The sequence below is a fragment of the Mycolicibacter sp. MU0102 genome, assembly GCF_963378105.1.
Lineage (GTDB): Bacteria > Actinomycetota > Actinomycetes > Mycobacteriales > Mycobacteriaceae > Mycobacterium > Mycobacterium holstebronense.
In genome coordinates, this window is record NZ_OY726398.1 from 3,603,025 (window position 1) to 3,660,695 (window position 57,671).

Below are 57,671 nucleotides of genomic sequence, written 5' to 3' on the forward strand. Positions count from 1 at the left end.
TCATCGCCAGACCACCCAGCATCACCGCTTCGCTGGACCCGACGGTGGAAACCCCGATCGCGCTGGCGGGGTCGTCATCGCGCAGGTTCTCGGCATGGAACAGGTCCGCGACCATGGACACGCAGCGCTGCTCAATGGCCGCGGTGGCCGGGTATTCGTCCTTGTCGATCATGTTCTTGTCGAACGACTCGGCCATCAGCGCCGACGCTTCGGGGTCCATCCAGGTGGTGACGAAGGTGGCCAGATTCAGCCGGGAGCTGCCGTCGAGCATCAGCTCGTCGTGGATGAAGCGGTAGGCGGTCTGCGGGTCCATCGGGTCGTCGGGCAACCGCAGCGCCGGGACCGGCGAGGTGAACATCCGGCCGGTGTAGGCGGGAGCGATGGCATGCGCCGGCACGGACGGGTGGGAATGGGTCACTGCGACTCTCCTCTATAGCTGGGCCAGGGCGGTGCGGATGTGCGCCAGAATGCGCGAGGCTGACGTCGGGGTGTCGCCGGGTCCGGGGTCGGCGGCAGAGGCTGCGGCCGCGCGGGTGTGTACGAACGCGGCCGCGGCCGCGGCTTGGGCGGGCGGCAGGCCCGATGCCAACAGCGCGCCGATCATCCCGGACAGCACGTCGCCGGAACCCGCGGTGGCCGCCCAGGACCCGCCGGCCGGGTTGAGGTACACCGGTCCGGACGGATCGGCGATGACGGTAACGTTGCCTTTCAACAGGACGGTGGCCCCGAATCGGTCGGCCAGCTCGCGGGCCGCGCCGACCCGGTCCGGCCCGGGCGGGTGCCCGGCCAGCCGGGCGTATTCGCCGGCATGCGGGGTCAGCACCGTCGGGGCGGTGCGGTCGGCCACCAGAGTCGGGTGGGCGGCCAGGATGGTGAGCGCATCGGCGTCGACGATCACCGGCAGATCGGTGCCGAGCGCGAACCACAGTGCGGCGGCGGCCTGTTCGCCGGTGCCCAGACCAGGCCCGACCGCCCAGGCCTGCACCTTCCCGGCGGCCGCCGGACTGGGTGCGGCCACCACCTCCGGCCAGTGCGAAACCACTTGGGTGTCAGCAGCTCCGGCGTAGCGCACCATGCCGGAGGTGGCCGCCACCGCTGCCCCGGCGCACAGGATCGCCGCGCCCGGGTAGGTCGCCGAGCCGGCCAAGATTCCGGTGACGCCCTGGGTGTATTTGTCGTCGCGGGGGCCGGGCGCCGGCCAGCAGGACTCGATGTCGGCTGCGGTCAACGAATGAATGTCGGTGTCCGGCAAGTCCAGGCCGATCTCGACGAGCTCGACCCGTCCGCACTGCCCCAGCGCGTGCACCGGTTTGAGGCCGCCGAAGGTGACGGTGAGGGCGGCGCGCACCGCGGGCCCGTCTGCGGCGCCGGTGTGCGGATCCAGGCCGCTGGGGATGTCGACGGCCACCACCGGAATACCCGCCGTCTCAACCTCGGCGAACACTTCGGCGGCGTGCGGCCGCAACGGGCCGCGCCCGGAGATGCCGACCACTCCGTCGATCACCAGATCCGTTGCGGGCGGCACGGTGTCGACGATCCGGCCGCCGGCACGCGTGAACGCCGCAAGCCCTTTGGCGTGAGCGCGCTCGGGGTCCAACAGGATGGCACTGGCTGCCACGCCGCGTCTGCGCAGCAGAGTGGCCGCCCACAATGCGTCGCCGCCGTTGTCGCCGGAGCCCACCACCGCGCACAGGTTGCGTCCGGCGATCCCGCCGGTGCGCGCGGCCAGTTCCCGAGCGATCGCGGTCGCCAGACCGAACGCGGCCCGGCGCATCAGCACCCCGTCGGGCAGGCTCGCCAACAGTGGTGCTTCGGCGGCGCGAATGACCTCGACGTTGTAGTAATGCCGCACTTGCCCTCCTCGCCCTACTCGCGATTGTCAGGCTAGTGGCCGCCGACGGCGCTCGGGTGATGTCGCAACGGATGGTGGGGGTGAGTCAGCGAGTAGCAGCACAACCCGATGACCAATGCGGCGGCGTGGCCGATCGCGGTGAAGTCGGGGTTGATCAGCAGGGGCACGGTGAAGATGACCACCAGCCCGGCCAGGTAGGCCCAGCGCCACGGCCGGGGGATGCGGTAGGTGAGCACCGCCATCACGCCGACCAGAAAGTAGCTGACGCCGATGTCGCGGGCGTAGGTCAACCGCTCCGATTCGCGGTGCAGGTGGATCAGCGCGTAGAGCGCACCCTCGCTGATATAGGTGGCGCCGACGTGGGAGATCAATCCGACCATCAGCCAACGCAGATGCCCCAGCCAATGTTCGGCCGGCGCCAGAAACAGGGTGAACAGCACCAGATACGGCGACCAGTCCTTGCCGTCGATCCACAGCATGCTGGAGACCAGCACCTCCAGCGGGTCGGTAGCCAGATGATGCAGGTTGGTGGATTGCTCGACGAGCATGGTGTGCAGGCGCGGACCGACCAGGTGCTGAATGGCGGTGGTGACTCCCAGCACCGCCAGCCACAGGTAAGTCAGGGGCGCGGTATGCACAAAGTGCCACACCGCGGCCAGGCGCGTTCTGACGTCCGCCACGGCGTACAGCCTCGCATGGTTGATGCAGACACGGACAGACCGACCGCTGATAACGTCTGGGAAAACCGGGCCGACCTCCTACGATCGGCCCCAAGGGGATGTGGGGGCACCTCATGAGCGAACCGCACGGTCCGACGCCCAATCCGTACCAACAGCCCCCTTTCGCGCCCATAAACCAGCCGATCCCGCCGGTTGGAGGCGGACCATTCCCGCCGCCACTGCTGCCACCTGGGCTCAGCGGTCCCCCACCGGGGTCACCAGGTCCCAATCGCCGCAAGATGTGGACGGTGCTGGCCACGGTCGCCGTGATCGCGGTGATCGGTGTCGTGCTCACCGTGACGCTGTCCGGGCGCGGCAGACACGACACGGCCAAGCCCGCCGCAAAGACGGGGACCTCCACGACGACCTCGGCATCCTCGGACAAGGCACCGGTGCCGGTCGCCAAGATTGAGGGGTTGCTGCCTCGCCAGGAAGACCTCGCTGCGGCGGTGGCCGATCCCGAACTCGGAGTCGTGATGAGCGGTGAGGCGATGGATGAGGTCACCGTGGTGGACGCGGACTGTCAGGGCATCAGTTCGGTCGCCTCAGGGCCCGTCTACGCCGGCACCGGTTGGACCGCGATCCGCTGGCAGCGCTGGTACAGCCCGCCCGACATCGATACTCACGACCTGAAGCACGGTCTGCTGGTATCGGTGGCGGCCTTTCCGCGGGCGGAGAACGCGCAGGCGTTCTACACGAAGCAGAGCGACAAGTGGAAAAGGTGCGCCGGGCGCACCGTGAACATGACCGTGACCAGCGGCGACAATGAGCCACGCGTTTTCTGGACGGTCACTGAGGTCACCGAGTCCGATCAGCTCGTCAAGACGACCGCGATCAGCGAGGGCGGTGGCGGCTGGTCGTGCCAGGACGCCCTGACCGTCCGCAACAACGTCGTCGCGCAGGCCGATGTCTGCGGTAACAGCATCCCGGCCAATGCGGCACAGGACATCCTCAACGGCATCACCCCGAAGATCGACGCGGCCGGGTGAGCCGGCGCCACCCAACCCTTGATCAGCCTCTGAGCCTCGCGTATCGTCCGATTCAATTTCGCGTCGCACAGTAGCGAATACAGGGAAAGGGCCGAGCCGTTGCGCAACCGCTACGCCGGGGAACCGTTCACCACCACCGATTCTGAGATCGCTGCCGCGTTGGAGCAGGTCTCGATCCCCACCTTGTTGCTGTCGTGCGTGCACATCACCGGCGACCCCCGCTTCATCCGGGACTACAGGCAGAACGGGATCTTCCTCAACGAGATCCAGGGGTTCATGTCCGAAGAGGACAAGGCCCGCGCCCGCGCCGAAGCGCTGCCGGTGATCATCGGCTACCGCGACCGCGGCTGTCCGCAGCCCGCTCCCCTGCCCGCCGAGCTGGTCAAGGAGATGATGGACTGGGCGGCCTGCGAAACCGTGCCGGATGCCTACCTGGGGCTGCTCTCCGAAGAACTCGACCTCGACGGGGTCGACCCGCGCGGTCCTGCGCCGGTGGACCGCGCCGCGGAGCTGTCGGTGGTAGTGATCGGTTGCGGCGAATCGGGCGTGCTGGCCGGAATCCGGCTCGCGCAGGCCGGCATTCCCTTCACGATCATCGAGAAGAACGAGGGTCCGGGCGGAACGTGGTGGGAGAACGACTATCCGGGTGCTCGGGTGGACGTCGCGAACCACTTCTACTGCTACAGTTTCGAACCCAACAACGACTGGGGGCACTACTTCGCCGAGCAGCCCGAGCTGCGGGCATACTTCACCGATCTGGTCACCAAACACAGCCTGGCTGAACACATTCGGTGGGGCACCGAGGTCACCGACGCCGTCTGGGACGAGAGCAACGGAACATGGACGCTGACCACCCGTACCGCCGACGGTGCGGTGTCCACGCTGGCAGCGCGCGCGGTGATCACCGCGGTCGGTCAGCTCAACCGGCCGAATCTGCCCGATCTCGACGGGGCGGACAGTTTCGCCGGGCCGTCGTTTCACTCCGCGGCCTGGGATCACAGCGTCGACCTGACGGGTAAGCGGGTGGCGCTGATCGGTGCCGGCGCCAGCGGGTTCCAGATCGCACCCGCGATTGCGGAGAAGGTGGCTCACCTCACGGTGTTTCAACGCACCGCTCAGTGGATGTTCCCCAATCCGATGTATCACGACGCCGTCGATGACGGGGTGCGCTGGGCGTTGCAGCACCTGCCGTTCTATGGCCGCTGGTACCGCTTCCTGTTGCTGTGGCCCGGCGCCGACAAGGGCTTAGAGGCCGCCCGAGTAGATCCGGACTATCCGGACCAGGACTATGCCGTGAGCGAGATCAACGCCCTGGCCCGGCAGATGTTCACCGGCTGGATCACCGATCAGGTGGGCGACGACGACGAGCTGCTGGCCAAGGTGCTGCCCGACTATCCGGCGACCGGCAAGCGCACCCTGCAGGACAACGGCACCTGGCTCAAAACCCTGCGGCGCGACAACGTGGAACTGATACGTACCCCGATACGCACGATCACCCCGCAAGGTGTGGAGACCGACGACGGCGTCCACCACGAGGTGGATGTGATCGTCTACGCCACCGGATTTCGGCACACCGATGTGTTGTGGCCGATGCGTATCACCGGCCGCGACGCCACCGATCTGCACGCGTTGTGGGGCAGCAAACCGTATGCGTATCTGGGCATCACGGTGCCCGGGTTCCCCAACTTCTTTGTGCTCTACGGGCCCGGCGCGCATCTGGCGCACGGCGGCAGCCTGATCTTCAACTCCGAGTTGGAGATGCGCTACATCGACGCCTGTCTGGCCAAGCTCGCCGACGAACAACTGCACTCGATCGAGCCGACCGCGCAAGCGGCCACCGAATGGCATCAGGCCACCCAGACCGCGATCGCCCAGACGGTGTGGGCACATCCGGCGGTCAAGCATTCCTATTTCAAGAACGCCGACGGCGAGATCCACACGGTGAGCCCGTGGCGGCTCGACGAATACTGGTCGGCGGTGCGCGAACCGGATTGGTCGCAGTTCGTCATCGCAAAGGAGCGCTGAGGTGAGCGGAGTTGTCGTCACCGGGGCAGCATCGGGAATCGGCCGGGCCAGCGCCCAGGCCCTGGTTGCCGAAGGTCGCCGGGTTGCGTTGTGGGACATCGCCCCGGCGGTTCTGGAGGTGGCCGAGAGTTTGGGGATGCCCGGCGCTGTGGTCGACGTCTGCGACGACGCCGGGCTGCCCGCTGCGGTCGCAGCAGCGGCCGAAGCACTCGACGGAATCGACGGGCTGGTGCATGCCGCGGGCCGAGTGCTGCCCGAACCGGTGGGCGCCTACACGGGCGAATCCTGGGATGCCGTGATGGCTGTCAACCTGCGCGCCCAGGCGATGCTGGTGCAGCTGATGCTGCCGCACCTGGAGGCGGTCGCCCGGGCCGGCGGCGACCCGGCGGTGGTCGGTATCTCCAGTATCGAGGGCCTGACCGCCAACCCGTTCATCCCCGCCTACTGCGCCTCCAAGGCCGGACTGCTGGGGCTGACCAGGTCGATGGCCGCCCAACTGGGTCCGGCCGGAATCCGTATCAACGCGGTCTGTCCGGGCTTCATCGAAACCCCGATGCTGCAGATCGCGCTCGACGTCGAAGAAGTCGCCGCCGGCTTTGTTGCTGCGGCGCCGCTGGGGCGCATCGGTCAACCGGCCGAGGTCGCCCAGGCGGTGGCGTTCCTGATGTCGCCCCGAGCGTCGTTCATCACCGGAACCCAGATCGTCGTCGACGGTGGGGTCACCGCCCGGCATCCGTAACGGGCTTAGAAGACCCAGCTCTGGGGTGCGGCGATGACGAAGCCGTGGGTGGCCACCGGACTACTCACCTCACCGCGCACCTGGGGCTCGCGGAGCACACAGACCAAGTCGGTGGACGGCGGAACCCCGCAAACCATCGACTGGGTGGGTGAGAAGTCCCAAAACACGATCTTGTGGCCCACCGGAAGCTTTGCAGCCGGCGGGTTTCCGGCGAGCAACGCATCCGGTGGGGCGGGAAGGAAACGAGCGGGGATGCTTTCCTTCCCGTAGATCCCAGGCAGCTCCACCGAGCCGGCGTCGCGCGGCGCCCCCGGAATATCGCCCGCGCAGTTGACGTCATGAGTGATCCTGCCCTGCCGCGCCCGGCAGACCAGCCCGGAATCGGTCGCGAAGACCACGCTGGGCACCGCCTGCAGGTCGCTGACTGAACCGGGCAACGGTCCGCTGTCGTCGATCAGGGAATCCACATCGGGGAACCCCGGTGCCGCCAAGGCGTTCGGCACCGTCGTCAGCAGGGCCACCGAGGTGACCGCCACTGCCAGGGCCCGCCGTGCCACGCGAAGCCTCCTTATTCGCCGTAAATCTTCAAACTACGAGCGATGGGCTCGCGGGTCAACGTCATCGGTCGGCCCAGCCGTGTGCAGCCAAGGCGCGCGAACCTCGCCACATCGAGCACGCGCCTCGGTAGTGTCCCTGAGGATGGTCCAGAGCTACCCACCACCGAAACCGCCGATCTCGCGAGGAGATCTCGCCGGGTCGCTGTCAGCACTAGCCCTGACCGTCATGGGCGGTGGTGTGGCCGCGTTTCTGGGGCTATTCCTGATGGCCTTCACCGACAATTGCCCGCCCGCAACCTGCAATATCGATGCGGGCGTCACGGCAATCATCGCCGGGTTCGCAGCTGCCGCCGTAGTCTGCGGGATCGGAGCGGTCGTGACCATCGTGCGGCTGACCCGCCGAAACCGGGCCTGGCCGTTCGCCGTAGCGACCTTGGTGCTGACCGCTGCGGCGTGCGCTGCGGGGATCGGCGGCTATCTCGCTGCGGTGGGCGGCTGACTCCTAGGAGAGAGCGCGCATGGCCGCACCGGCGATCGCTTCCTGTAGGCCCCGCGTCGCCAACTCATCGGCCCGCTCGTTGTCGGCAACCCCCGAATGGCCTTTCACCCAGAACCACTCGACCTGGTGACGCGCGCAGGCGGCCTGAAGCCGTTGCCACAGATCGACGTTCTTGACCGGCTGCTTGGCGGCGGTGAGCCAGCCGTTGCGTTCCCAGCCTGTCACCCACTTGGTGATGCCGTTGCGGACGTAGGTGCTGTCGGTGTGCAGATGTACCACCACGGGCCGGGTGAGGGCTTCCAGCGCCGCGATCGGAGCGGTCAGCTCCATCCGGTTGTTGCTCGTCTCGCCGGGCTCGCCACCGCACATCTCGCGGACGTGGTGACGCATGCGCAGCACCGCGCCCCAACCACCGGGACCCGGGTTGGGTCGGCACCCACCGTCGGTGTGGATGACGACCACGTCATCGGTGGATTCGGTCATCGGCTGAGGATAGGCGGCGAGATCATCGCGGTGCGGACCGACATACCCAGATCGCGATGCCGCAGCGTGGTGATCCGGCGACCGGGCTGCACGGCGTCCTTCACCGGCAACGTGCGCTCGCCGAAGAATGACGCCGTCGCCTCGATATCGGCGACGACGTAGGTGATACCCCACAGCGATGACGGGCCGTCCGCCACCGTGTCGGGAGACCCGACGACTTCGAGGATCACCGCACCCAGCCGGAAGAAGATCTGCCGCATCGGCCGACCGCTGAGTTCGGCATCGCGTACCCGGCGCGACTGCAGCCCGACGGCAACCAATGCCTCGACGGTGCGAGACAGGTTTGGGGACAACAGCACAACGTGATCGATCGAGGTCACGCCGTTGGGATGCGCGGCCGGTTCAGTGGCCGCCGCTGCGGAACGGGAGGTGGGGATACCGTCAAGCGGGCCGTCTTGGGGCAGGCCCCGCAGTGCCCACCCGAGGATGCCGGTGCCGCCTCCGTTCAGCCGCAGCCGAACCTCACCCACCCGGCAGACGTCGTCGGGGTCCACGCTGAACCCGGCCGACCGCCACGTGTCAGCCGGATCGGCAATATGGAATTCGTCGACGGTGACGGGCGTGCCGCGCATCTTTCTCAGCCCTGCGTGACGGGCTCGGGTTTCAGGTCGCGCCACCAGCAGTAGATGAACAGCAGCATCGACATCACCAACGCGACGATCACCCAGAGCGTGATCGTGACATCGATCCAGGATCCGATCGGTGGAGCGTCCGGCAGTGCGTTTCTCAATGGAACCACCGCGAAAAGCATTGCCGCATACCAGGTCGTCATCGGCGGCTGGAATTTGCGCCAGCCCAGGAACGTCAGGTTCGCGACGACGACGGCCACCGCGGCCAGGGCGATCAAGACGCCGACGATCACGGCACCAAAAGCCATGGTACTCGGCGACCGATGCAGCGTGATGCGGTAGGGGCCACCGTCTTCGCGGTCGCTGACAATCTCGTTCTTCCAACCGGCGATGTGGTCGACGAATGTCACCGACATCCGTTCCGGGATCGTGGCATCCCCGCGCACGACGTCGACGGTGATCGGCCCGGTCTGATAGTGGTCGAACGGCCACTTCGCCGAATTACCGGAGATGGTCAACGGGACCGGGAATTCCCCGGGAACCATGCCCTTCGTCCAGGTGCGCTTGGTCGGCGTCACTGCGGAGTGCACCGCGATGCTCAAGTCTTCGGTGAGCCCGTGCCTGACCGGATCGAGCAGTGCCGGACCCGGGCTGATGGTGACCTTGCCGGTCAGAGTGCCCTTCACGGTCTGAAGGTCCTCGATGTCGATGGTCACGGTGGTGCCATCGGCCGACACCAGACCTTCCGTGAGGTGGCGGGGGCAGCCACACCCCGCCCGCTCATACAGCGCGACGGTCACGATGTAGGACGCGACGAAGAAGACGGTCATGCCGAGGATCAGCAGCAGTCTGGGCCGGTTGATGTGAACAGCAGAATCAGCGTTGGACAAGCCTGTTCTCCCTGATGTCAGCTTGGTGGTCGACAACGACGGCTGCATCGTCTCATCGTCGCCGCGATTACCGCCGAGTTTTCGGCGGACGAGCGGCACACAATTGAGCTGCTGCAACCAGATTCCGGCACTGCCGCGAAGCTGTGGCGCGTTAGAAGACTTCGCTGTGCGGCGCCGAGATGACGAATCCGTGCGTCACCGCTGGGCCGCCGCTCTTGGAGCTGTTCTCGCGCGGGGCCTTGAGCACGCAGGCCACTTCGGTTCCCATCGGAGCGCCGCAGACCAGCGATTCGGTGGGTGAGAAGTCCCAGAACACGATCTTGTGCCCGGGCGCCAACATGATCGTCGGAACCTTTCCGGGATCGCCGAGCAGCCCGGCGGGCGCCATCGGCATGAACTGCGCCGGGCCGTTGCCGTCGGCGTAGACGGTCCCCAGGCTCACGCTGCGGGTTCCCGCCGGTGCGCCAACGAGATTCCCGGCGCAGGCCACACTGTGCGTAACTTTGCCGCGACTCTTCCGGCAGGCCAGACCCGACGGGGTGGTAAACGCCAGATCCGGGATTCCGGTGAGATCAGCAACCGAGCCGGGCAACGGTCCGCTGTCGTCGAAGAGTGGACCGAGATCGGGGATCTCGTTTGCCGCACCGGCATTGGGTACCGAAATAAGCACCGCCATCGCGGCGCACGCCATCGCCAACAATTGTCGCACTGAAAGCTCCCGCTACTCGACGGTGACCGACTTGGCCAGGTTGCGCGGCTTGTCCACGTCGTAGCCGCGAGCCTGCGCCACCCCGGCAGCGAAAACCTGCAGCGGGATGGTCGACAGCAGCGGTTGGTACAGCGTTGACACCGCAGGGATTTCGATCAGGTGGTCGGCGTAGGGGCGCACCGTCTCATCGCCCTCCTCGGCGATCACGATGGTGACGGCCCCGCGGGCCTGGATCTCGCGAATGTTGGAGAGCAGCTTGGAGTGCAACATCGCCGCGTTCTTGGGCGACGGCATCACGACGATCACCGGAAGGTCGTCCTCGATCAGTGCGATCGGGCCGTGCTTGAGCTCACCGGCGGCAAAGCCTTCGGCGTGCATGTAAGCCAGTTCCTTGAGCTTGAGCGCGCCCTCCAGGGCCACCGGGTAACCGACGTGGCGGCCCAGGAAGAGCACCGCACTGGACGACGCGAACTGCCGCGCCAACTCCGCGACCGAGTCGATGCCTGCCAGCACATGCGACACCAGTTCGGGCATCGCCTCCAGTTGCCGGTACTCGTGCTCCACCTCGTCGGGGTACTTGGTGCCCCGGGCCTGCGCCAGGGCCAGTCCGACCAGGTAGTTCGCGGTGATCTGCGCCAGGAACGTCTTCGTGGACGCGACACCGATCTCCGGTCCGGCCCGGGTGTAGAGCACCGCGTCGCACTCCCGCGGAATCTGCGAGCCGTTGGTGTTGCAGACCGCGAGCACCTTGGCCTTCTGCTCCTTGGCGTGCCGTACGGCCTCCAGGGTGTCGGCGGTTTCGCCGGACTGGCTGATCGCCACCACCAGGGTGCTGCGGTCCAGCACCGGGTCGCGGTAGCGGAACTCGCTGGCCAGTTCGACTTCCACCGGCAGCCGCGTCCAGTGCTCGATCGCGTACTTGGCCAACAGACCGGAGTGATACGCGGTGCCGCAGGCCACCACGAACACTTTGTCGATCTCGCGCAGCTCCTGGTCGCTCAGGCGTTGCTCGTCGAGCACGATCCGGCCGTCCTCGAAGTGCCCCAGCAGTGTCTCGGCCACCGCGGTGGGCTGCTCGGCGATCTCTTTGAGCATGAAGTACTCGTAGCCGCCCTTTTCGGCGGCAGACAGGTCCCAGTCGATGTGAAAACGCCTGGCGTTGGCGGCGTCATCGTCACCGGCGAAATCGGTGATGCGGTAGCCGTCGGCGGTGATGACCACCGCCTGGTCCTGGCCAAGCTCGACAGCTTCGCGAGTGAACGGGATGAACGCCGCCACATCCGAGCCCAGGAACATCTCGCCGTCGCCGATGCCGACCACCAGCGGCGTGGACCGACGCGCCGCCACGATGGTGCCCGGTTCGTCGGCGTGGGCGAACACCACAGTGAAGTGGCCCTCCAGCCGGCGGAGCACTGCCAGCGCCGAGGCCACGAAGTCCCCGGCGGTGTCGCCCTCGCGGTACTGACGGGCCAGCAGGTGGACGGTCACCTCGCTGTCGGTCTCGCTGGTGAACTCCACCCCGGCGCGTTCCAGTTCGTCGCGCAGCACCGCGAAGTTCTCGATGATGCCGTTGTGCACCACGGCGAACTTGCCGTCCGCGTCGCAGTGCGGGTGGGCGTTGTGGTCGGTGGGACGGCCATGGGTGGCCCAGCGGGTGTGGCCCAGCCCGGTCCCCCCGGCCAGCAGGGCCGGATCCGTGGCGGCCAGTTCGGCTTCCAGGTTGGCCAGCCGGCCGGCACGGCGCCGGACGGTCAGCTGCCCGACCCCGTCGACGACGGCGATTCCCGCGGAGTCATAGCCGCGGTACTCCATGCGACGCAGGGCCTCGACGACGACGTCGCGAGCAGGGCGTTGCCCGACGTAGCCGACGATTCCACACATAGCTGTTCAGGGTAGTGCACCGGCGGGGGGCCGCCATAAATCGTGCAGGTCAGCGGGGTACGCCATGGTGCGCCGCGCAAGGCGCTCATGACCGAATGCCCCGTGCGTTACCGTCTTCAGATGGCCAGCACCAAGCGCCTTTACGCCGCGTTGACCCGACCCGGACCGCATCGCGTCCTGCGCGGAGATCTGGCCTATGCCGGGCTCGCCGGGGTGGTCTACACCCCGCAGTCCGGGTACCGGCTTCCCGCGGTGGCCTTCGGCCACGACTGGCTGACCGGGGCCGATCGCTACGCCGGATTGCTGGAGCACCTGGCCTCGTGGGGCATCGTGGCGGCGGCGCCCGACACCGGGCGGGGGCTGGCGCCGTCGGTGCTGGATCTGGCCGCTGACCTGGGCCGCACCCTGGAGATCGCTACCGAGGTCCGGTTGGGGCCGGGTCGAATCAGCGTCGACCGCAATCGGCTCGCGGTGGCCGGACACGGGTTCGGCGGTTCTGCCGCGGTTTGCGCCGCGGCCTCGTTGTCGGTGAAACCCAAAGCGGTGGCGGCGATTTTCCCGACCGTCACAACCCCACCCGCCGAGCAGGCGGCGTTAGCGCTGGACGTACCGGGCGTGGTGTTCAGCAGCCCCGACGACCCGAAAGCACTGCGGTCCAACGCGATCGAGCTGGCACACGCCTGGCAGCTTTCCACCCTGCGCGTGATCGACAAGGCGTCTCCAGCGGGCCTGCCGCAGGGCCGCCGGCTGACCGGGTTCTTCGGTTTGCCGACCTCGGACCGGCGCACGCAACGGCAGGTGCGGGCCCTGCTCGCCGGCTATCTGCTGGCACAACTGGTGGGCGACAAGACGTTCCGAGACTTCGCCAACCCACAGGCGACCTTGCCTAAGACCCAAGTACTCGACGCCCTGCCGGAGCCGGTGAGCTCGGAAGAGAAGTTCGCCGCGCTGTTCAAGTAGTTCTACATACGGCAGCGGCCGCCGAGTCCTTTCGGACCCGACGGCCGCTGCCGTTGTTGTGGGGTGTTTAGCCGCCCGCGCCTGCGGTGCCCGAGTCGCCGACTGTGCCGGCTGTCCCGGGCGGCGTGCCGGCACCGGCCGCGCCGCCGGCGCCACCCTTGCCGAGTGCCCCGCCGGCGCCGGGCGTTCCGGTGCTCGCGCCACCGGTGCCGCCGTCGCCGCCGTGGCCACCGTTGGCGCCGTTTCCACCACCGGCCCCGTCGGTTCCGGCGCCACCGGCCCCGCCGACACCGCCGGCCGCACCAGCGCCGCCCTTGCCACCGGCAACACCCTCGGTGCCGACTCCACCGGTGCCGCCGTTGCCGCCGGTTCCGGCCGCACCACCGTTGCCGCCGGTGTTGCCCGCACCGCTGGCCGCGCCGCCGGCCCCCCCGGTGCCACCGACGCCGCCAGCTCCACCGACGCCGCTGGCGCCGGTCGAACCATTGGTGCCCGAGGTGCTCGCCCCGCCCAGCCCGCCGGACCCGGCAGTACCGCCGTTGCCACCGGCGCCACCGGTACCGCCGTCGAAGCCGGCACCGTTGTTGGTGCCGCCGACACCGCCGGCACCACCCTTACCGCCGGCACCACCGGTGCCGCCGGCGCCACCAGCGCCACCGTTACCGGTGCCCGAGGTACCACCGTTGCCGCCGGCGCCGGCCGCGCCTCCGTAGCCGCCGTTCGTGCCGTTGCCGCCGCCCGCGGTCGTGCCGGCATCCCCGGCAGTCCCCGCGACGCCGGCCCCACCGGTACCGCCTCGACCGCCCGCACCGCCATTGCCGTCCAGAGCACCTGCACCGGAGTTGCCCGCAGTTCCGCTGGTGCTGGCACCGCCGCTGCCGGCAGTCCCGGCCGCTCCGCCGGCGCCACCGTCACCGCCGATGCCACCGGCCATACCGTTGCCGGCGCTGTCCACGCCGCCGGTTCCGCCGGCACCACCGGTGCCACCGGTACCGCCCTTGCCCGCGGCGCCACCGTTGCCACCGTTACCGGTGTTCGAGGTACCACCGTTGCCGCCGGTGCCACCGGCTCCACCGGCGGATCCGTTACCACCGTTGCCACCGACCGTGCCGGCGACAGTGTCCGTCGCCGTCGTGCCGGTTGCACCGGTGCTGCCCGTGCTACCCGTGCCGCCGGTACCACCAGCGCCACCGTTACCGCCGTTACCGCCGTTACCGGTGTTCGAGGTACCACCGTTGCCACCGGCGCCGCCGGCAGCGCCCGCACCACCGGTGCCACCGTTACCGCCGTTGCCGCCGTTGACCGCGAGGGCGCCGTTGCCGCCGGCACCGCCGGCGCCGCCGATCCCGTTGGCACCTCCGGTACCGCCGTTACCGCCGTTACCGGCATGGCTGGGTGCGACACCGATGTTGTTGGTCGGTATCGCAGTTCCGGCGCTGTTGCCGCCCTTACCGCCCGCACCGCCGGCCGAATCGGCGCCACCGGCGGCGCCATTGCCGCCGTTACCGCCGCTGGCGGTGCCATTGCCGCCGTTACCACCCGCGCCGCCGACACCGACCGCACTGCTACCGCCGTTACCGCCGTTACCGCCGACGCTCACCCCGGTGGCCGCACCGTTGCCGCCGGCGCCGCCGTCACCACCGGTGGCGCCGGTACCGGCCGTGGAGGACGGACCAGATCCGCCGTTACCGCCGTTACCGCCGACGCTGTAGACGGTGCCCGCAGTGAAGTGGTCGCCGTTGACGTCGCGCCAGCCGGTGCCGGAACCACCGGCACCACCATCACCACCGTTGCCGGCGGTTCCCGCGCCGGCCAGGCCGGTACCACCACCGGCACCGCCGTTACCACCTTGGGCGTGGTTGCCGGAGAGCAAGCCGCCACCGGCACCGACGGTGCCGTTACCGCCGGCGCCACCGTTACCACCGGTGCCGCCGACGCCGGAACCGGGCGCGCCACCGGTACCACCGTTACCGCCGTTGCCGCCGAAGGTTTGGACGGTGTCGTCGTCGGTGGCGCCATTACCGCCCGCACCACCGTTACCGCCTGCGCCCGCGGGCGCGCTGGCAGCGGCACCGCCGGCACCACCGTTGCCGCCGTTGCCGGCAACACCTTGGACATTGGCGGCGCCGCTGGCGGCACCACCGCGGCCGCCGTCACCGCCGGCGGCACCCGCGTTGAACCCGGTCGAGGCGCCGGCCGCACCACCGACACCGCCGTTACCACCGTTGGTGACGCCGTCACCACCGGCACCACCGACGCCACCGGTACCACCGCTGCCGTCACCGGCGTTCGCGCCGGCACCACCGGCGCCACCGTTGCCGCCCTTGAGCCCGTCACCGCCGAGGCCACCGGCAGCACCGTTACCGGCCACGCCGCCGCTGGTGCTGCTCAGGGGGTCACCGCTGCTGCCACCGGCACCGCCGGCACCACCATTGCCGCCGTTGCCCAGGAAGTTGCCGTTCGCGTCCTTGAAGCCGTCACCACCGTTGCCGGCCGCGCCGCCAGCGGCTCCGATACCGGCGTGGCCCTTCTCCCAGAAGTTGCTACCGGCCGCGCCACCGGCGCCACCGGCGCCACCGTTGCCACCGTTGACGTGGTCGGCGGTGCCAGCAGCGCCGTTACCGCCGGCACCGGCCTTGCCGCCGTCGCCGCCGTTGCCAAGGTTGAACGCGCCGCGTCCGCCGGCACCACCGTTACCGCCGGCGGTGCCGTTGCCGTTGCCGCCGTTGGCGAAGCTGCCGGCCACGCCGTCACCACCGGCGCCGCCGCTGCCGCCGTTGCCGAAGGCCCAGGCCACCGAGGCGCCACCGTCGCCACCGTTGGCACCGATACCGCCGGCGCCACCGTCGCCGCCGTACCCCAGGCCCCAGGCGCTTGCGCCACCGTCACCACCGGCGGCACCGAGTCCGCCGGCTCCGCCGCCACCACCGTTGCCGAAGAACCCGAGCGCGTCTCCGCCGTTGCCGCCGGCCACGCCGTCGACATCGCTGCTCCAGCCGGCACCGCCGTCGCCGAACCACAAGCCGCCGGTGCCGCCGTCCGGGTTCAGCTCGGTGCCGTCGGCACCATTACCGATCAGGAATTGCCCGGAAATTTCGTTGATGGCGTTGTTGACCATCGAGCCGAAGTCGCTGTCGATCCAGGCGGTCATACCCATGTGCAGCGGGGTGTAGAACCACTGATCGAGGATGCTGATCATGTCGAAGGCAGCGGGATCGAAAGCCGCCAGTCCGGGGTCGACATCGGTGGTGACGTCGGCCGGGGTGAGCCAACTGAAGTCCCGTAACGAATGCGAGAACGACACCAAAACGACCACGGTCGCCGAGCCCGTGAAGGACTCGGCGACCGTGGTCGCGTTCAGCTGTCGGCTAGGCGCCGGGTGCCCCGTTAGTGCCCGGGGTACCGGGGGCGCCGTTGCCGGCACCGCCGGTTCCGGTGCCGCCGGCGCCGGCCGCCCCGCCAGTCCCGCCGGGACCACCGGGCGTGCCACCCTTGCCGCCGTTCGCGCCGTCGCCGCCGTCGCCGCCGGTGTTGCCAGCGCCTTGGGCGGTACCGCCCTTACCGCCGGCCCCGCCATGGCCTCCGGCACCGCCTGCCTGGTCGGCGCCGGCTGCTCCGGCGGTGCCGGAGGTGCTGGCACCGCCAGCCCCGCCGAGGCCGCCGTTGCCACCGGTGCCACCGACCGCGCCGTTTCCGCCGTCGAAGCCGTCGCCGGTGGCGTTGGTGCCACCGGTGCCACCGTTGCCGCCGGCACCGCCCGCGCCGGCAAGGCCGCCGGCGCCACCGGCGCCGCCGCTACCACCGACCGAGGTGCCACCGGCACCGCCCTTGCCGCCGTTGCCTCCATCACCGGCCGCACTGCCGTTGCCACCGGCTGCGTTCGAGTGGTTAGCGCCCGCCGCGCCGGCACCGCCGACCCCGCCGTTACCGCCGGCACCGCCGACCCCGCCGTCGCCATCGCCACCGACCGTGCCCGCAGGGCCGCTGGTGCTGGTACCGGCCGCGCCGCCAGTGCCGGCCTTACCGCCGACCCCGCCGTTGCCGCCGTTGCCGCCGTCCAGGCCCTGGTTGCCGGCTCCACCGTTGCCGCCCGCGCCCCCGGCGCCGCCGGTTCCGCCGACTCCGCCGCTGCCCGCGGCACCGGTGCCCGAGGTACCGCCAGCCCCGCCGTTGCCGGCACTGCCGCCGTTACCTCCGTTGGTGCCGTTGCCGCCGGCGGCGCCGTCAGTGCCGGCAGATCCGGCCCCACCGTTACCGCCCGCACCACCTTGGCCACCACTGCCGTCGAGTCCGACGGTTCCCGCGGCACCAGCGGTCCCGCCGGTGCTGGCGCCGCCCGCACCGGCCGCGCCGCCAGCGCCGCCCGCGCCGCCCTTGCCGGCGTTACCGCCGGCCAGGCCGTTGCCATTGGCGTCGGTGCCGCCATTGCCGCCGGCCCCACCGGCGCCACCGGTGCCACCGACTCCGCCGTTACCGCCCTTGCCACCGTCGCCGCTGGTCGCGGTACCGCCGGCACCGCCCTTGCCGCCTGCGTTTCCGGCCGAGCCGTCACCGCCGTTGCCACCGGCCGCGCCGGCCAGCGAGCTGCCGGCCTTGCCGGCTGCCCCGGCCGTACCGGCACCGCCATTACCGCCGTTACCGCCGTCGGCCGTACCGGTAGCGGCACCGCCGTTACCGCCCTGGCCGCCACCGGCACCACCGTCACCGCCGTTACCGGCGTGGCCCGTACCGGGCGTGATGCCGAGCGGGTTGCCAACCGGCGCCGCCGCGCTGCCGCTGCTCGCACCGCCGTTACCGCCGGCCCCAGCCGTACCGCCCGGGTCACCGGCACCGCCACCGGCACCACCGTTGCCACCGATGACCGTGCCGCTGCCGCCGGCACCACCGGCACCACCGTTACCGCCATTCGTCGTGCCGCCGGTCAGTCCGGCTCCGCCGGCACCACCGGCACCACCGGCACCACCGTTGCCGCCCACGCTGACGCCGGTGGTCGCGCCGGCACCGCCGGCACCGCCGGCACCGCCGTTACCACCGGCGAAGCCCAGGAGTCCGGACCCGCCGCCGCCATAGCCACCCGAGCCGCCGTTGCCGCCCCGGCTGTAGACACCGGCCCCGTTGTTCCAGCCGGTGGCGTTGCCGCCGGCACCACCAGCACCGCCGTTACCGCCTGCGTACGCCCCGGCAGCACCGTTGCCGCCGTTACCGCCGGCGAAGGTGCCGCTACCACCTGCACCACCGTTACCGGACTGACCGCCGAGGCCCTTGCTGCCGAACCCGCCGCCACCGCCGGCTCCGCCCGCTCCACCGGTGGTCTTCACAGTGGCATCGTTGGTTGCGCCGGCACCGCCGGCACCGCCGTTACCGCCGGCACCGGCCGCCCCGGTGCCGTTGCCGCCGCCGCCCTGACCGCCCTGACCTCCAGCCCCGCCGACGCCCGCAGCCAGTGCGGAACCGGTGGCGGCACCGCCGGCACCGCCGTTGCCACCGGCTCCCCCGGTGCCGGTCCCGAAGCCACCACCGCCGGCACCGCCGCTGCCGCCAATACCGCCGTTGATGCCGGCACCGCCGGCACCGCCGGCACCGCCGTCCGCTCCGGTGCCCTGCTTGGCGCCATAGGTCAGGCCACCGCCTTGACCGCCAGACCCACCAGCACCGCCGTTGCCGAGGAACTTGCCCCCGCCGTCCTTGGCGGCGTCGCCGCCAGCGCCACCAACACCACCGGCCGAGCTGGCACCGAGCTGTCCGGCCCCGCCGAGGGGGCCGTTGAACTTCTCACCGCCGACACCGCCAGCGGCGCCGGCGCCACCTGCGCCACCGATCCCGCCGTTGAGGTGGGTGGCGTCACCGGCAGCGGCCGCGCCGCCGTTACCGGCGGCGCCGGCCGCGCCGCCGTTGCCGCCGGCGCCGAAGGTGTAGCCGCTGCGGCCGCCATCACCGCCGGCGCCGGCGTTGCCGCCAACGCCGCCATTGCCGACGCCGCCGTTGGCAAAGGTGCCGGCCGCGCCGTTAGCACCGTCACCACCGACACCGCCGTTACCGCCCGAGCCGAAGAACCATGCCACCGCGGCACCGCCGTCACCACCCGCGCCGCCCGAGAAGCCGGCCGTGATGGCGTCGCCGCCGGCACCACCGTTACCGCCGAGGCCCATGAACCAGCCACCCGCGCCGCCGTCACCGCCGGCCGCGCCGGCGCCGCCGGCTCCGCCGTCGCCGCCGTTACCAATCCAGCCGAGGGCGCTGCCGCCGTCGCCGCCGGCAACACCGGCCGCGTCGCTGCTCCAGCCGGCGCCACCGTCGCCGAACCATAAGCCACCGTCACCGCCATCGGGGTTGAGCGCGGTTCCGTCGGCACCGTCACCGATCAGGTACAGCCCGGAGATGTCGTTGATGGCACCGTTGACCAACTCGCCCAACGGGTTATTGATCCAGAACTCCATAACCATATGGATCGGGTTGTAGAAGAAGTTGGTGAGCAGGTCCGTGCCGAAGTCCGCCGCGGGCAAGGGTTCGAAGTTGAAGCTGAAGTCCGCCGGCGCGGCATCCGACTGGGGGAACATGTCGGAGAGCCAATCGAAGTTGAACAGATCATCGATGTCGGCCTGCGCCGGCGGCGCGGACGCCAACGGCGCCATGCCGAACGCCAAGAACGCGGCGACGGCGCTGCCGGCGCCGGCCACCCGGTTGCGGCGCCGCGGGCCACTCCCGGGCTGAGTGCCACGCTGGCTGCTGGTGTGACGACGATTCATTTTCGAACACCTCTCGTGTGAACAGTCCTGTTGAGCGGTTGTGACTTCTCAGTTCGGGTCATGCGATGAGCGGGCTATACGGATTTAGAGGCCCAGGGCGTCCAGGAGGCTCGTCCAATCGGCCGCATCCCCCACGCTCGAGCCGGCACCGCCGTCATCGAAGAAGTCAGAGGGGACGACGGGGAAAGAGAAGCCGGACAGCGGCGGCTCCACGGGCGGTTGGCCAGGGTTCTTGCCGTCCCAGTTCCACGCAGCCCCGCCCAGCAAACCGGTGATGGTCTGCTCCCAGCCCATGATGGCGCCGATCGGGCCGACCCCGTGGCTTTCAACGGTGAGTGTGAGCGGTACCCCGAGAAAGCCCGACGCGTCGATAGCGAGGCCGACGCTGTTAAAGATCGAACCGCCGACCGCGGGCACCTCGGAAACGATGTTTCCGGAGGCGTCATAAGTCGTGTACGCCGCGTTGGCCACCGAGCCGGGAGTCAGCAGGCCACCGAACGCGAAATCCAGATGGGAGAGGGTTCCCGGCGGCACCACACCGTCAAGCAGCGGCAGGATGAAGCCGAGGTCGAGGGTGGCGCCGTTGAAGAAGGCGCCGGTCATGTTGGCCAGGATCTCGTTCAGGCCGTCGCCGTCGTTGATGCTGTTCATCAGCGCGATCCAGGGACTAATCCCCGGCCCGATCATGCCCATGATCATGCCGCTCATCGGTGACGAGATGAAGTTGATGATCGCGTTTATCGGTTCGACGTCGGTACCGGGAGGCAGGAAGGCCGGCAACAGCTGCGGCAGGAGTCCGAACAGCAGGGAGTGGCCGAGGGTGAAGGTGGAGAGATCGGCACCCCCACTGAGGGTGTGCAGAATCGTGGTGGCTGCGGTCGGGTCATCCGCGGCGATGCCGAGCATGGTGTAGGCGTCGTTCACCGCACGCAGGTGCACCTGCATCTCGTTGACCACGTCGGGGATCTTCGACGGGTCGTTGAGGATCTCCTGGAAGTAGGAGTACTGGTTGGCGATGAACTGCTGGAACGCCACGAACGGAGCCAGGTTGAAGTTGTTGGCGAGCACCGTGGAGTTCTCGGCCGCGATGTTGTACTGCTCGATCCACGGCGCCATCGCGTCGGTCAGGAAGCTGGTGAGTGCGACGTCGTGGGCCTTGGGTATGTCGGGCAACGACGCGACCGCCGGCGGGACGGTGATCAGGGTGGCGCCCACGATCGCGATACCCGCCGTGGCGTAGGGGCGAAGGGTTTTCTGCACAGCCATCTCCTTTTGTGAGGTGCCGCCCTCGGCAAACGCCTGGAGAAGCTGTGGCGCTGCCGTGTTGCTCCTGGATTCACACTTATTCACTGATGTGAGACAAAACACTAACCGTGAGTAACTTAAGACACAAGCATCTTCGTCAAATAATTTTCGCCAGTTTCCAAAGCTCACAGGCGTTAACTTTCAAATACCTCGTGATCCTGCATAATTTTCGCCTGAGAGTGGACGGTCGTCCTGTTCCGGGCAGGACACACGCCCACAACGGGCCCGATAGCTGTACTATGGGCAAATCGGTGGACAGTCCCACAAACGACGGTCGCCGGGCCGTTGTACGGAGCCGACCACCGCGAAGCGCTGCACTAGCTGCCGGAGTTGTTCAGGGGCCGGCGGCACCGCAGGTGCCGGGGTTGGGCACCGCACTGTCGCAGTAGCTCGTAGTAGGGAGTGCCGTGGTATGTCTGTTAAGTGCGGATCGGTGTACAGCTGGCCTATGCGGGTGGGTTCAAGGAAGCGGTAGCGCAGGTTGTCGCGCTGGAGCGAGCCGGGATCGACGTGGTCTCGGTCGCCGAGGCCTACTCGTTCGACGCCATAAGCCAGCTGGGCTACCTGGCGGCCAAGACTTCGCGAGTCGAGCTCCTCACCGGAGTTCTGCCCATCTACACCCGAACGCCCGCCTTGCTGGCGATGACGGCCGCCGGCTTGGACTACGTTTCCGACGGCCGGTTCGCTTTGGGGCTGGGCACCTCGGGCCCGCAAGTGGTGGAGGGCTTCCACGGAGTGCCATTCGACGCACCCCTGGGCCGTACGCGCGAGGTCGTGGAGATCTGCCGGGCGGTGTGGCGCCGCGAACGCCTCAACTACCACGGGAAGCACTACCAATTGCCCCTTCCAGCGGACCGCGGAACCGGACTGGGCAAGTCATTGCAGTTGATCAACCACCCGGTGCGCGAGCGGATCCCGATCTCGATCGCCGCGTTGGGGCCCAAGAACGTCGAACTGACCGCCGAGATCGCCGACGGTTGGCAGCCGGTGTTCTTCTACCCGGAACGGGCCAATGACGTGTGGGGAGAATCCCTGAAAGCCGGTGCAGCCAAACGTGATCCGGCGCTGGGCCCGCTCGACGTCATCGTGGGGGCGTCGCTGGCCATCGGCGACGACGTCGAGGACCGGCTGGCATGGGTGAAACCGCAGCTGGCGCTCTACATCGGTGGAATGGGCGCCAAAGGTCGCAACTTCTATCACAACCTGGCCACCCGCTACGGCTTCGGCGACGTCGCCGATCGCATCCAGGAGCTTTACCTGTCTGGACGCAAGACCGAGGCGATCGACGCGGTGCCCGACGAGCTGGTGCGCAACACGTCGTTGGTCGGGCCGCGGGGCCTAGTAGCCGAACGGCTGACCGCCTACGCCGAGGCCGGCGTGACCACGCTGCTGGTCGGCCCGCTGGCCACCGGGCCCGACGAAGCGCTGCGCTACGTCGAAGAGCTGCGCGCCCTGCTGCCGTCCTGACTCTGCGCGCGGGGGCCGGGTGTGGTCCAGAACACCCCGCACGCCAAGATGGGCCCATGGAATTCACGCCCACCGTGACAACCCCCATTGCAGAAACCCTGGTAGAGCTGCTGCGTCGGCAAGCCGAGCGGTTCGGTGACAAGGTCGCATTCAGCTTCTCCTACAACGGCGACGACGAAGGCCGTAGCGAGCTGACGTTCAAAGAGCTGGACCGCCGCGCACGCGCGATCGCGGCGAATCTGCAGCGCTACGACGTCACCGGCGAACGGGTGCTGGTGCTGGTGCGGCCGGGCCTGGACTTCATCGCCGGGTTCTTCGGCTGCCTGTACGCGGGCGCCGTGGCAGTGCCGGTGCACCAGAAACTGGCGCCGCGCCTTCAGGTCGTCGTCCCCGACGCCCAGGCTCGGTTCGCGCTCACCGCCACCGAGAAGAGCCAGGACACCCGGGCCGCGGTCGCCGGGATTCCCGGGGAACCCGAGCAATGGTTCTTCACCGATGCCGGCGCCGACCCCGACACCTGGGTCGCCCCCGATATCGATATCAACTCCCCGGCCGCCATCCAGTACACGTCGGGGTCGACCCGCTCCCCCAAGGGCGTGCTGCTGAGCCACGGCAACATCCTGCACAACTGCGATGCCATCCGTCAGTCGTGGAACGGCGACGAGAACGCCAAAGGCGTGTTCTGGTTGCCACCGCACCACGACCTGGGTTTGATCGGCGGGATCTTGTCCATGATCTACATCGGGGCCAGCACGGCGCTGATGTCGCCGACGGCGTTCATCAAACGGCCGATGCGCTGGCTGGAACTGGTGTCGGCGCATCGCGGGGTGATCACCGCCGCACCGAACTTCGCCTACGACCGGTGCGTGGAGACCAGCACTGCCGAAGAGCGTGCCGCACTGGATCTTTCCTGTATGACCGTAGCGATGAACGGCGCCGAGTCGGTGCGCGCCACATCGCTGGCGGCGTTCGCCGACGCCTTCGCACCGGCGGGTTTCCAGCTCTCGTCGTGCTATCCGGTGTACGGGTTGGCCGAGGCCACCCTGTGTGTGGCGTCCGGATCGCCTGCCGGAGTGCCCGGGGTGCGCTACCTCGACCGGGTCGCGCTGGAGCAGGACCGCATCGTCGACGTGGCACCGGATGACCCCGCCGCCGCGACGTTCGTGGGCTGCGGTCAGCCGCGACAAGCCGACATCGCGATCGTCGACCCGGTGACCCGCCAGCCCTGCGGGCCCAACGAGGTCGGCGAGATCTGGGTTGCCGGACCCAATGTCGCGCTGGGCTATTGGAACAGGCCGGAGGAGACGGCGGCGACGTTCGGGGCGGTGCTGGCCGAGCCGGGCGATGAGACCCGCGGCCCGTTCCTGCGCACTGGAGACCTCGGTTTCCTATGTGCGGGTGAGATTTTCACCACCGGGCGATGCAAGGACCTGATCACCATCGATGGTCACAACTACTATCCCAACGACATTGAGTTCACCGTGCAGCAATGCGACTCGGTACTGGTTTCGGGCCGCGGGGCGGTCTTCGCCACCGACGCGCCGCCCGGTGGCCTCGAACAGCTTGTCGTCGTCCACGAAGTGGACAGTGCGCGGGCCGCTGAGACCGACCTCGACGCCGTCATCGAGGCGATTCGGCTGGCGGTCGCCACCCATCACGGGATCGCGGCCGACGCGGTAGTGCTGGTGCATCACGTGTCACTGCCGACCACCTCCAGCGGCAAGGTCCAGCGCGGCCAGTCCAAGCAGGACTTCGTCGAGGGCAAACTGGCGACCCTCGCCGAGTGGCGTACACCCACCCGGGAACTGTCGCTGGAAGAGCTGGAGGCGGCCGCCAAGATCGTCTCGACACTGCAGTCGTGGGGAGTCCGCCCGAGCTGAACGACGCGCCGGGCACCTAGCCGCCACGACGACGTCACTCCCCCACCTGCGGCAATTCCTCGGCCGCGGTCTCGCACGGAGTCTTCGGCGGGTTGACGTCGGTCTGCTCGACGGCCTCGGTGTTATCGCTGTCGGCGATAGGTTCAGAATCCGCGGCTACCGGTGGCAACTCCGGTGCGGCGTCGCTGATCGCCGCGTCCCCCGCCGGCTCCTCGGCGTCAGACTCCTCGGCGACCTCCCCCGCCGGTTCGGTCTCCGGCTCGGACTCCGGCTCGGACTCCGGCTCGGGATCGTCGGCGTCTGTGGGGTCGGCGTCGGCCCGGGTGTGATCGTCGAACGGCTCGTCGAGCGCCTGGCCGGCGCCGGGGTCGCCGAGCGCTTCGATAAGCCGCGGGAGCAGCCCGCCTAGGCCTGCGAGGCCGCCGAGCCCACCGCCCGCGCCACCCGGTAATCCCGCCGACGGCAAGCCCAGGTCGCCGGGCAGGCCGAGCGCGCCCGGCAGCCCCAGATCAGCCGGTTGGTCATCGAGCGGGCCGGCGGGCGCCGGGGTGTGCACTGTCGGTGCCGGTGGATCCGGCGCCACCGAGGCCGTCGGGGCCGACGGGGCCGACGGAACATCGACCGGGCCGGCGATCGCCGCAACCGGGACAGGCACGTTAGGCATTGCCACCTCGGGCCGAAGCACCGGTCCGAAATCCCCCGGAAGCGCGAACACCACACCCGCCCCAGGCTCGGCCGCCGTAATCGCGGCGCCGAATGCCGCAGCAATCCCGTCCTGCGCCGTTCGGATGGCCGCCACCCATTCGCCGCGAATATCGTTGTCCACGTAGGGCATTACCTGCTTGTCGACCACCTCGACGGCATCCTCCTCGTCGGTGCCGGAGCTCACCGCGTGGGCTGCCGCCAGCCAGGAAGGCCGGCGCGCGCCCACCCGTTCATCGACGGCCACCATCGCGGCGACCTTGACGTCGACCAACCGCCACAGCTCATCACGCAGCGCGCCACAGCCCGCGGCCGCGGAGCGCAACCGGGCGGTCAGCTGCGCGCCGGCCTCACAATGCTGACGCAGGAATTCCGCGGCGGCGTCGCCGCCCGGCCCCCGCCAGGCATTGGCCAGCTCGCCCAGTTGCTGTCGTTGCGAACGCACTGTGTCGTCGGCGGCGTCGGCGAGTGCATTCAGTGCGGCACAGTCGGTCTCGAGTGATCGCAGGTCCAGGCCGGCTTCGCTGTCGTAGCGGTCGACGAGCTGGCCGTCGTAGCCGGTGAGCTCCGGATGCCGGTATCCCCGTCGCCCGCAGGCCGACACGTAGGCCTGAGCGTGCGTGACCGCCTCGCGCCCCTCGGCCAGCCGGGCGGACACGTCGTATCGCTGGGCCACGTCAACCGACCCGTTCGGCAGCGCTGGCTTCGGCCTGTCCGTAACGCGCCAGCGCGGCCCGCAGTGCCGTGGCGATCTCGGTGTTGGCCCGCGACCAGCGCATCAACTCGGGCAACCAGGCCTGTAGCGCACGACGCAGCGACTCCCCTGCCCCGATATGGTCGCGCCCGGCAGTGACACCGTCGAATAGCAACCCGCCCAACCGGTTACGGGAAGCCGTATCAATGACCGATGCGGTCGCGTCGAAGTGGTCCGCCACCAAGCGCAGCGCGGAGGCGTCGAGGTAGAGCTGTTGTCGTCCCATACGGGTTTGACGCCGACAGCGCGGGAGGGGTTCCCGTTGGTTGCCCGAGACTCGCCGGGCTGGACTCAGTTCCGGGTGCGTACCGCGTCGGCGACGTCGGCCGCGATCCGGCGCGCGGTCTCCTCGTCGGAGGCTTCCACCATCACCCGGACGAGCTGCTCGGTTCCCGACGGGCGCAACAGGATTCGCCCAGTGTCACCGAGCTCGTCGGTGGCGCGCTGCACCGCATCGCGCACTGCCGGGCGGCCCACCGCCTCAGCCTTGTCCGTGACCTCGACATTGATCAGCACCTGCGGCAGCGTGCGCATCGCCGAGGCCAGGCCGGCCAGCGGAGTGCGGGTCTGCGCCATGCGCGCCATCAGACGCAGGCCGGTCATGATGCCGTCACCGGTGGTGGCCACCTGGGGCAGCACGATGTGGCCGGACTGCTCGCCGCCGAGGGTGAATCCGCCGGCACGCAGCTGTTCGAGGACGTAGCGGTCGCCGACGTCGGTGGTGTGCACCGTCACCCCGGCCTCGCGCATGGCCAGGTGTAGACCGAGATTGCTCATCACAGTCGCCACCAGGGTGTCGTCCGCCAGTTCGCCGGCGTCGCGCATGGCCAGGGCCAGCACGACCATGATGGCGTCACCGTCGATGACGTTGCCGTCAGCGTCGACGGCCAGGCAGCGGTCGGCGTCACCGTCGTGTGCCAGGCCCAGGTCGGCGCCGTGGTGACGCACCGCGGCACGCAACGGTTCCAGGTGCGTCGAGCCGCACCCCTCGTTGATGTTGAGCCCGTCGGGGTCGGCGTTGATGGTGATCACGGTGGCCCCGGCTGCCCGGTAGGCCCGCGGCGCCGCGTCCGATGCTGCGCCATGAGCGCAGTCCACCACGACGGTCAGGCCGTCCAGCCGGCTGGGATTGGACTCACTCAGGTGCCGCAGGTAGCAGTCCAGCGCATCCTTGGCGTCCACCACCCGGCCCAGCTCGGCGCCGATCGGGCGCAAGCCCGGTCCGGCGGCGACCAGGTCTTCGATCTGGTCCTCGGTCGCGTCGTCGAGCTTGTGTCCGCCGGGACCGAAGAATTTGATGCCGTTGTCGGGCATCGGGTTGTGCGAGGCGGAGATCATCACCCCGAAATCGGCTTCATACGCGCTGGTCAGATAGGCCACTGCCGGGGTCGGCAGCACACCGGCGCGTAACGCATGGACGCCCTGGCTGGTCAGCCCGGCGATGACCGCCGCTTCCAGCATCTCGCCGCTGGCCCGCGGGTCACGGCCGACGACGGCAACCCGGCGTCCGGTACCGGTGGAGAGCCGCTGCGCCGCCGCGCCGCCCAGCGCGACCGCCAGCTCGGCAGTCAGCTCGCGGTTGGCAACCCCGCGAACGCCGTCGGTGCCGAAAAGTCGACCCATAACTATCCTTTATCGCCGCGAGCGCGCGTATCCCCGACCCGACACGCCGGTATCAGAGAAGGAAACACGCACCCTCAAACGCAAGCCGGGGGCACCTTCCGCGTGCGGAAGGCACCCCCAACTCGCTGCCAAAGTGCAATCGCAGATCAGCGCTTGCTGTACTGCGGAGCCTTACGGGCCTTCTTGAGACCGTACTTCTTGCGCTCGGTGGCCCGGGGGTCACGAGTCAGGAAGCCGGCCTTCTTCAGCGCCGGACGGTCTTCGGGCTGGACGATGATCAGCGCGCGGGCCAGAGCCAGCCGCAGCGCACCGGCCTGGCCGGAGGGGCCGCCGCCGTCGAGGTGGGCGTAGACGTCGAAGCTGTCCACCCGGTCCACGGTGACCAGCGGGGCCTTGATCAGCTGCTGGTGCACCTTGTTGGGGAAGTAGGCCTCCAGGGTGCGCCCGTCCAGGTTGAACTTGCCGGTGCCGGGCACCAGGCGCACACGCACCACGGCCTCCTTGCGGCGGCCGACGGTCTGGATGGGACGACCCAGGTCGTGCGGCTCGTAAGCCGGCGCGACCTCTTCGTACACCTCTACGGTCTCGTCAACCACGGGGGCCTCGGCGGCCTCGGCGGTCTCGTCGATGGCCTCAGTACCTTCAAATGCAGTCTCGGTCATTGCGCCACCTGCTTGATTTCGAACGGGATCGGCTGCTGGGCGGTGTGCGGGTGCACCGGGCCGGCGTAGACGTGCAGCTTGCGCTGAATCTGACGCCCCAGCTTGTTGTGCGGGATCATCCCGAGGATCGCCTTCTCCACGACGCGGTCGGGACGGGTCTCCATCAGCTCACCGATGCTGCGCTTGCGCAGTCCGCCCGGGTAGCCCGAGTGGCGGTAAGCCATTTTCTTCTGCAATTTGTCGCCGCTGATGGCGACCTTGTCGGCGTTGATGATGATGACGAAGTCACCGCCGTCAACGTTCGGCGCGAATGTCGGCTTGTGCTTGCCGCGCAGCAGGGTTGCTGCCGCAACGGCGAGCCGGCCGAGCACCACGTCGGTGGCGTCGATGACATACCACGAACGTGTGGTGTCACCCGCCTTCGGCGCGTAGGTGGGCACAGCGCTTACCTCTTCTTTTAACTCGAGCCGGGGTTTCCCGGTTCTAGCGGATCCCGGTGCGAGCCGGGTGCCGGTCTGGCGGCGACACGTTGGTTCTCGGCGACCGACAGTGACCCGAGGACCCGCTGTGCCAGGAGGCACTGCACGCCAACGGTGCAGCTTACCGGCGGGGATCGGGGCGGGTCAAAACGGTCATCGACGGCGTTTGAGCCGGCGTGGCCCCGTCGGCTCTCCTCCGTCGGGGCCACACCGTGTTCGGGGGTGGCCTCTCCTACCTCCCCCAAGCTCCCGCGGCGCGACGATCGGCGTCGGCGACGTCGGCGGCACCGTCGCGCACGGCGCCGCCCAGGTCGAACAGGATCTGGTTCAGCGCGCTGACGGCGTGTTGCCATCGCAGCTGTTCAGCGTGGTAGGCGTCGGCTGCCTCCCGCGTCCAGACCTGCTGCAGGGGTGCGATCTGCGACCGCAGCTCCTCTAGTGACCCGTTGAGCCGGGCGGCCGTGGAGTGGATCTCTTGGCGGACGGCATATTCGATCTCGTCGAAGTTGTACGACAGTGCGGCGTCCATGTCCGGCCCGCTCAGATGCCGTCGCCGGCGGCGGCGATGTGGTGGGAGTGGGCCTGGGCGACCTCGCGCAGCGCCCGCTCGTTGTGGCGGATGGTCTCGGCGATCCGCGCCAGCGCGTGGTGCAGCTTCACCGATTCGGCGTTCCAGCGGTCCACGACATCCTGGAACCGGGCGGCCGCCAGGCCCGACCACACCGACGGCGGCACCGCCCGCATCTTGCCGACAAAGGCCTGCAGCATCCCCCGGATCTCCTCGTTACGGGCGTCGGTGGCCGCCGCGACGGCGCGCATGACGTCGAAGTCGGCGCTGAGTGTGCTGGTGGCTGCGGGTGTGGTCACATCGTCTCCTGCCGTCGGCGGGCGCGATCGAGTCGCGCTGATATGTAGTTCGACTGTTGCCGCGCGGGTTCGGTTCCATCGAGCTTTCTGCGCATTCCCCGTCCAGGGCCGCCGACTGGATGACATAAATGCAGAACGAGGACCGTAAGTCTTGAGCTGACTGATGCATGCGGCCCGTCGACTGCATGTAGGAGGGGAAATGCAGCGTGCCCTGGGCTACCTCACCGCTGGACTGGCCATCGCCGGCGCCGGCGTGCCGGTCGTTCCGCCGGTGCAGCCAGCGGCAGCACACGCGCAGGTGCTATTGGCCGGCGCTGAATCCTCGCTCGGGGACGGCACCGCGCTGATCATGGGCGCCAGCTTCGTCGCAACCCCCAGCCAGGGTTGGCTCAACGCGTTCGACAGGTTGTATCTGCAACCGCATGGGTTCACCGGTGACCTCCTGCCGGTGACCACACCGGAGTCGCTGTATCCGTTCACCGGCCCGTTCAGCATGACGTTCGACAACTCGACGGCCCACGGCCAGCAGATCATCCTGGACGCGATCAAAGCGCAGATCGCCGCCGGCGCAGTCAGTCACGACAATCCCGTTGTGGTCAGCGGCTATTCGCAGAGTTCCACGATCGACTCACTGCTGATGTCGCGGCTGGCGGCCGAGGGGGTGGACCCCAACGACGTGCACTTCGTGCTGCTGGGCGACCCCAGCAATCCCAACGGCGGCCTGCTGGAACGCTTCGCGGTCCCGGACGGCAACACCCCCGACGCCACCAGCCTGGGACTTACTTTCAGCGGTGCGACACCGTCGGATATCTCCCCGACCGATATCTACACCTACGAGTACGACGGCTTCGCCGACTTCCCGAAGTACCCGAGCAACTTGCTGTCCGATCTCAACGCCTACCTCGGCATCGTCTTCAACCACATCGCGTACCTGGGGCTGACGCCGGATCAGGTCGCCAACGCGATCCAACTCCCGACGTCGACGGCCGACTCGCTGACCAACTACTTCATGATCGAGTCGCCCAGCCTGCCGTTGCTGGACCCGCTGCGGTTGGTTCCGTTCGTCGGCAATCCCCTGGCGGATCTGCTGCAGCCGAGCCTGTCGGTGTTGGTCAATCTGGGGTACGGCAGCATCGACAACGGCTGGTCGCCGGGGCCCGCCGATGTGCCCACACCCATGGGGTTCCTGCCGCCCCAAAGTGTCTTGGACCAAGTTCCCGACGCCCTGCTGAATGGCTTACAACAAGGCGTCCAGGACGCGTTCAAAACCCTGATGGATCCGACCAATTACCAACTGATCTCGCCCCAGACGATGGACTACGTACTCGATCCGATCATCAATTCCGCGATAGCCGCGTTCAACCTCGACGGCTCACCGGACGAGATCTCGAACTACCTCTCGACGTTCCTCGCCGGCGCCGCGAACTGGTTCACCCAGGGCTTCGGGGAGTTGTCGTTCACCCACACCGGCCTCCCTGCGGTCGACATGGCCAGTGCGCTGCTGTTCACCCTGCCGCCGCTGGCCGTGGAGCTCTTCAACACCGAGATGGCCGCCGGCAACCCACTCGACGCGATCGGCGAACCACTGGCAGCCCTGGTCGGACTCGCCCCGCTCATGCTGGTCGGGGCGCTGCTCTAACCACTCGCCCGGACCACGGCGAGCGTGTGCACAGGCACGGTTCTGCACACGCTCGCCGCACAAGTGGCCCGCAAATGGCACGGTCGCCGGGCCCCATGTAGGGACCCGGCGACCGTGTCGAGGGAGTACTGGCTAGCCGGGGTTGCCCGCGTTGCCGGCGTTGCCGTCAGCACCAACGGGGTCTCCGGCGCCACCGGCGCCACCGGCACCGGCCGCACCGCCGGCACCGCCTGCACCCACCGTGCCTGCGTTGCCGTTACCAGCCCCGCCCTGCCCGGCCGTGCCCGCCGCGCCACCGGCCGCGCCGTTACCGCCGTTACCGCCGTTACCGCCGGCCAGGCCCGCGCCGGTGTCCGGGTTGACGCCACCGGCACCGCCAGCACCGCCTCCGCCACCGTCACCGCCACGCCCGCCGTTGCCGGCGTTACCGCCGGTGCCGTTCTGCGAGGTGCCGCCGTTGCCGCCCTTGCCGCCGACAGCGCCGGTGGACCCGTTGCCGCCGTCGCCGCCGGCCGTCTTGCCGGGCGCTCCGGTAAGCGGGTTGTTGCCGGTCGATCCTGCGGCGCCGTAACCGCCCCGGCCGCCCTGGCCGCCCTCGCCGCCATTGCCGCCGTTGACGCTGCCGGCCCCGTTGCCACCGTTGCCGCCGGCGCCACCGACGCCCGCGGTGCTGCCGCTACCGCCTGCCGCGCCCCCGGAACCGCCGATACCGCCGTGACTGGGCCCGATGCCCAGTGTGTTGATCGGGGTTTGTACGCCGCCGCTGTTGCCACCGTTACCGCCCTTGCCGCCGGCTCCCGAGACGGTGTCCGAACTTGAGCCGTTGCCGCCACCGCCACCGTTGCCGCCCGAGGCGGTGCCATTCCCGCCGTCGCCGCCGGCACCGCCAGCACCGCCCGGAGCGCCGTTGCCTGCGCCGCCGCTACCGCCCCAGCCGCCGTTGCCGCCGACGCTGACCACGCCGGGGCCGGTCGCGCCGTTGGCACCGTTACCGCCTTGGCCGCCCACACCGCCGGCGCCGGTGCCACCGGTGAGCATGTTGGTGTTGGTCTGACCTCCGCTACCGCCGGCCCCACCGTTGCCGCCGATACTCCAGATGGTGCCGTCGGCGTCCTTCCATCCGGTGGCAACGCCGCCGTCGGCCCCATTGCCGCCAGCCCCGCCGTTGATCCCGTTGGCGCCGTTGCCGCCACCGCCGCCGTCACCGCCCTTGTAGGTGCCGGTGCCGCCGGCGCCGCCGTCGGTGCTGGCACCGGTGGTGTAACCGTTGCCGCCGCCGCCGCCATAGCCACCCCGGCCGCCAATTGTCTGGATGGTGTTGTCGGTGGTGGCACCGTTGCCGCCGGCCCCGGCCTGGCCGGCGTCTCCGCCGCGCCCGCCTTCCAGGTCACCGCCGTAGCCGCCTTGGCCCCCGGAACCGCCGTTGCCGGCGGTGCCGGTCACCCCGACCGCGCCGGTGGCGTTACCGCCGACACCGCCGTTGCCGCCGTGCCCGCCGATACCGGTGGCGCCGTCGGTGGTGGCGGAATTGCCCAGGCCGTATCCGCCGCTGCCGCCCCAACCGCCGGCGTTGCCGCCGTTGATGCCGGAGCCGCCGTTGCCGCTGTTGCCGCCGTTGCCGCCGGCGTAGCCGGCGCCGCCGTCACCGCCGATGCCGCCCTCGGCGCCGTTGCCGATGTAGTGGCCGTTGGCGTCCTTGACTGCTTCGCCACCGGCGCCGCCGTTGCCGCCGTCGCCACCGTCGCCGGCCTGGCCGGCACTGCCATAGAGCGGGGCGCCGTAGAACATGGAACCGCGGGCACCACCGAGGCCGCCCACGCCGCCGCGGCCACCGACGCCACCGGCCAGTCCGTTCGTGCCATCGTTGGTGCCGGCGCCACCGTCGCCGGCCGCGCCGCCGCCACCACCCTTGCCGCCGTTGCCAAGCAGGTATCCGCTGACCCCGCCGGCACCACCGTTGCCGCCTTGGCCCCCGCTCATGCCCGTACCGCTGCCGTTCTGGGTGCCATCCATGCCGGCGGCGCCGGCTCCGCCAGCCCCGCCGTTGCCGAACATCCACGCCATCGCCGCACCGCCATCGCCGCCGGTGCCACCGAAACCGCCTGCCACAGTCGCGATGCCGCCGGCTCCGCCGTCGCCGCCGTGGCCCATCCAGACGCCGCCGATACCACCGTTGCCACCAGCGGCACCCGCACCACCGTCACCGCCATCACCGCCGTTGCCGAAGCCCAGGGCGTTACCGCCGTTGCCGCCGGCCACCCCGTCCACTTCGCTGGTCCAACCCGCACCACCATCGCCGAACCACAGGCCACCATGGCCACCATCGGGGTTCTCGGCGGTCCCGTCGAGACCGTCACCGATCAAGTACTGCCCCGAAATCGTGTTGATGGCACCGTTGACCATCTCACCGAGCGGGTTGTTGATCCAGAACTCCGTCAGCATGTGCAACGGGCTGTAGAACATCTGGTCAAACAGCGTGGCCATGTTGAAATCACTGAACGCAGCGGACATGTCACCGAGATCGAAGGCGTTTGCCGACCCAGAGACGTCGACGTCGGCGACTGGGACCGCCCAGTCGAAACTGAACAGATCCTCGAAGAAATCAGCCTGCGCGGCCGGCGCCGGTGCCAGCGGCGTCATACCGAAGGCCAGAAACGCCGCCACGGCGCTGCCGGTACCGATCATGCGGTTGCGGTAACTCATGTGTGAATACCTCTCGTGCGAAAAGTCTGGTTTGGGAAGGGTTTTAGGGGGATTGACGCCAGGCGGGGGTTACAGACCCAGCAAGTCGGCGAACCAGTCGCTAGCCGCGGCACCACCGGCACCGCCATCGTCGAAATCGTTGATCACCGGCAAGTCGACACCGGCCAGCGGCGGGGTCACCGGCACCGCACCCTTGCCGTCCCAACCCGAACCCAGCAACGCACCAACGGTCTGCCCCAGAGCCTGCATCGCCGCGAACGGACCGACCGCATTGCTGCCGATCTCCAGGGATCCCAGCACCGGAATCCCGTTGAGCGTCAAGCCGACACTGTTGAGGATCGAGCCACCCACCGCGGGCGTCTCGGCCACCACCTCACCGTTGGCACCCAACACCTGATAGGGGTCGATGGCCACATGACCGGCGGTCAGCCACCCACCGAACGCGATATCCAGATGGCCGATGCTGGCACCGGCCGGCAGGAAGTCGCCGGCAACGGAGTTGATCATCGGCAGCAGGCTGTCCAGGTTCAAGGTGGCACCGTTGAGGGCCGCACCGAAAACGTTGGCCAGGGTGTCACCGAGATTGTCGCCGTCACCGATGCTGTTGAGCAGACCCACCCACGGCGCGATCCACGGCCCCACCGACCCCATGATCAACCCACTCAGCGGCGAGGACAGCAAGTGGATGATCGGGACCATCTCCGCCGGGAACATCCCACCCGCCAGCGAGGCCAGCGGCCCAGCGAACAGGTCATACCAGCCAAACGAGAACGTCGACGCATCACCGGCGGCCAGGGTGTGGCTCATGACCATTTCCAGGGTCTGCGTGCTGGCGTTAGACAGCGTGTACCCGGTCAAAAACCCATCGAGATTGTGGCGCATCTGCTCGGTGACCGCGGTGATGTTCGCCGGGTCATCCATCAACTGCTGGGCATAGTGCATCTGGTTGGCGATGAACTGCTGAAACGCAATCCCCGGCGCTAGGTAGTAGTTGTTGAGCATCTGCGTCACGTTCTGCGAGGCCGCGTTGAACACCTCATCCCACGCGCTGCTCGCGGTCAACGCCACACCGCGCATCGCGCCGACCTCAGGCAGCGGCATGACGACCGGGGACGCCGCGATCAGACCGGCACCCGCAATCGCGACACCAACTGTCGCGTAGGGGCGAATTGTTGCGCGCAAGGGATATCTCCTCAAGGTTGTTGCGACGGTCAAAGGTGGTTTCGGTGTTAGCTGGAGCGCTCCAGGAAAGGCGAGGCTAACCACAAGGATCTCTCAGGCAGCGCAAGGGTTTCCTAACGCCGGGCACACAACGAGATGCGAATACAACGCCATGACAGCGCATCTCGTTCAGCACCCCTTAAAGCTAACCGTCATTTATCTGTGAGATTAGGACGTTTTTTCGCAGGTTTGGACTATCGTCGGCGCCATGCTTCCCACAGCCCGCTTGGTGCGTCAGCGCGCCGGGGTAAAGGTCTACGACTATCCGATCGATCCCCACCTGCCCCCGGTAGTGGTGGCCCGGGTCGGACAGGAAAGGCTGTCCGAGCACGGTCAGATCCACAACTTCCCGGCCATATGGTGCGACCGGGCGACCGGGGTGGTCTACGTGGTGGCGATGGGCGCCACCGTCGGCCCAGAGGGCGTGGAGTGCACCGACGACGGTGTCGCGGTGTTCTTCGATCCGGCTGCGATCGGCGACGACGGCGCCTCCCCATGGCTCTCCTGGCGGTCGCATCCCCTGCTGTGCCTGTTCCTGCATGAGCGCGAAGACGGTCTGCTGCGCGTGGAGTTGCCCGTCGCCGATCGTCCGGCGTTCTTCCGCATCCTCAAATCAATGAAATACGAACTCGCGCAACGACAGGACGGTGACCGCGAAGCGGTGTCGGCTCTGCTGACCCTGCTGCTGGTCAAGCTCAGCCGACTCGCCTCCGACACCGTCGGCGGCCTGCGCCAGGAAGACGAACCGCTGCTGGCCGAGGTATTCGCAACCATCGACCGGCGCTATACCGAGCCACTGTCGCTACGCGAAGTCGCGCGTGAGATTTCGGTCTCGCCGGGGCACCTGACCACAGTCGTGCGCCGCCGTACCGGCCGCACGGTGCTGGAGTGGATCACCCAACGTCGAATGGGCGAAGCCCGCCGCCTGCTGATCGATACCCGGTTGTCGATCACCGAAATCGGGCACCGAGTCGGACTACCGGATGCGGCCTATTTCACCAGGCAGTTCCGCCAAACGCACGGCGTTTCGCCCAGCCAGTGGCGAAAAGCCCCTCCGCTATGACACAGACCTTCAGCTGACGGCGTGGGCGGAGCGCACCGCCTGCTCACACACCGGGCGCAGCGCTTTCTCGCCTACCAGTCCGCTCTGGCACCCGATACCGATACGCACCGCGCGGTCGACCATGACCGCCCAGTCGACGTGGTGGCCGTCGCGAACCTCCCGATAGGTCACCGCGGGCCGTCCCGCGCTGGTGCCGGCCGGGTCGAAACCGACGAACACTCCGGGCGTTTCGGCGTCAGCACGTTGCAGTGCTCGCTGCAGCGGCTCTGCGATGGCGGCCAGGGTGTCGCCGGCGGCCGGCGCTTGGGTCACGTGCAGCACCAGCTGCGGGTCGTCGGGAGACATCGCCTCCACCCGCGCCGATCCTGGCCCATCTGCCACCCGTCGCGTCGACCACCCATTCGGAATCTGTACCGCTACATGGCCTTCCACTAGGTAGGTCACGGGATTCTCGGTGTCCGAACGAGCGTCATGACGTGCCAGAAGGCCCAGCGCCACCACAGCGCCGACCAGGGCGGCCGGGGCCAGTCGCCGGCGGCGAGCAGCGGGGGCCGGTTCGGCGACCGGTGCATTACCCGTGCGGCGGATCGGCGGCAGCCGATCGACCACGGTTGCCCGCACCTCGGGCCACAACCGCTCCTCGATCAGCGCAGACAGCGCCGCTGCCCCACCGATCCCGGCCGGTGCGTCGATCACGACCGCTCCGGGATGACCCCGCACCACCGCACGTATCCGGCGCCCCACCGCGTCGGCGACCTCGTCGGGGGAGCCGATGCGCGGCTCGGCGACCACGTCAGCGCTACCGACGCCGGTGACGGCCACCAGGCCGGCGGCGATCTCCACGACTACCGCGGCGTGGGATGCGCCGCCTAGCACCGTTGCTCGCGATCGGGTGACCACCTCGCCGGCCAGCTCTTGCGCCGCTGCGGCGAGCAGCTGCACCCGGCGGACCGGCCACCACGACGGGTGGATGAGCTCGACCGACTCACCAGGCAGCGCGCAGTTCAGCACCTCGCGCAACAGCTTGGGCACCGCGACCGGTTGCCCGTCGACCAGCCCAACCGGCTCATCGATCCACTCCAGTGCTGCCGCGGCATCAGCCGATTCAGCCCCGCCGCAACACAATCGGCGGATAGTCGCGGGACCAGCCTCGATCACCGCACGATGCCCGACGCTCACGGCTCCCAAGCCACCTGAATAAGCCGCTCGCCATCGGACCGGGTCATCAGGGTGCCGCGCCCGGGCGGCAGCGGTGTCGCGCGAACCACGCCCCACGGGGCGTCCGCAGCGCTGGCGGCCACGCCGCTCATCATCAGCGTCATCGCGCCCAGATCGGTCAGCGCGGTCAGCATTGGTTCGTACATCGACCGGCCCGCTCCCCCGCCGCGACAGGCGACGATCAGGTGCAGCCCGAGGTCGCCGGCGTGCGGCAGAAATTCCAGCAGTGGTGTCAGCGGATTCCCGGTGCCGGCGGCCACCAGGTCGTGGTCATCGACCACCACGTACAACTGCGGGCCGCACCACCACACCCCGGTCCGCAGCTGGTGCGGGCCGAGGTCGGCACCGGGCATCCGTCTCGCCAGCTGGTCAATCAGGTTCGGCAACAGCGTTGTCAACGCGGGCCGCGACATCGCGTAACCGGCCAAATGTTCAGTCGGTACGACGTCCAGCAGGCCGCGCCGGTAGTCAACCACCAGTAACTGAGCCTGCTCGGCTGGGTGGACCCGCACCAGCTCCCGGCACAACGTTCGCAGCGCGGAAGTCTTGCCGCACTCGCTGCCGCCCAGGATCAGTAGGTGCGGTTGGCGGCCGAAATCGATAGGGACAGCCTCGAGTCCGCGTTCGTCGATGCCCAGAACCGGCAGGTCATCGGCGTTGGCGACCAGGTCGTCCCGGGCTACGAGGGGTGGCAGCAGCCGGATCGGTGGTGCCACGGCACCGTCGGGGTGGTGCATCGGTTCCCAGCCGTGCGGGCGGGCCAGCAGCATGTGCATGCCGTCGTGGGTCAGCCCACGTCCGGGCCGGCCCTGTGGCACCCGCTGGGCCTGGCGGCGATCCAGTTCGGATTCGGCCGGATCCCCCAGCCTCAGCTCGATACGGCTGCCGATCAGGTCCCGCAAGGCGGGCCGCACCTCGGCCCACCGCGACGCGGCCAACATCACGTGCACACCAAAGGACAGGCCACGGGCGGCCAGCGCGACAATCCTGGCCTCCACCTCGAATTCGCCGCACAGGGCGGACCATCCGTCGATCACCAGGAAGACGTCTGGGGTCGGGCGTTCGTCGTCGGCGATGCGGCCGGCTCGCTGGCCTTCGCGCCGCGCCAGCACGGCTTCCATCTCGGCGACCACCCGCCGGACCAGGTCCGGTTGCCCAACGCCGGCGACAGCGCCGACGTGCGGCAGGGTTCGGATCGCCGAGAGCGCCCCGCCACCGAAGTCCAAGCAGTAGAACACAACACGGGTCGCATCGTGGGTGGCGCTCAGCGCGGCGATGAGGGTATACAGCGCGGTCGATTTGCCCGACAGCGGGGCGCCCACGACGGCGACATGTCCGGCGGCGCCGTCCAACCGGATCGACAAGGTGGTTCGACGCTGCTCGAAAGGCCGATCCACGATGCCGATTGGAACAGTCAGACCGGCGTCGTCGGCGTCAAGCAGTGATCCCAGTGTTGGGGATTCTCCCAGGGGCGCCAGCCATATCTGTCGCGCCGCGGGGCCGTGCCCGGACAGGCGCTGCAGCATTGTCTGCAGCACGGTGTGTCCACCCGGATCGGCAGCTTCCCGAACCCGACCGAGTGGCGTGGCGGTGAACGCGAGTACCGCGCCGGAATCAGTTCTGGCTGGAGGGCACATCCCGGAGACGTAGGCCGTCTGGAATTGCCGCACCGCGCCGTCGGCGGTGCGTAAAAGTCCAATCCCGGGGATATTGGGCAGTTCGTGGGCGGCGTTGGTGCCCAGCACGATCCGGGATTCGGCGGCCGACATCGTCTTGAGACACACCCGGTAGGACAGGTGCGAGTCCAGACCGCGGAGCCTGCCCTCCTCGAGCCGCTGGCTGGCCAGCAAGAGATGCATTCCCAGCGAACGGCCCAACCGGCCGATGCCGACGAAGGTGTCGAGGAGATCGGGATGCTGGTGGAGCAGTTCGGAGAATTCGTCGACGATGACCAGCAGCGCCGGCAGGGGCAGTAGCTGCGGCTGCGTGGTTCGCGCCTGCCGATATGCGGCGATGCTGGGCACCCCGACAACGCGCAGCTGTTGCTGGCGCCGCCGCATCTCGCCGGCCAGCGCGTCGCGCATCCGTTCCACCAGCGATGCCTCCTCAGCGAGGTTCGTGATAACCGCACTGACATGCCGGGCCTGCTGGAAGTCGAGAAATGTTGCACCGCCTTTGAAGTCGACCAGCACCAGGTTCAGGTCCTCCGGCGAATGGAGGGCCGCCATGCCCAGCACCAGCGTGCGCAGGAACTCCGATTTCCCCGAGCCCGTGGCGCCGATACACAGCCCGTGCGGACCACTGCCGTGTTCGGCGGCCTCTTTGATGTCCAGTCGTACCGGCCCTCCGCTCGGGTCCGTGCCGATCGCGACGCACAAGGGCTGCGCCGATGCGCGTGCCCATTCCGCCGGGGCATCGAAGCGGTCGATGTCGCCGATGCCCAGCAGATGAGCCCACGCCACGTTCCCGGAGCCGGCGGCCCGGTGCGCGGCCAGGCGCAGGGCACACACCACTGCGTCGGCGGGCGGCAGAAAGTCCGGCCGGCCAAGGTGGTCATCGGCGTGGCGCAGCACCGTCGCGGTCACGTGCAGCGAGCGGGCCTCGCCTCGCGCACCTGCCTCGGCCACTCGGAGACCGGTGGCATCGTCGATGATCACCACCGCCCGCCGGCCGGCCAGGCTGGTTTCGGCGACGGTCAGGTCGGGGTAGGTCAGCCGCAATGGTCCGCCGGCATCGGTGGCCGACGGATGTTGATGGTGTGGCAGCCATTTCAGCCAATCCCAGTCGCCGCGATGCCGGCCGTCCACGGCCGCGATCAGCACCTTATCGGGGCCGTGCAGCACGGCGAGCTGACAGATCAGCGCGCGCAGCAGACCCCGGGCTCGCTCGGTGTCGCCGTCGAGGCGCAGCGGCGACGGCCCCAGCACCATCAGCGCGACTGGTATGTCGGGCACCGCCGCATAGGTGTCCAGGAAGCGGCGCAGCGCCGCGTCGGTGACCGGATCGGCCCGTCGCATCGGATCGCACGAGGGTGCCACCAGTCGACTGGCCGGTGCGGTCGGGCCGATCCCGACTCGCACCGAGCCGAAGTCGGGGTCGCCGAGCTGACGCTCCCACATTCGGGGCCCACCGACCAGCGTCCACAGTGCGTCCGGTTCCGGATGCGACCACCGTGCCCAGGCGCGCTGGGCCGCAGCGTTGTCTGCCACGGACTTTCGCAATCCCGCGAGGTAGGCCAGGTAGTTGTCGCGGTCATCGTCGATGTCGTTGCCACGTCCATGGTTTCGTCCGGCGAATACGGCGGCCACCGCCGAGGTGAGAATCATCAGCGGGAACAGTGCGAACATCGGGCTGCGTGCGGCCGGGGAGCCCGAGCGGTAGGCGACGGCGGTCACGGCCAGCATCCCCACCGCCATAACGGCGGGCAACAGCCGGGCCAGAATCATCCGCGGCTCGGGCTCCGGCACCGATGGCGGTGCAGCGACGGTGATTTCGCCCCGCGACGGCGACGGGGGTGGGAGCGCGGTCGGCGTGGGACCGGTCATCGGCACACCGTAGGCAGCGTCGACTCCACCGACAAGTCAGCTGTGGATAGCCGAAAACGTCTTGGCTGCCCGGTCAGTAGCGTGCGGGCTACGAAGCCGGAAGGAGAACGGGACGTGTCGAATCCGGATTCAGGCCTGCGTCGGGTCGCAGTTCATGCCGACAACGCGCACGCTGATCTGACGTTGCCCTCCGGCGTGCCGGTGGCGACCCTGATCCGGGCCGTCGTAGAGCTGATGCCGCACCGGACCAGCCCGGACTCGCTGCGCCCCTATCGGCTCTCCGAACCGGGCCGATCTGCACTCGACGGTACGAAAACGCTATCCCAGCAGGGCATCCGCGATGGCTCCACCCTGGTGCTGACCCGCGCCGAAGTCCCGGCCCCGCAGGTGTCGTTCGACGATCCCGTCGAACAGGTGGCGGCGGCGGTGCGGACCATCGAGCGCGCGTGGAATCCGGCGGCGCGCCGGCTGGGTGCGGCGCTGACCGCGTCCGGCCTGGCCGGGGTGGCCGGCTTCGTGGCGATTCCCGGCGGCCCCGGCGCCCCGAACGCGCTGTTGGCGGTCGCGGCAACCGGCGCGGTCGCCCTGATTACCGTCCCGCCGAGTGGCTGCAACGGGCCGGCGCGTACGACGTTGTGCTGTCTGGCCGGGTTGGCGGTAGTGGTCGCGGTTGTGGGAATGGCCGTCGCGGTGACCGGGATTGCACTGCCTCGGGTGGGAGCCGCTGCGGTTGTCGCCGCAGTCGGCATGATCCGCGTCGCCGGCCGAGTGGCGGCCGCCGCCACCGGCCTGTTCCGCCGAGGTCACGCGGTGCCGTCGCAGGTAGGCCAGACGCACGACCTGTTGACCGGATTGGTGGCGGCGGCTGCGGCTTTGGCTGCCCTGGGCGCTGCCGCGGTGGTCGGCGGGGCACCGGTTGCCGAGGCGCCCCACCTGGTCGGCGCAGTGTTCGCGGCGACGGCTGGCATGGCGCTGGCATTGCGCGCTCGCTCGCACACCGATGGTGTGCAGATCGCGGCGCTGATCGCCGGCGGTACCGCCACATTGGCGATCGGCCTGCTCGGCGCGGCGAGCAACACGACGGCGCAATGGCCGGCGGCGCTAGCCGTGGTGCTGGTCGCGGCGGCGCTCGCCCTGGGCTTCACTGCTCCGACCACATCCCCACTGATCCGGCGTGGCGCCGACGTCATGGAGGGCCTGGCCCTCGGATCGTTGGTGCCGCTGGCGTGTTGGCTGTGCGGGTTCTACAGCGCTGCCCGCGGATTGAACCTGGGCTGACCCGTGCTGCGTATCCGGATCGCTCGCTTGGCGGCGGTCGCCATGGTCACGGCGACACCGTGCGCACCGCCGGCGAACGCGGTCGAACCGCCCCCAGTCGACCACACCCGATTGCCCGCGCCTGCACCTGCCGCGCCTGCACACCCCACGGTGCAGCGCGAGGTGTGCACGGTGGGCACGCTGGCACCAGGCGAGACCCCGACTCAGCTCGACGGGCTGGACCTGGCCGCGGCATGGGCGCTAACCCGGGGCGCCGGCCAACGGGTCGCGGTGATTGACACCGGTGTCGCGCCACACCGGCGGCTGCCCGGACTGATCGCCGGCGGCGATTACGTGTCCACCGGCGACGGCACCCGAGATTGCGACGGGCACGGCACGCTGGTCGCCGGAATCATCGCGGCCGCACCAGATCCCGTATCCGACCGGTTCAGCGGGGTGGCGCCGTCGGCCACCGTTATCGGTATCCGAGCCTCCAGCGCACGATTCGCCACCCTCGGCGATGCCGCCGGTATCGGCAACGTCGACATCCTGGCCAAGGCGGTGCGTACGGCGGCCGACCTGGGCGCGTCGGTGATCAACATTTCCGCGGTGGCCTGCCGGACCGCACGTTCCGGACTCGACGACCGAGCACTGGGCGCTGCCCTGGCCTATGCGGTCGAGGTCAAGAACAGCGTCGTCGTCGCGGCAGCGGGCAACACCGACGAGGGTTGCGGCGCCGAGGTCCCCATGATCGTCACGCCGGCCTGGTACGACGACTACGTGCTGACCGTCGGCTCGGTGGATGCCCGCGGCGTCGCCTCGGCGTTCACCCTGCCTGGACCGTGGGTCGACGTGGCCGCTCCCGGTGAAGCGGTGCTCTCGTTGAGCACCATCGGCGATGCGATGGTCGACACCCTCGACGGCTCGTCGTTGCGCGGCACCAGCTTCGCCGCGCCGGTGGTCAGCGGGCTGGCGGCGCTGATCCGCTCGCGGTTCCCGCAGTGGACGCCGCGTCAGGTGATGGACCGGATCAAGGCCACCGCCCACCACCCACCGGGTGGGCGTGATGATGTCGTCGGCGCCGGTGTGGTGGACGTGTTGGCGGCACTCACTTTTGACGTGGCAACCCCTCGCGAACCGGCCCCGCCCGCTCCACCCCTGCCCCGCCCTGCCCCGGACCTCGAACCCGCTGCCGAAGCCGCGCCCGCCGGGCTGCGCTCCGCGATCGTCGGCACGGCGGTCCTAGTGGCATTGCTTCTGACAGCCGTCACCGGTCGGGCACTATCGGGCCGGGCACCACGTCGCGGCCCAGCAGTGCTTGGTCCCGACTGAGCCTGGGACCGGCCGGCAACCCGGCCAACAGCGGCCACGGCACTCCGGCCGCCACCGCGGGCAGCCCCAGCCTGCGCGCCGCATCGTCATCGTCAAGTGTGAACCGCACGCCGCTCTCGGCGATCAGATAACCGACACCGCCGGCGTGACCGGCGGTGTCGGCCGCGCGCACGTAGGCACTGTGCCCCGGCGGCAGATAGACCCCGTCCAAGGCGGGGCCCGGCCCGTCTGCCTGGGCCAGCACTGTGGGCGACTCCCCCACCGGTAGAGGCACCCCGCTCGACAGGGTTACCCCGGCCGCGTCGTCGGCGCGCCAGTGCACGCACAGCGTGGCCGGGGCCAAGCCCACCTTGAAGCCCACCCTGCGAGGGCCGGCCGGCGGGGCTTCGGGGATCGCGTTGAGCAACAACGCCGAGACCCGTCTCGGCACGGCGGAGTCCAGCAGCGGGTCAGCCGGGTCGACCGCAACCCGCCGTCCGTCGATGACCAGAAACGCCGCCCCGGATTCAGAGCTGACCGGTAGCGCCTGCTGCGGGTCGAGGCTGCCGGACTGCAGCGGGTCGGCGCCGACCATGAGGACGGTGCCGGCGGAGTCCTCACACAACGACCACGTCACGGCGTCCGGTAGTGGCACCCCGAGCACGCCCGGCGCACCAGGGATGCCAAGCGGCGGCCCGCGCCGAGCCCGGCCAACCGCATTGCCGTCCACCGGTCGCGGGTCGGCTGCCCCGGTGATCAGCCGCGCCGAAGCGAGGTTGTACACCGGATGCACCGTCTCGCCGATCCGGACATAGAGCGCCCCGGTCGCGCGGTCCAGCACGATCGGCGCATCACCCAGGGCCGGCTGTGGCCGTAGGACGGCCAGCATCACCGCGCCGACGGCCACGACCAGGCTCAATAGCGAGCCCAGGGCCAGGGCGCTTCCGCCGGGGACGGGGCCGCCCCTGACCTGTCCGCACCGCAGCGCCCGTTCCATCCGGCGGGACAGGAAGCGGTGTGCGCTCAGTTGCAGCTGCGTCGTCGATCGCCCGGCCATATCGGCCACACGCTATTCGTCAGACCGGTGCGGACGTACTCGCCCATCCACAGGCCCGTCGGTATCGAATTCGGGTTTCGGTACCATCTCGGGTATGCGTTTTGTTCAGCTGAGCAGCATTTTTTCCGCGACATTGATGGCAGGCGCACTGCTGACGCTTCCGGCCGTAGCGCCGAGCATCGCCCCGGTGGCGTCCGCCTACGACTGCCCGGACGTCGAGGTCATCTTCGCCCGGGGCACCAGCGAACCGCGCGGCGTGGGCCGGGTGGGGCGGGCATTCATCGACTCGCTGCGTCAGCAGACCTCCAAGAAGGTCGACGAGTACGGGGTCGACTACCCCGCTGGCCGCCTGCAGTTGGGCGGCGGCGACGGCGCCAACGACGTGATCAAGCGCGTCAAGGCGGCCGCCGACGTCTGCCCGAACACCGATCTGGTGCTGGGCGGCTACTCGCAAGGCGCCTCGGTCATCGACATCGTCACCGGTACGCAGGTCGGCGGTATCACCTGGGGCAACCAGTTGCCCGCGGACCTTGCCGACCAGGTGGTGGCCGTCGCCACGTTCGGCAACCCCGCCGACCGCACGGGCGGGCCGATCAGCCAGCAGAGCGTCCTGTTCGGTTCCAAGGCCATCGACCTGTGCAACCCGGGTGACCCGATCTGCCACGAGGGTCCAGGCAACGAATGGACCGATCACACCGACGGCTACATCCCGGCGCTGACCAGCCAGGCGGCGAACTTCGTGGCCGGCCGGCTGCGGGCTGCCGGACCGGCGCCGACACTGGCGCCGTGATCGGGCCCACCCCGTTTTAGTTAGCTGATCAAGGCTTATTTTCGCTACTATCGTTCACCATGAAGGCATTCCGCATCCTGGCGGCAGGAGCCGCTGCCGCAGCGCTGCTGATGGACCCCACCGCGGCATCGATGCCGACAGCCTCGGCTGACGGTTGCCCAGACGTCGAGGTGGTATTCGCCCGCGGGACCAGCGAGCCGCCGGGCCTGGGTCGGGTCGGCGACGGCCTGGTCAACGCCCTGCGGAACCAGACATCCCGATCGATCGGCGCCTACGCGGTCAACTACCCGGCCAGCTATGACTTCGGCCGGGCGGCCGACGGCGCCAACGACGCCAGCGGCCACATCATGTGGATGGTGGAGAACTGCCCGGGCACCCGCCTGGTGCTCGGCGGCTACTCCCAGGGCGCGGCGATCATCGATATCGTGGCGGCGGCACCGGTGCCCGGCTTCGGCTTCACCGCGCCACTGCCGCCCGAGGCCGCCGACCACGTCGCGGCGATCGCGGTGTTCGGCAACCCGTCGACCAAGATCGGGCAGCCGCTGACCAACAGCCCGGCCTACGGGTTCAAGACCATCGACCTGTGTACCGATGGCGACCCGATCTGCTCGCCCGGGCGCATCTTCTCCGCGCACTCCGGCTACACACCCGGCATGACCAATCAGGCCGCGTCGTTCGTCGCCGGCCTGCTGTAGGGGCTACTTTCGCCCCGAGATTGCAACCACGCAGCTGAAAGGCTCGATTTTGCTGCGTGACCGCAATCTCGCGCTGCGCAGCGGGTGCGTAGATGATGCTCAGCGAGTGCGGATATCCCGGGTGATGATGGTGCGCGCCCCCAGCTGATCGTCCGGCGGGTAGTCGACACCGACCAACGTCAGCCCGCGCGCGGGCGCGGCGGTGAAGTCACTAGATCGGCGCTGCGCGTTCAGCAGATCGGCACACCACGCGGCATCGCGCCGATGCTCACCGACGGCCAGCACCGCCCCGACCAGGGAGCGCACCATCGACCAGCAGAACGCGTCGGCGCTGACGTGCGCGGTCACCAGATCACCGTCACGCACCCAGTCCAAGCGCTGCAGGTCGCGAATGGTGGTCGCCCCCTCGCGGTGCCGGCAGAACGCCGCAAAGTCGTGCAGCCCCACCAGGTTTCGGGAGGCTTCGGCCATCGCGTCGACATCCAGCGGCCGCGACCACGGGGTGATGTAGCGGGCCTCGGAGGGCACCACTCCATACGGCGCGGTCGACAACCGGTAGGCGTAATGGCGGCGCAGCGCCGAGAACCGGGCGTCGAAGTCAGCGACCGTGCGCTGCACGCGCAGCACCCGCACGTCGATCGGCAGGAAGCGCGCCAATCGCCGGGTCAGCGCCAGGAACTCCGGCTCGCCGTCACGCCGGGTTCGCGAATAGGCATGTGCTAGCGCCGAATCCGGAACATCGATGTGGGCGACCTGCCCGGTGGCGTGTACGCCGGTGTCGGTACGTCCCGCCGCGAACAACCGCACCGGAGTGCGGAACACGGTCGTCAGAGCCTCGTCGAGAACTCCGGCGACCGTGCGCTGTCCCGCCTGAACCGCCCAGCCGGCGAATTCAGTGCCGTCGTAGGCGATGTCGAGCCGAAGCCGGACGACTTCGGCCGAACCGTCAGGACTCGTCGGTACCCTCGGCCGCATCGGTGGCCTCAGCAGCATCGGTGGCCTCAGCAGCCTCGGTGGCCTCGGTGGCTTCAGCAGCCTCGGTCGCCTCGGCGGCGGGCTCTTCGACCTTCTCCTCAGCCTCGGCCTTGGCGGGCTTCTCGGACTTGGCCGCCTTCTCCGCCTTGGCCGCAGCGCGACGAGCGCGGTCGGCCTCAGAGGTCACGGTCTTCTCCCGGACCAGCTCGATCACGGCCATCGGGGCGTTGTCACCCTGACGCGGCTCGACCTTGATGATCCGGGTGTAACCACCGCTGCGGTCCGCGAAGTGCGGGGCGATCTCGGCGAACAGCGAGTGCACCACGTCCTTGTCGCGGATCTTCTTGAGCACCTCACGCCGGTTGTGCAGCGTGCCCTTCTTGGCGTGGGTGATCAGCTTCTCGGCGTACGGTCGCAATGCCCGCGCCTTCGGCTCGGTCGTCTTGATCCGGCCGTGAGTGAACAGCGACGTGGCCAAGTTGGCCAGCAGCGCCTTCTGGTGCGAGGACTTTCCGCCGAGGCGGGGACCCTTAGTGGGCTTGGGCATTGCGACTTCTCCTAAATGGGGCCGGCCCCCGTATCAGGTAGGGCCGGGACGGCTCTCATCTCGAGAGGTTGGGCGTTAAAGCTGCTCGGTTTCGGCGTAGTCCTGCTCGTCGTAACCGGCGTCAGCCGACCAGGTGCCGGTGGCAACGTCGTAACCCGCCACCTGCGAGGGGTCGAAGCTGGCCGGGCTGTCCTTGAGCGACAGGCCGAGCTGGTGCAGCTTGACCTTGACCTCGTCGATGGACTTCTGACCGAAGTTGCGGATGTCGAGCAGGTCGGACTCGGTGCGAGCGACCAGCTCCCCGACCGTGTGCACACCCTCGCGCTTGAGGCAGTTGTAGGACCGCACGGTCAGGTCCAGGTCGTCGATCGGCAGCGCGAACGAGGCGATGTGGTCTGCCTCGGCCGGCGACGGGCCGATCTCGATGCCCTCGGCCTCGACGTTGAGTTCCCGTGCCAGACCGAACAGCTCAACCAGGGTCTTACCGGCCGAGGCCAGCGCGTCCCGCGGGCTGATGGAGTTCTTGGTCTCCACGTCCAGCACCAGCTTGTCGAAGTCGGTGCGCTGCTCGACACGGGTCGCCTCGACCTTGTAGGTCACCTTGAGCACCGGCGAGTAGATCGAGTCAACCGGGATGCGGCCGATCTCGGCGCCCGACACCTTGTTCTGCACGGCCGGGACGTAACCGCGACCGCGCTCGACGATCAGCTCGACCTCGAGCTTGCCCTTGTCGTTCAGGGTGGCGATGTGCATGTCGGGGTTGTGCACCGTCACGCCGGCCGGCGGAACGATGTCACCCGCGGTGACCGCACCCGGGCCCTGCTTGCGCAGGTACATGGTGACCGGCTCGTCTTCTTCGGACGAGACCACCAGGCCCTTGAGGTTCAGGATGATGTCGGTGACATCTTCCTTGACGCCGGGGACCGTGGTGAACTCGTGCAGCACACCGTCGATGCGGATGCTGGTGACCGCCGCGCCGGGAATCGACGACAGCAGGGTGCGACGGAGCGAGTTGCCCAAGGTGTAACCGAATCCCGGCTCCAGCGGTTCGATGACGAACTGCGACCGGTTCTCGGCTACGACCTCTTCGGACAGGGTCGGACGCTGCGAGATCAGCATGGTTTTCTTTCTCCTTCTGGCACCCGCTATTTGATGCCGCTCGGTTGTCTCGCGGCGATCCGCTTCGCCCGGCTACGCCGCGCTCGCGATCCCCGCGGGGGACTCGGGGTCGGACCCCGAGTTGTCTTACTTCGAGTAGAACTCGACGATCAGCTGCTCGGTGAGCGGAACGACGATCTGCGCGCGCTCGGGCAGCTGGTGGACCAGGATGCGCTGACGCTCCCCGACCACCTGCAGCCAACCCGGGATCGGACGGTCGCCGGCGACCTCACGGGAGATCTGGAACGGCACCGAGTTGATCGACTTGTCCTTGACGTCGATGATGTCGTACTGCGACACCTGGTAGCTGGGCACATCGACCTTCACACCGTTGACGGTGAAGTGGCCGTGGCTGACCAGCTGACGGGCCATCCGGCGGGTGCGGGCCAGGCCGGCGCGGTAAACCACGTTGTCCAGCCGGCTCTCCAGGATGCGCAGCAGTTCCTCGCCGGTCTTGCCGCCGCGACGGACAGCTTCCTCGTAGTAGCGACGGAACTGCTTCTCCATCACGCCGTAGGTGAAGCGAGCCTTCTGCTTCTCCTGCAGCTGCAGTCGGTATTCGCTTTCCTTGACCCGGGCGCGGCCGTGCTGGCCGGGCGGGTAGGGCCGCTTTTCGAATGCCTGGTCGCCGCCGATGAGGTCAACGCCGAGACGGCGTGACTTGCGGGTAGCGGGTCCGGTGTAACGAGCCATGTTGTTTCAGTCCTCCTAGACCCGACGCCGCTTGGGCGGACGGCAGCCGTTGTGCGGCTGCGGGGTGACATCGGAAATCGCGCCAACCTCGAGGCCGGCGGCCTGCAGCGAGCGGATCGCGGTCTCACGACCCGAACCCGGGCCCTTGACGAACACGTCGACCTTCTTCACGCCGTGCTCCTGCGCCTTGCGGGCAGCGTTCTCGGCGGCCAGCTGCGCGGCGAACGGAGTGGACTTACGCGAGCCCTTGAAGCCCACGTGACCCGACGACGCCCACGCGATCACGTTGCCCTGCGGGTCGGTGATCGTCACGATCGTGTTGTTGAAGGTGCTCTTGATGTGAGCGGCACCGTGCGGGATGTTCTTCTTTTCCCGACGCCGAGTCTTCTGGCCCTTCTTGGGCCCGGTCGCTTTCTTGGTTGCCATGGGTCTTACCTGGCCTTCTTCTTACCGGCGATGGTGCGCTTCGGGCCCTTACGGGTGCGCGCGTTGGTCTTGGTCCGCTGGCCACGCACCGGCAGGCCGCGACGGTGCCGCAGACCCTGGTAGCAGCCGATCTCAATCTTGCGACGGATGTCCGCCTGCACCTCGCGGCGCAGGTCGCCCTCAACCTTCAGGTTGCGCTCGATGTAGTCACGCAACTGGGTGAGCTGGTCGTCGGTCAGGTCCTTGCTGCGCTGGTCCTTGTCGATACCGGTCGCGGCCAGGATTTCGTTGGAGCGAGTACGGCCGATGCCGTAAATGTAGGTCAGCGCGATCTCCATGCGCTTATCGCGCGGCAGGTCGACGCCCACAAGTCGAGCCATGGGGGCATGCCCCTTTCATCTTCGTTACGGAGGTTGTGATCCCAGCCCGTTCCCGGCCAACTGCTCCGGGGCCCGGCCTCCGATCCGGGCGTGTGTGGGCGGCCTATCCGCTCACTGGTACTGGGAGGTCTGCATTCAGTTGTGGCTGGTGCCCGGCTGCGCCGGGCTGGCGACTGCTAGCCCTGGCGCTGCTTGTGGCGCGGGTCCGAGCAGATCACCATGACCCGGCCGTGCCGACGGATCACCCTGCACTTGTCGCAGATCGGCTTGACGCTGGGGTTCACCTTCACGGCTGCTGTGGTCCTGTTCTAATCGCTGGTTGACGTACTTCGGGCGGTCGGGAGCTACTTGTACCGGTAGACGATGCGTCCGCGGGACAGGTCGTATGGAGACAACTCCACGACCACCCGGTCTTCCGGCAGGATACGGATGTAGTGCTGCCGCATCTTGCCACTGATGTGGGCGAGCACCTTGTGACCGTTCTCCAGCTCAATGCGAAACATCGCATTGGGCAGGGGTTCGACCACTCGACCCTCGACCTCGATTGCACCGTCTTTTTTGGCCATTACTCTCCGGCGATCCTCCGTGTCTGACTTACTTGTCGCGTGTGCATGCGCCCGCCACGGCGCAGCATCGACTACGACTGCAAAACGTGGGCCGGTGACAGGAAATTCCAGGTAGAACCCCAAGAATCTCAGACTGGACACGCAAGAGTCGACGCGGACGCCGCACCGTCGACCTACGATACCCGCATCCGCCCCCCACGCCAAAAACGGCGGTTTCATGCGGCGGCCCCAGCTTCGCCCCTCCTGCCTGGAGCCTCGCTAAACCGTCGGGTTCACGCACGCCCGCGACATGCGAGGATGACCCTGACAAGCGGTGAAGTGGCGGCGCTCGATCTGCAGGAGGCGTGGTGACGGCTGTTTACCTGGCGGCATTCGCCGTCGGCGCGATCGCCCTGCTCACCGCGTTGCTACTAACCGATATCGGGCACGACGGGATGCCGTTCCTGAGCCTGACCGGAATGTCCGCCGCCCTGGTCGGAACGGGTGCCGGCGGGTTGGTGGCGACCTGGGCCGGGTTCAGTGGCCTGCCCGCGGGCGCGCTGGGGCTCGGCACTGGAGTCACTCTGGCGCTCATCCTGCACGGCGTGGTGCTGCCCTACCTGCGGCGACAGGAATCCAATTCCCAGCACGGACGGTCGGCCTACATCGGCCTGTTGGGCACGGTGACGATCGACGTGCCGCCCGGCGGATGGGGCGAGATCGCCTTCGTCGACCCCGACGGTAACCGGGTCCGATCCCGCGCGATCAGCCCCGAGCCGCAGACTCTGGCCAAAGCCACTCGCGTCTACATCGCCGATGTCGACGCCGATTACCTGCACGTCGTCGCAGTACCCACTCAGTAGCCGGCCGGAGAGGCAGTAATCGTGTCGCTTGTCTTGATCGTGATCATCAGCACCGTCGCAGCACTGCTGTTGTTGGTCGTGTTGCCGATGATCTACGTCCAGAACTACATCAAGGTCCCGCCGAACGAGGTGGCGGTGTTCACCGGGCGCGGTCAGCCGAAGGTGGTGCGCGGTGGGGCCAGGTTCCGGATGCCGGGCATCGAGCGGGTCGACATCATGTCGTTGGAGCCGTTCAACGTCAGCATCAACCTGCAGAACGCGCTGTCCAACAACGGGGTGCCGGTGAACGTGGAAGCCGTCGGCCTGGTCCGGATCGGTTCGGCCGACGATGCCGTGCAGACCGCCGTGCAGCGCTTCCTGACCTCGGACCTCGACGATCTGCAGCGCCAGATCAATGACATCCTCGCCGGGAGCCTGCGTGGCATCACCGCGACCATGACCGTCGAGGATCTCAACTCCAACCGCGACACGCTGGCCCGCAGCGTGGTCGAGGAAGCCGGCACCGACCTGTCCCGCATCGGCATGGAAGTCGACGTCCTCAAGATCGCCGGCATCTCCGACCGCAACGGCTATCTCGAATCGCTGGGTCAGCGCCGCATCGCCGAGGTGAAGCGGGACGCCACGGTAGGTACCGCCGAGGCCGAGCGGGACGCCCAGATCCAGTCCGCCAAGGCCCGTCAGGCGGGGGCGGTCGCCCAGGCCGAAGCCGACACGGCGATCGCCACCGCCAATCAGAAGCGCGACGTCGAGCTGGCCCGGCTGCGTGCCCAAACCGAGGCCGAGAACGCCCAAGCCGACCAGGCCGGTCCGCTGGCGCACGCCCGCGCCGAGAAGGACGTCGGGATCGCGGTCGAGCAGGCCGAGGCCGCCCGGGTGCAGGCCCGCATCGAGGTGGAACAGCGTCGCGCCGAGCAGGCCCAGGCCGCGCTGCAGGCCGATGTGATCGCCCCCGCCGAAGCGCAGCGGCAGGCCGATGTGGCCCGTGCCGAGGGGCAGCGCCAGGCCGCGATCCTGGCCGCGCAGGCGCAGGCGGAGGCGGCCCGGCAAGCCGGCGAAGCCCAAGCCGACGCGCGCAAGGCGGCCGCCGACGCGCTGCGGGTGGAGCGCCAGGCCGAGGCCGACGGCGCCAAGGCGAGTCTGGTCGCCGAGGCCGAGGGCACCAAGGCCAAGCTGCTGGCCGAAGCCGAGGGCAAGAAGGAGATCGCCAACGCCCTCAACAGCTACAGCGCGGAGGCGGCTCGGATGCTGATGCTCCCCGACGTGTTGGCCTCGGTGGTGGCCGCCACCCAGGCTGCGGCCGCGCCGCTGTCGGACATCGAGCGACTGTCGATCGTCGGTGGCGCCGGCGATGCGCATGATGCGATCGGCGGTCTGCTGGGTATCAGTCCGTTGGGCATTGCCAAGGTGCTGGAGACGCTGAAGGCGTCCGGGGTGGACGTGGCGGCGATGCTGCGCCCAAAGGCCGCCGAACCCCCACCGGTCGACAACTCGTATCCGCTGCCTACCGAATAACCGCGACTAGCACAGGGAGTCACGATGTCGGACACGTTCGCACTCAAGCCCGACCTGGGCCGCTACGCGGTGTGGACCTTCGGATCCCCCACCCCTGAGCAGGCCGCCGAGATCGAACGCCTGGGCTACGGCGCGATCTGGGTGGGCGGCTCGCCGGCCGCCGACCTGGCGTTTGTCGAGCCGCTGCTGGCAGCGACCTCGACCCTGCAGGTGGCCACCGGGATCGTCAACATCTGGTCCGCACCGGCCGAGCAGGTCGCCGAGTCCTACCACCGCATCGAATCGGCCTACCCGGACCGGTTCCTGCTCGGCATCGGTGTCGGTCACTCCGAGGCCACCGCCGAGTACCGCAGCCCGTACCAAGCTCTGACCGACTATCTGGACGCCCTCGATGAGGCCGGGGTGCCGACCAGCCGCCGGGTGCTGGCAGCGCTGGGCCCCAAGGTGTTGCAGTTGGCGGCGCAGCGAAGCGCCGGGGCGCACCCCTACCTGACCACGCCCGAGCACACCGCCAGCGCACGCGAGCTGGTCGGCCCGTCGGTGTTTCTGGCCCCCGAGCACAAGGTGGTGTTGTCCACCGATGCCGCCGCGGCTCGCGAGGCCGGACGCGAGGCGGTCGGCTTCTACCTGCGGCTGTCCAACTACGTCAACAACTGGCGCCGGCTGGGCTTTTCCGACCGCGACGTGCGCGCGCCGGGCAGTGACCGGTTGATCGACGCGGTGGTGGCGCACGGCACCGCCGACGAGATCGCCGCCCGCCTGGGCGAGCACTTGGAGGCCGGCGCGGATCAGGTGACCATCCAGGTGCTGGGCGGCTGGAAGAACCTGCTGCCGACACTGGCCCAGCTGGCCGGTCCGCTCGGGCTGACGCCGCGAAGCTGAGCGCGAGGCGGAATCTCACGACGCGACACGCTGGCGCGGCGTCGTGGATTTCCGGCTCGCGGGCGCGACGCCACTCGCCCCACCGTTAGGGTTGCCCCATGCATCTGCTGGTCACCGGTGGCGCCGGGTTCATCGGCGCCAACTTCGTGCACAGCACGCTCGCGCAGCACCCCGGCACCACGATCACCGTGCTGGACGCGTTGACGTACGCCGGCAGCCGCGAATCCCTGGACCCTGTCGCTGATCGGATCCGGCTGGTACAGGGCGACATCACCGATACCGCGCTGGTCGCCGAGCTGATCGCCGAGCTGGACCCCCAGACCGACGCGGTGGTGCACTTTGCCGCCGAAACCCACGTGGACAATGCACTGGCCGACCCCGAGCCGTTCCTGCGATCCAACGTGGTCGGCACCTTCGCCGTGCTGGAGGCGGTACGCGCCCACGGGATACGGCTGCACCACATCTCCACCGACGAGGTCTACGGCGAGTTGGCCCTCGATGATCCGCGCCGGTTCACCGAGACCACGCCGTATCGCCCGTCCAGCCCGTACTCGTCGACCAAGGCCGCCGCCGATCTGCTGGTGCACTCCTGGGTGCGCTCCTATGGGGTGCGCGCGACGATCTCGAACTGCTCCAACAACTACGGGCCCTATCAGCACGTGGAGAAGTTCATCCCGCGCCAGATCACCAACCTGCTCACCGGGCGCCGGGCCAAGCTGTACGGCAGCGGCGCCCACGTGCGCGACTGGATCCACGTCGACGACCACAACAGTGCCGTCTGGCAGATCATGACCGGCGGTCATATCGGGCGCACCTACCTGATCGGCGCCGATGGGGAGCGTGACAACCGCAGCGTGCTGCAGGCCATCCTGCGGCTGATGGACCACGACCCCGACGACTTCGACCACGTCTCCGACCGGCCCGGTCACGACCTGCGCTACGCGATCGACCCGTCGGCGTTGCGCGACGAATTGGGCTGGAAGCCAGAGCACACCAACTTCGAGGCCGGCCTGCGCGAGACCATCGACTGGTACCGCGCCAACGAATCCTGGTGGGCCCCGCTGAAAGAGGCCGCCGAGGCCCGTTACGCGAAGCTGGGGCGCTGAGGTGGAGGCGCGCGAGCTGGCCATCCCGGGGGCATGGGAGCTCACCCCGACTCAGCACTCCGATACCCGCGGTGTGTTCTTCGAGTGGTTCACCGACCGCGAGTTCACCGCATTCGCCGGGCACCGTTTCGATCTGCGCCAAGCCAACTGCTCGGTGTCGAGTGCCGGGGTACTGCGCGGACTGCACTTTGCCCAACTACCGCCCGGACAGGCCAAATACGTCACCTGCGTGTCGGGTTCGGTCTTCGACGTCGTCGTCGACATCCGGGTCGGCTCCCCGACCTACGGCCGCTGGGATGCGGTACTGCTGGACGCCACCGATCGCCGGTCCGTGTATCTCGCCGCCGGACTGGCGCATGGATTCCTTGCACTGCAAGACAATTCGACGGTGATGTATCTGTGCTCAGCCGAATACGATCCGCAGCGCGAGCACACCATCTGCGCTACCGACCCGGCGATCGGGATCGACTGGCCGGCCGATCACCCGTTTGTGATCTCCGACCGGGATGCGGACGCGCCGTCGCTGGAGCAGGTCCGTGCCGCCGGGCTGCTGCCCTCCTGGGATCCGCCGGGCTAAATCGGCGGTCCAGCTTCGCCTCTCCTCCGTCGAGCCTCGCTAACCGCCGGGCTAACCGCGGCCAGGTAGTCGCAACCGCCAACGCACCAGGCCGGTCCAGACCGCACCCAACAGGGCGAGGATGACCATGTCGGCCAGCCACCAACGGCCCGAGTGGGTCCACAGCTGATCGTGCGGCGCGATCGGATCGACCGTCGTCAGATCAATGGTGGAGGCGCCGGCCGCGAATCCCCACCGCGACGGCAGGTACCAGGAGATCTGGTTCAACCCGAACCGTGCGTTGATCGGGAACATGCCTCCGGAGAACACCAGCGAGACCATGATCATCACCACCAGCATCGGCAGGATCTGCTCGGTCGATTTGGCCAGCGAAGACAGCGCCAGCCCGATCAGCGCCGAGACGATCGCGGTGAGCGCCAGCGCCAGGTACAGCTCGAGGACCGGGTTGCCCAACAGCGACGCGCCCCGAGTCGGCGCCCCCTTGCCCACGATCACGATCGCGGTCAGCACTGCCGTCTGCAGCAGTGCGGCGAAGCTGTAGACCACCACTTTGGCGGCCAGATACGCCGATGCCGACAGTCCCACCGACTGCTCGCGACGGTAGATGGCGCGCTCGCCCACCAGATCCCGGATCGTCAGCGCGGTGCCCATGAACACCACCGAGATCAGCAACACCAGCAGGATCTCGGAGGCTTCGTCCGGTGAGTCACTGCGCGGATCGGCCATCCCGAAACCGCTGTCGCCGGGGACCACCAGGGTCAGTGCCCCCAGGATGAAGGGCAGTAGCGCCAGGAACACGAAGTAGCCGCGATCGGCGACGATCAGCCGCACTTGGCGGCGGGCCACACTCGAGATCTGTCGCCGCCGGCTGGTGCGCGCGGGGTTGCCGGCCGGACCGATGGGTCCGGCAGTGCGTGCCGGTGGCTGAGCGCGCAGGCGCGTCGTCTCCTCGCGCGCTCGGAACTCGCGATGGGCGCCCTCGGGATCGGCGCTGACGAACGCGAAGATGTCGGCCCAGTCGGTGCCGCCCATCGCCGCACCGATGTCCGACGGCGGGCCCACGAATGCGGTCTTGCCACCAGAGGCCAGCAGCAGTACCTGGTCGCACATGCTCAGATAGGTCAGCGAGTGGGTCACCACCACGACCACCCGATCGGCGTCGGCCAGATGGCGCAGCATCGTCATCACCTGGCGGTCCAGTGCGGGATCCAGGCCGGAGGTGGGCTCGTCGAGGATCAGCAGTGACGGGCCGGTGAGCAGTTCCATCGCCACCGAGGCGCGTTTACGTTGGCCACCCGAGAGCGCGTCGACGCGGGTCTTGCGGTGCGCGGTCAACTCCAGCTCGTCGATGACACGGTCCACCACGGCGCGACGGTCCGCGGCGGTGGTATCCGGCGGCAGTCGCAATTCGGCGGCATAGCCCAACGCCTGCTCCACGGTGAGCTGCCGGTGCACCACGTCGTCCTGCGGGACCACGCCGATTCGCGACCGCAGTGACGCGTATTCGGCATGCACGTCGTGGCCGTCGAAGCCGACCCGACCGAGGCTGGGTCGCACTGCGCCGCCCAGCAGTCTGATCAGGGTGGACTTCCCCGCACCGGACGGCCCGATCACTGCGGTCAGGGTGCCGGGTCGCGCGGTGAAGGACACGTCGGCCAGCAGCGGCCGACCGTCGAGGGACAGGCCCAGCCGCTGCGCCTCGAGCCCACCGATGCCGGGCCCGGCGGGCCGGGGCACCAGAGCGCCCTCCGCAACGGTGAGGTCGGTGTTGCCGACGGTGACGACATCGCCTTCCCCCAGCGCGGCGCGCGCCACCCGGCGACCGTTGATGAAGGTGCCGTTGATGCTGGCGTTGTCGATGATCTCCAAGGCGCCGTTCGACACCACGGTCGCGTGTACCCGCGACACCAGCGGATCGTCGACCACGATGTCGCAGTCCGCCCGGCGGCCGATGCGTAGCGCACCTGGGCGGCCGCCGGCGGCAACCGGCAGTGCCACCGTGGGCGACTCATCACCCGACGGCGTGGATCGCGTCATGGCCTCACCTGCCTCACCCGTTCGTCGACGCCCCCCGGGACGCTCGGATTCGCT

The 57,671-nt window shown here is 69.0% G+C and carries 50 protein-coding genes and 1 pseudogene (2 of these 51 only partly in view); 18 read left to right on the top strand and 33 right to left on the bottom strand.

From position 1 onward, the window contains the following. The 3 genes in view from RCP37_RS16980 to RCP37_RS16990 are tightly spaced (at most 32 nt apart) and all read right to left on the bottom strand, a layout consistent with a single transcriptional unit that may run on beyond the window. A protein-coding gene (locus RCP37_RS16980) for a glutamate decarboxylase (RefSeq protein ID WP_308484178.1) crosses the window boundary here: on the bottom strand, nucleotides 1-418 show its beginning. 968 nt of this gene lie to the left of the window's left edge; only the first 418 of its 1,386 coding nucleotides appear in the window; it begins with the start codon at nucleotides 416-418; its stop codon lies beyond the left edge, outside the window. Nucleotides 419-430: 12 nt separating this feature from the next. Continuing rightward, the gene (locus RCP37_RS16985) at nucleotides 431-1,852 is read right to left on the bottom strand and encodes an NAD(P)H-hydrate dehydratase (RefSeq protein ID WP_308484179.1); all 1,422 of its coding nucleotides are present in this window, start codon (nucleotides 1,850-1,852) and stop codon (nucleotides 431-433) included. 32 nt (nucleotides 1,853-1,884) lie between these two features. After that, nucleotides 1,885-2,532, bottom strand: a complete 648-nt coding sequence (locus RCP37_RS16990; protein WP_308484180.1) for a rhomboid-like protein — start codon at nucleotides 2,530-2,532, stop codon at nucleotides 1,885-1,887. Between the two features lie 287 nt (nucleotides 2,533-2,819). Here RCP37_RS16990 and RCP37_RS16995 point away from each other — a divergent pair, with 287 nt between their 5' ends. The 3 genes from RCP37_RS16995 (at nucleotide 2,820) to RCP37_RS17005 (ending at nucleotide 6,324) form a co-directional block, all read left to right on the top strand. Continuing rightward, a complete protein-coding gene (locus tag RCP37_RS16995) occupies nucleotides 2,820-3,560 on the top strand; it encodes a sensor domain-containing protein (RefSeq protein ID WP_308484181.1) in 741 nt (246 codons plus the stop codon). A 99-nt stretch (nucleotides 3,561-3,659) separates the two neighbouring features. Beyond that, the gene (locus RCP37_RS17000) at nucleotides 3,660-5,585 is read left to right on the top strand and encodes a flavin-containing monooxygenase (protein WP_308484182.1); all 1,926 of its coding nucleotides are present in this window, start codon (nucleotides 3,660-3,662) and stop codon (nucleotides 5,583-5,585) included. Nucleotide 5,586: 1 nt separating this feature from the next. Then, nucleotides 5,587-6,324 (top strand): SDR family NAD(P)-dependent oxidoreductase, encoded by a 738-nt coding sequence (locus tag RCP37_RS17005; RefSeq protein ID WP_308484183.1) that lies wholly within the window; start codon nucleotides 5,587-5,589, stop codon nucleotides 6,322-6,324. 5 nt (nucleotides 6,325-6,329) lie between these two features. Here RCP37_RS17005 and RCP37_RS17010 read toward each other — a convergent pair whose 3' ends face one another. Then, nucleotides 6,330-6,881, bottom strand: coding sequence for a hypothetical protein (locus RCP37_RS17010; RefSeq protein ID WP_308484184.1), 552 nt, complete (start codon nucleotides 6,879-6,881; stop codon nucleotides 6,330-6,332). Nucleotides 6,882-7,023: 142 nt separating this feature from the next. On the opposite strand from RCP37_RS17010, the gene RCP37_RS17015 reads away from it, so the two are divergent. Further along, nucleotides 7,024-7,380, top strand: a complete 357-nt coding sequence (locus RCP37_RS17015; RefSeq protein ID WP_308484185.1) for a hypothetical protein — start codon at nucleotides 7,024-7,026, stop codon at nucleotides 7,378-7,380. 3 nt (nucleotides 7,381-7,383) lie between these two features. Here RCP37_RS17015 and rnhA read toward each other — a convergent pair whose 3' ends face one another. The 5 genes from rnhA to glmS all read right to left on the bottom strand — a co-directional run bounded on the left by rnhA (nucleotide 7,384) and on the right by glmS (nucleotide 11,972). Then, nucleotides 7,384-7,863: a ribonuclease HI gene (rnhA, locus tag RCP37_RS17020; protein WP_308484186.1), complete on the bottom strand. Its 480-nt coding sequence runs from the start codon at nucleotides 7,861-7,863 to the stop codon at nucleotides 7,384-7,386. Next, nucleotides 7,860-8,495, bottom strand: coding sequence for a VOC family protein (locus RCP37_RS17025; protein WP_308484187.1), 636 nt, complete (start codon nucleotides 8,493-8,495; stop codon nucleotides 7,860-7,862). Before RCP37_RS17025 ends, rnhA begins: the two co-directional genes overlap by 4 nt. Before the next feature lie 5 nt (nucleotides 8,496-8,500). Beyond that, nucleotides 8,501-9,322, bottom strand: coding sequence for a DUF4436 domain-containing protein (locus RCP37_RS17030; protein ID WP_308487129.1), 822 nt, complete (start codon nucleotides 9,320-9,322; stop codon nucleotides 8,501-8,503). A 211-nt stretch (nucleotides 9,323-9,533) separates the two neighbouring features. Further along, complete coding sequence (locus tag RCP37_RS17035) at nucleotides 9,534-10,091, bottom strand: hypothetical protein (RefSeq protein WP_308484188.1); 558 nt, start codon at nucleotides 10,089-10,091, stop codon at nucleotides 9,534-9,536. Between the two features lie 12 nt (nucleotides 10,092-10,103). Beyond that, nucleotides 10,104-11,972, bottom strand: a complete 1,869-nt coding sequence (glmS, locus tag RCP37_RS17040; protein WP_308484189.1) for a glutamine--fructose-6-phosphate transaminase (isomerizing) — start codon at nucleotides 11,970-11,972, stop codon at nucleotides 10,104-10,106. Nucleotides 11,973-12,092: 120 nt separating this feature from the next. Here glmS and RCP37_RS17045 point away from each other — a divergent pair, with 120 nt between their 5' ends. Continuing rightward, complete coding sequence (locus tag RCP37_RS17045) at nucleotides 12,093-12,932, top strand: dienelactone hydrolase family protein (RefSeq protein ID WP_308484190.1); 840 nt, start codon at nucleotides 12,093-12,095, stop codon at nucleotides 12,930-12,932. A 67-nt stretch (nucleotides 12,933-12,999) separates the two neighbouring features. On the opposite strand, the gene RCP37_RS17050 is transcribed toward RCP37_RS17045, so the two are convergent. The 3 genes from RCP37_RS17050 to gjpA (RCP37_RS17060) all read right to left on the bottom strand — a co-directional run bounded on the left by RCP37_RS17050 (nucleotide 13,000) and on the right by gjpA (RCP37_RS17060) (nucleotide 20,944). Continuing rightward, on the bottom strand, nucleotides 13,000-16,236 hold the full coding sequence (locus RCP37_RS17050; protein ID WP_308484191.1) for a PGRS repeat-containing protein: 3,237 nt from the start codon (nucleotides 16,234-16,236) through the stop codon (nucleotides 13,000-13,002). Nucleotides 16,237-16,300: 64 nt separating this feature from the next. Beyond that, complete coding sequence (locus RCP37_RS22235) at nucleotides 16,301-19,678, bottom strand: PGRS repeat-containing protein (RefSeq protein WP_308484192.1); 3,378 nt, start codon at nucleotides 19,676-19,678, stop codon at nucleotides 16,301-16,303. Between the two features lie 84 nt (nucleotides 19,679-19,762). After that, complete coding sequence (gene gjpA / locus RCP37_RS17060) at nucleotides 19,763-20,944, bottom strand: outer membrane porin GjpA (RefSeq protein ID WP_308484193.1); 1,182 nt, start codon at nucleotides 20,942-20,944, stop codon at nucleotides 19,763-19,765. 462 nt (nucleotides 20,945-21,406) lie between these two features. Here gjpA (RCP37_RS17060) and RCP37_RS17065 point away from each other — a divergent pair, with 462 nt between their 5' ends. Both RCP37_RS17065 and RCP37_RS17070 read left to right on the top strand, forming a co-directional pair. Then, on the top strand, nucleotides 21,407-22,450 hold the full coding sequence (locus RCP37_RS17065; protein ID WP_308484194.1) for an LLM class F420-dependent oxidoreductase: 1,044 nt from the start codon (nucleotides 21,407-21,409) through the stop codon (nucleotides 22,448-22,450). Between the two features lie 56 nt (nucleotides 22,451-22,506). After that, complete coding sequence (locus RCP37_RS17070; protein WP_308484195.1) at nucleotides 22,507-24,330, top strand: fatty acyl-AMP ligase; 1,824 nt, start codon at nucleotides 22,507-22,509, stop codon at nucleotides 24,328-24,330. A gap of 34 nt (nucleotides 24,331-24,364) precedes the next feature. On the opposite strand, the gene RCP37_RS17075 is transcribed toward RCP37_RS17070, so the two are convergent. From RCP37_RS17075 to RCP37_RS17105, 7 genes are all read right to left on the bottom strand, one after another. Beyond that, nucleotides 24,365-25,708, bottom strand: coding sequence for a hypothetical protein (locus RCP37_RS17075; protein ID WP_308484196.1), 1,344 nt, complete (start codon nucleotides 25,706-25,708; stop codon nucleotides 24,365-24,367). Between the two features lies 1 nt (nucleotide 25,709). Next, on the bottom strand, nucleotides 25,710-26,012 hold the full coding sequence (locus tag RCP37_RS17080; protein WP_308484197.1) for a type VII secretion target: 303 nt from the start codon (nucleotides 26,010-26,012) through the stop codon (nucleotides 25,710-25,712). Between the two features lie 65 nt (nucleotides 26,013-26,077). Continuing rightward, on the bottom strand, nucleotides 26,078-27,409 hold the full coding sequence (gene glmM / locus RCP37_RS17085; protein ID WP_308484198.1) for a phosphoglucosamine mutase: 1,332 nt from the start codon (nucleotides 27,407-27,409) through the stop codon (nucleotides 26,078-26,080). Between the two features lie 146 nt (nucleotides 27,410-27,555). Further along, complete coding sequence (gene rpsI / locus RCP37_RS17090) at nucleotides 27,556-28,071, bottom strand: 30S ribosomal protein S9 (protein WP_308484199.1); 516 nt, start codon at nucleotides 28,069-28,071, stop codon at nucleotides 27,556-27,558. After that, nucleotides 28,068-28,511, bottom strand: a complete 444-nt coding sequence (rplM, locus tag RCP37_RS17095; RefSeq protein ID WP_024443784.1) for a 50S ribosomal protein L13 — start codon at nucleotides 28,509-28,511, stop codon at nucleotides 28,068-28,070. The genes rpsI and rplM overlap by 4 nt, the downstream gene beginning before the upstream one ends. 271 nt (nucleotides 28,512-28,782) lie before the next feature. Further along, complete coding sequence (locus RCP37_RS17100) at nucleotides 28,783-29,079, bottom strand: WXG100 family type VII secretion target (protein WP_308484200.1); 297 nt, start codon at nucleotides 29,077-29,079, stop codon at nucleotides 28,783-28,785. Between the two features lie 11 nt (nucleotides 29,080-29,090). Further along, nucleotides 29,091-29,417, bottom strand: a complete 327-nt coding sequence (locus RCP37_RS17105) for a WXG100 family type VII secretion target (protein WP_308484201.1) — start codon at nucleotides 29,415-29,417, stop codon at nucleotides 29,091-29,093. A gap of 199 nt (nucleotides 29,418-29,616) precedes the next feature. Here RCP37_RS17105 and RCP37_RS17110 point away from each other — a divergent pair, with 199 nt between their 5' ends. Continuing rightward, complete coding sequence (locus RCP37_RS17110) at nucleotides 29,617-31,056, top strand: PE-PPE domain-containing protein (RefSeq protein ID WP_308484202.1); 1,440 nt, start codon at nucleotides 29,617-29,619, stop codon at nucleotides 31,054-31,056. A gap of 132 nt (nucleotides 31,057-31,188) precedes the next feature. Here the strand turns inward: RCP37_RS17110 and RCP37_RS17115 are convergent, their stop codons facing one another. Both RCP37_RS17115 and gjpA (RCP37_RS17120) read right to left on the bottom strand, forming a co-directional pair. Next, entirely contained in the window at nucleotides 31,189-33,759 is a 2,571-nt protein-coding gene (locus RCP37_RS17115; RefSeq protein WP_308484203.1) for a PGRS repeat-containing protein, read from the bottom strand. Between the two features lie 69 nt (nucleotides 33,760-33,828). Continuing rightward, nucleotides 33,829-34,941: an outer membrane porin GjpA gene (gene gjpA / locus RCP37_RS17120; RefSeq protein ID WP_308484204.1), complete on the bottom strand. Its 1,113-nt coding sequence runs from the start codon at nucleotides 34,939-34,941 to the stop codon at nucleotides 33,829-33,831. A gap of 247 nt (nucleotides 34,942-35,188) precedes the next feature. On the opposite strand from gjpA (RCP37_RS17120), the gene RCP37_RS17125 reads away from it, so the two are divergent. Further along, on the top strand, nucleotides 35,189-36,043 hold the full coding sequence (locus RCP37_RS17125) for a helix-turn-helix transcriptional regulator (RefSeq protein ID WP_308484205.1): 855 nt from the start codon (nucleotides 35,189-35,191) through the stop codon (nucleotides 36,041-36,043). Nucleotides 36,044-36,052: 9 nt separating this feature from the next. On the opposite strand, the gene RCP37_RS17130 is transcribed toward RCP37_RS17125, so the two are convergent. Continuing rightward, complete coding sequence (locus tag RCP37_RS17130; protein ID WP_308484206.1) at nucleotides 36,053-37,222, bottom strand: type VII secretion-associated protein; 1,170 nt, start codon at nucleotides 37,220-37,222, stop codon at nucleotides 36,053-36,055. After that, nucleotides 37,219-40,806: a type VII secretion protein EccCb gene (gene eccCb / locus RCP37_RS17135; protein ID WP_308484207.1), complete on the bottom strand. Its 3,588-nt coding sequence runs from the start codon at nucleotides 40,804-40,806 to the stop codon at nucleotides 37,219-37,221. The genes RCP37_RS17130 and eccCb overlap by 4 nt, the downstream gene beginning before the upstream one ends. Before the next feature lie 114 nt (nucleotides 40,807-40,920). On the opposite strand from eccCb, the gene RCP37_RS17140 reads away from it, so the two are divergent. Together RCP37_RS17140 and mycP are read left to right on the top strand one after the other, a co-directional pair. Continuing rightward, the gene (locus RCP37_RS17140; protein WP_308484208.1) at nucleotides 40,921-42,084 is read left to right on the top strand and encodes an EsaB/YukD family protein; all 1,164 of its coding nucleotides are present in this window, start codon (nucleotides 40,921-40,923) and stop codon (nucleotides 42,082-42,084) included. 42 nt (nucleotides 42,085-42,126) lie between these two features. Beyond that, nucleotides 42,127-43,395 carry a type VII secretion-associated serine protease mycosin gene (mycP, locus tag RCP37_RS17145; RefSeq protein WP_308487130.1) on the top strand — a complete coding sequence of 423 codons (1,269 nt, stop codon included), beginning with the start codon at nucleotides 42,127-42,129 and terminating at the stop codon, nucleotides 43,393-43,395. Here the strand turns inward: mycP and eccB are convergent. Then, nucleotides 43,331-44,431 carry a type VII secretion protein EccB gene (gene eccB, locus RCP37_RS17150; protein ID WP_308484209.1) on the bottom strand — a complete coding sequence of 367 codons (1,101 nt, stop codon included), beginning with the start codon at nucleotides 44,429-44,431 and terminating at the stop codon, nucleotides 43,331-43,333. The two genes, mycP and eccB, sit on opposite strands and share 65 nt — an antisense overlap. Before the next feature lie 94 nt (nucleotides 44,432-44,525). Here eccB and RCP37_RS17155 point away from each other — a divergent pair, with 94 nt between their 5' ends. Together RCP37_RS17155 and RCP37_RS17160 are read left to right on the top strand one after the other, a co-directional pair. Further along, nucleotides 44,526-45,221: a cutinase family protein gene (locus tag RCP37_RS17155; protein ID WP_373693047.1), complete on the top strand. Its 696-nt coding sequence runs from the start codon at nucleotides 44,526-44,528 to the stop codon at nucleotides 45,219-45,221. Between the two features lie 59 nt (nucleotides 45,222-45,280). After that, entirely contained in the window at nucleotides 45,281-45,916 is a 636-nt protein-coding gene (locus RCP37_RS17160) for a cutinase family protein (protein WP_308484210.1), read from the top strand. 99 nt (nucleotides 45,917-46,015) lie between these two features. Here the strand turns inward: RCP37_RS17160 and truA are convergent, their stop codons facing one another. The 8 genes from truA to infA form a co-directional block, all read right to left on the bottom strand. After that, complete coding sequence (gene truA, locus RCP37_RS17165; protein WP_308484211.1) at nucleotides 46,016-46,891, bottom strand: tRNA pseudouridine(38-40) synthase TruA; 876 nt, start codon at nucleotides 46,889-46,891, stop codon at nucleotides 46,016-46,018. Further along, complete coding sequence (gene rplQ / locus RCP37_RS17170; protein ID WP_308484212.1) at nucleotides 46,863-47,438, bottom strand: 50S ribosomal protein L17; 576 nt, start codon at nucleotides 47,436-47,438, stop codon at nucleotides 46,863-46,865. The genes truA and rplQ overlap by 29 nt, the downstream gene beginning before the upstream one ends. 75 nt (nucleotides 47,439-47,513) lie before the next feature. Beyond that, nucleotides 47,514-48,557, bottom strand: coding sequence for a DNA-directed RNA polymerase subunit alpha (locus RCP37_RS17175; protein WP_046189663.1), 1,044 nt, complete (start codon nucleotides 48,555-48,557; stop codon nucleotides 47,514-47,516). 126 nt (nucleotides 48,558-48,683) lie between these two features. Then, on the bottom strand, nucleotides 48,684-49,289 hold the full coding sequence (rpsD, locus tag RCP37_RS17180; protein WP_308484213.1) for a 30S ribosomal protein S4: 606 nt from the start codon (nucleotides 49,287-49,289) through the stop codon (nucleotides 48,684-48,686). A gap of 15 nt (nucleotides 49,290-49,304) precedes the next feature. Beyond that, on the bottom strand, nucleotides 49,305-49,715 hold the full coding sequence (rpsK, locus tag RCP37_RS17185; protein ID WP_024443770.1) for a 30S ribosomal protein S11: 411 nt from the start codon (nucleotides 49,713-49,715) through the stop codon (nucleotides 49,305-49,307). A 5-nt stretch (nucleotides 49,716-49,720) separates the two neighbouring features. Next, nucleotides 49,721-50,095 (bottom strand): 30S ribosomal protein S13, encoded by a 375-nt coding sequence (gene rpsM / locus RCP37_RS17190; RefSeq protein ID WP_024443769.1) that lies wholly within the window; start codon nucleotides 50,093-50,095, stop codon nucleotides 49,721-49,723. Between the two features lie 176 nt (nucleotides 50,096-50,271). Then, the gene (rpmJ, locus tag RCP37_RS17195; protein ID WP_003879483.1) at nucleotides 50,272-50,385 is read right to left on the bottom strand and encodes a 50S ribosomal protein L36; all 114 of its coding nucleotides are present in this window, start codon (nucleotides 50,383-50,385) and stop codon (nucleotides 50,272-50,274) included. Between the two features lie 54 nt (nucleotides 50,386-50,439). Next, nucleotides 50,440-50,661 carry a translation initiation factor IF-1 gene (infA, locus tag RCP37_RS17200; protein WP_003418601.1) on the bottom strand — a complete coding sequence of 74 codons (222 nt, stop codon included), beginning with the start codon at nucleotides 50,659-50,661 and terminating at the stop codon, nucleotides 50,440-50,442. A 347-nt stretch (nucleotides 50,662-51,008) separates the two neighbouring features. Here infA and RCP37_RS17205 point away from each other — a divergent pair, with 347 nt between their 5' ends. From RCP37_RS17205 to rfbC, 5 genes are all read left to right on the top strand, one after another. After that, the gene (locus RCP37_RS17205; RefSeq protein WP_308484214.1) at nucleotides 51,009-51,503 is read left to right on the top strand and encodes an NfeD family protein; all 495 of its coding nucleotides are present in this window, start codon (nucleotides 51,009-51,011) and stop codon (nucleotides 51,501-51,503) included. 21 nt (nucleotides 51,504-51,524) lie between these two features. After that, nucleotides 51,525-53,015 carry a flotillin family protein gene (locus tag RCP37_RS17210; RefSeq protein WP_373693048.1) on the top strand — a complete coding sequence of 497 codons (1,491 nt, stop codon included), beginning with the start codon at nucleotides 51,525-51,527 and terminating at the stop codon, nucleotides 53,013-53,015. 24 nt (nucleotides 53,016-53,039) lie between these two features. Further along, nucleotides 53,040-53,897 (top strand): LLM class F420-dependent oxidoreductase, encoded by an 858-nt coding sequence (locus RCP37_RS17215; protein WP_308484215.1) that lies wholly within the window; start codon nucleotides 53,040-53,042, stop codon nucleotides 53,895-53,897. Between the two features lie 98 nt (nucleotides 53,898-53,995). Then, a complete protein-coding gene (gene rfbB, locus RCP37_RS17220) occupies nucleotides 53,996-55,003 on the top strand; it encodes a dTDP-glucose 4,6-dehydratase (protein WP_308484216.1) in 1,008 nt (335 codons plus the stop codon). Nucleotide 55,004: 1 nt separating this feature from the next. Then, nucleotides 55,005-55,580, top strand: coding sequence for a dTDP-4-dehydrorhamnose 3,5-epimerase (rfbC, locus tag RCP37_RS17225; RefSeq protein WP_308484217.1), 576 nt, complete (start codon nucleotides 55,005-55,007; stop codon nucleotides 55,578-55,580). Between the two features lie 51 nt (nucleotides 55,581-55,631). Here rfbC and RCP37_RS17230 read toward each other — a convergent pair. Next, nucleotides 55,632-57,671: pseudogene (locus RCP37_RS17230) on the bottom strand (ATP-binding cassette domain-containing protein) (its annotated part continues 6 nt past the right edge of the window); the annotation flags it as partial.

Excerpts from the sequence above, each read along its gene's own strand:
- RCP37_RS17015 (WP_308484185.1), top strand. The coding sequence starts at position 7,024 with ATGGTCCAGAGCTACCCACCACCGAAACCGCCGATCTCGCGAGGAGAT.
- rnhA (WP_308484186.1), bottom strand. The coding sequence starts at position 7,863 with ATGACCGAATCCACCGATGACGTGGTCGTCATCCACACCGACGGTGGG.
- RCP37_RS17025 (WP_308484187.1), bottom strand. The coding sequence starts at position 8,495 with ATGCGCGGCACGCCCGTCACCGTCGACGAATTCCATATTGCCGATCCG.
- RCP37_RS17030 (WP_308487129.1), bottom strand. The coding sequence starts at position 9,322 with ATGACCGTCTTCTTCGTCGCGTCCTACATCGTGACCGTCGCGCTGTAT.
- glmS (WP_308484189.1), bottom strand. The coding sequence starts at position 11,972 with ATGTGTGGAATCGTCGGCTACGTCGGGCAACGCCCTGCTCGCGACGTC.
- RCP37_RS17045 (WP_308484190.1), top strand. The coding sequence starts at position 12,093 with ATGGCCAGCACCAAGCGCCTTTACGCCGCGTTGACCCGACCCGGACCG.
- RCP37_RS22235 (WP_308484192.1), bottom strand. The coding sequence starts at position 19,678 with ATGAATCGTCGTCACACCAGCAGCCAGCGTGGCACTCAGCCCGGGAGT.
- gjpA (WP_308484193.1), bottom strand. The coding sequence starts at position 20,944 with ATGGCTGTGCAGAAAACCCTTCGCCCCTACGCCACGGCGGGTATCGCG.
- RCP37_RS17070 (WP_308484195.1), top strand. The coding sequence starts at position 22,507 with ATGGAATTCACGCCCACCGTGACAACCCCCATTGCAGAAACCCTGGTA.
- RCP37_RS17080 (WP_308484197.1), bottom strand. The coding sequence starts at position 26,012 with ATGGGACGACAACAGCTCTACCTCGACGCCTCCGCGCTGCGCTTGGTG.
- glmM (WP_308484198.1), bottom strand. The coding sequence starts at position 27,409 with ATGGGTCGACTTTTCGGCACCGACGGCGTTCGCGGGGTTGCCAACCGC.
- rpsI (WP_308484199.1), bottom strand. The coding sequence starts at position 28,071 with ATGACCGAGACTGCATTTGAAGGTACTGAGGCCATCGACGAGACCGCC.
- RCP37_RS17100 (WP_308484200.1), bottom strand. The coding sequence starts at position 29,079 with ATGGACGCCGCACTGTCGTACAACTTCGACGAGATCGAATATGCCGTC.
- RCP37_RS17110 (WP_308484202.1), top strand. The coding sequence starts at position 29,617 with ATGCAGCGTGCCCTGGGCTACCTCACCGCTGGACTGGCCATCGCCGGC.
- RCP37_RS17115 (WP_308484203.1), bottom strand. The coding sequence starts at position 33,759 with ATGAGTTACCGCAACCGCATGATCGGTACCGGCAGCGCCGTGGCGGCG.
- RCP37_RS17125 (WP_308484205.1), top strand. The coding sequence starts at position 35,189 with ATGCTTCCCACAGCCCGCTTGGTGCGTCAGCGCGCCGGGGTAAAGGTC.
- eccCb (WP_308484207.1), bottom strand. The coding sequence starts at position 40,806 with ATGACCGGTCCCACGCCGACCGCGCTCCCACCCCCGTCGCCGTCGCGG.
- mycP (WP_308487130.1), top strand. The coding sequence starts at position 42,127 with ATGGTCACGGCGACACCGTGCGCACCGCCGGCGAACGCGGTCGAACCG.
- eccB (WP_308484209.1), bottom strand. The coding sequence starts at position 44,431 with ATGGCCGGGCGATCGACGACGCAGCTGCAACTGAGCGCACACCGCTTC.
- RCP37_RS17155 (WP_373693047.1), top strand. The coding sequence starts at position 44,526 with ATGCGTTTTGTTCAGCTGAGCAGCATTTTTTCCGCGACATTGATGGCA.
- RCP37_RS17160 (WP_308484210.1), top strand. The coding sequence starts at position 45,281 with ATGAAGGCATTCCGCATCCTGGCGGCAGGAGCCGCTGCCGCAGCGCTG.
- truA (WP_308484211.1), bottom strand. The coding sequence starts at position 46,891 with ATGCGGCCGAGGGTACCGACGAGTCCTGACGGTTCGGCCGAAGTCGTC.
- rplQ (WP_308484212.1), bottom strand. The coding sequence starts at position 47,438 with ATGCCCAAGCCCACTAAGGGTCCCCGCCTCGGCGGAAAGTCCTCGCAC.
- RCP37_RS17175 (WP_046189663.1), bottom strand. The coding sequence starts at position 48,557 with ATGCTGATCTCGCAGCGTCCGACCCTGTCCGAAGAGGTCGTAGCCGAG.
- rpsD (WP_308484213.1), bottom strand. The coding sequence starts at position 49,289 with ATGGCTCGTTACACCGGACCCGCTACCCGCAAGTCACGCCGTCTCGGC.
- rpsK (WP_024443770.1), bottom strand. The coding sequence starts at position 49,715 with ATGGCAACCAAGAAAGCGACCGGGCCCAAGAAGGGCCAGAAGACTCGG.
- rpsM (WP_024443769.1), bottom strand. The coding sequence starts at position 50,095 with ATGGCTCGACTTGTGGGCGTCGACCTGCCGCGCGATAAGCGCATGGAG.
- infA (WP_003418601.1), bottom strand. The coding sequence starts at position 50,661 with ATGGCCAAAAAAGACGGTGCAATCGAGGTCGAGGGTCGAGTGGTCGAA.
- RCP37_RS17215 (WP_308484215.1), top strand. The coding sequence starts at position 53,040 with ATGTCGGACACGTTCGCACTCAAGCCCGACCTGGGCCGCTACGCGGTG.
- rfbB (WP_308484216.1), top strand. The coding sequence starts at position 53,996 with ATGCATCTGCTGGTCACCGGTGGCGCCGGGTTCATCGGCGCCAACTTC.